Source organism: Vibrio sp. MOR3 (assembly GCF_001557775.1).
GTDB classification, from domain to species: Bacteria; Pseudomonadota; Gammaproteobacteria; order Enterobacterales; family Vibrionaceae; genus Vibrio; species Vibrio jasicida.
This window is the reverse complement of the sequence record NZ_LNRD01000010.1, coordinates 115344-173014: the sequence shown is the minus strand read 5'-3', so window position 1 is coordinate 173014 and position 57671 is coordinate 115344. Positions and strand designations below refer to the sequence as shown.

Sequence of the window (57671 nt, the reverse complement as noted above, 5' to 3'; positions counted from 1 at the left end):
GTCTCTATGGTTTATATATTGCTCAGAAGCACGTCTTCGACAATCGGATGACTGGTCATATAAACTAATTCTGAACTTTTTATGCTTCGATATTTTCTTGTCGGATAATATTTCATCGTAAATTCTATTGGCGTCTTCATAGTTCCCCATAACCTTTAAGGTAAATGCTATTTGACTTTTACAAGGTATAGAATTTGGCTCGATTTTTAATGCATACTGTAAATGTTCAATAGCTTCTTCGTATTGTTCTTCACTATTTAAAAACTTAGCGTATGAGTACCTCGCTATCATTGACTGTTCATTGTACTCAATAGCTGTGTCATATTCTGTTTGAGCTAACCATGGTTGATCTTTTTGTAAAATATAGCCATGTATACGATAACATTCAGAAAAGTCGGGCATTAAAGCTTTAGCTTGCTTTACTTTCTCAATCGCCTCTTCAACCTTTTTGTTGGCATAAAGAGTCAGTGCGGCACTTAAATACGTGGCACATATTTTCTGATCGTTTGTATCCCAAACGATATTTTTAGGGTCAAATTCATAGGTGTGTTTTGATACGCCTTGCTCTGCAATTATAGTTCTTAAATTTGCTCTTCTTTCTTTGACTAGATTATAAATGTCTTTTGTTATAGCGTTGATACTTTTCAGATAGCTTTCAGCTACGTTAGTTAGAATAAACTTTGTTTCGTCAAATTTATCATCGTCTGATGACATCAACATACTAGAGTTTCTTAATCTATGGATTACTTCTTCTAAAGCTATATTATGCATATCATCCAAAAAGAATCTTACTTCAACTAATGTCAACGGCTTTCCTATACAAGCAATAACCAATATTATTTTCTTTTCATCGGCGGTCAACTTCTCGTATAGATTTTCAAAACAAAAACTTAATGCATCTTTAAAGTTGTCACTGCTTTTATTAATTAGTTTTTTCGGGTCTGCACCATAAGCATATGAACGAACATACCACCTGATTAATAAAGGATTATTGAATAGCTTTATACAAAGATTTTCCAGCTGAGAGTTATTTTTCTTAACAAGATCACTTACGTTTAATATTTTAGACATGTTTCTAATTAGATTTACAGAAGATCTTTTATCTAGTTTGTCTAATTTATATCGAAATTCTAACTCACCTAAAGCCATACGCGTTGTTATCAACACTTTAGAGCCATTTGGAATGTTAGCTAAAAAATGTCGAATTTTACTTGTAGATATAGTCTCTAAGTTATCGATGCAAAGTAAAACTTTGAACTCTCTCATATAAGCCAAAATTTCATCTAGCATGTCATCCATACTTTCAGTTTCAGTCGCGAGAAAGTTACTTACGTGTTGGAATAGTCCCATACTGTCAGTGATAGCGTTATTGATCTGTCTTGCACCATTCACTGTAAGTTCATTTGCTTTAAGTGTAACCCAAGCTATGATTTCAAATCTTGGGGATTCATCTGAATATTCTTCACATAAATCAAGCATGTCATATAAGCATCTTTGAGACAGAGCCGTTTTGCCAATACCGCCTTCTCCCACAATTGTGATAACTCTAGTGTCTGAATTTAATAACTTATTTATAGAGTCTCTATCGCTTTCTCGCCCTAGAAATCCAGTATCATCGAACTCAACCATTGGTAAATTGTGGAAAATTTGTTTCTTTTTCTCATCCCATGAGTTCGGAGTGCTAATTGTGGAGAGGTATGCCCGATTGTCGAGGTTATTGAGGACATTTTTAATCTGTCTAAATGTATTTTGGGGAGACTTTTCAATTAATTCTGACGAAAACTGTCGCAGTTCGAAAAAGTCAGTAGATTCTAAAGGTCTACTGTGACAAACACGGTTACGGCAGGGTGAAAGTTGGTCAAGATGGTCGCATATGAACACGATGAGGTTTTCACTAAGTAACGTCTGACTTTTTTTAAGCTTATGCAGTATTTTTTGAGTATCTGAAAAATCAATGTACTGGAGAAGGTCGACCAACTCTGGAGAGCAGTTTTTTTCTTGCTCGTTGTCTCTTAAGTAGCGTTCAGTTACTTTGTCTTGTATGTCTTTTGGGAGGCTTTCTACTTGTTCAGTTATTCGAAGTATAAAGTCACGTAGATCTTGTTCAATAGAAGATATCAAACCAAAACATGATAGCCTGACTGTTGTTGTGTCGCTCACATTTATGCCTCATTTATTATAGCTAATACTTACTTTATCATCTAGATTTATTGAAACTCCATGCATAAGATCAAGTTATTGAAATGAAAGACTAAATTTTTTGCGATTTGTGCCGGAAAAATTATGTGTATACTCGCCACAAAATATCTAAGTTACAGTTACTTGAGCAACCTCTCCACGTAAATCGTGCCCTCTCAAATCTAATCCGTACCCGACAAACTAGACATTGAGTTAAGTGAGTTTGCCATACCTGTGTTGATTCGTTATTGTCCAAATGTAAGTTTGTGGTTCATGAATTGCTGCGTTGTAATATCATTTTTCTCAAACCATGAAAATCCTTCATGTTCAACGTGAAGTATTACCAATGTTATTCAAGTAACGAAGCAAGTATAAAAAACAGACTGCTCTGGTGTTAGGCACTGTGACAGCTGTTTTTGAACTGAATTTTCGAAGTAAACGCTGCACATACTGACGATTGGGAAAATCAAAAAACACAACCATCCCCAAGAACAGAGTTAGGAATCAGTCAGCGTTTATCTAAGGAAATAGGATACCAACTCACCATGAATAACGATTTCAATTTTGCTATTAAGAGCATCCGTTTTGATGAGAACTACCAACCATCAGACAGCACGCGCATCACGACCAACTTTGCCAACCTAGCTCGTGGTGACAGCCGCCAAAATAACCTTCGTAATGCACTGTGCATGATCGACAATCGTTTCAATGCCTTGGCACATTGGGATAACCCAAATGGCGATCGTTACAGTGTCGAGTTGGAAATCATCTCTGTGGATATGGATATTCAAGGCAGTGGTGAAGCGTTCCCTTCGATCGAAGTGCTTAAAACCAACATTATTGACCGCAAAACCAACGAACGTATCGAAGGTATTGTCGGTAACAACTTCTCTTCTTATGTGCGCGATTACGACTTTAGCGTTCTGCTATTAGACCACAACAAAGACCAGCCTCAATTTAGCATTCCTGCTGATTTTGGTGAGTTGCACGGCAAGCTGTTTAAAGCGTTCGTGAAGTCGGAATCATACCAACAACATTTCCAAAAGCCGCCAGTGATTTGCTTGAGTGTGTCGGACAACAAGGTTTACCGCCGTACTGACAACCAGCATCCAGTGTTGGGTTTTGAATACCAGCCAAACGAATCGTCATTGACCGAACAGTACTTCAAAAAGATGGGCTTACAGGTGCGCTACTTTATGCCGTCAAACAGTGTCGCTCCGTTGGCGTTCTACTTCTTCGGTGACTTGTTGAATGACTACTCAAACCTAGAGCTGATCAGCACAATCAGTACCATGGAGACGTTCCAAAAGATTTATCGCCCAGAGATTTACAACGCAAACGCGGTAGCCGGCCAGTGTTACCAACCGAACTTGAAGAATCTCGATCACTCGTTAACCCAAATCGTTTACGACCGCGAAGAGCGCAGTCAGCTTGCGAAAGAGCAAGGGAAGTTTGCTGAGGAGCACTTCATCAAACCTTATCAAGCGATCCTTGAGCAATGGTCTGCAAATTACGCGTAATCGAAACGAGAATCTAGAAGGGAATGACGATGAAAACACTATTACCGACTTCAACGGCGGGCAGCTTACCTAAGCCTTCTTGGCTGGCTCAACCAGAGACGCTTTGGTCACCGTGGAAACTACAAGGTGAAGAACTGATTGATGGCAAACGCGATGCGCTGCGTGTCTCTTTGCAAGAACAAGAATTAGCAGGGGTCGATATTGTCAGTGACGGTGAACAAACTCGCCAACACTTTGTGACGACCTTTATTGAACACCTAAACGGCGTAGACTTTGAGGACCGCAAAACGGTGACCATTCGTAATCGCTATGACGCGAGTGTACCGACGGTTGTTGGCCCAGTAAGCCGAACCAAACCTGTGTTTGTCGAAGATGCGAAGTTCTTGCGTCAGCAAACCAAACAACCGATCAAGTGGGCGCTACCGGGGCCAATGACGATGATCGATACGCTGTATGATGATCACTACGGTAGCCGTGAAAAGTTGGCTTGGGAATTCGCAAAGATCCTTAACCAAGAAGCCAAAGAGCTTGAAGCGGCAGGCGTCGACATTATCCAATTTGATGAGCCCGCATTTAATGTGTTCTTTGATGATGTGAACGAGTGGGGCATTGCCTGTCTAGAGCGTGCTATCGAAGGGCTAAAATGCGAAACGGCTGTACATATCTGCTATGGTTACGGCATCAAAGCCAACACGGATTGGAAGAAAACATTGGGCTCTGAATGGCGACAATACGAAGAAGTATTTCCGAAGCTGCAGAAATCCAATATCGATATTATCTCACTTGAGTGTCACAACTCGCGTGTACCTATCGAACTATTAGAACTTATCCGCGGCAAAAAAGTGATGGTTGGCGCAATTGATGTGGCAACCAACGAGATTGAAACACCAGAAGAGGTTGCAGAAACACTGCGCGAAGCGCTTAAGTACGTCGACGCGGACAAACTTTACCCATGCACCAACTGCGGCATGGCGCCTCTATCTCGCGAAGTTTCAACTGCGAAGCTCAATGCACTCAGCGCAGGCGCAGAGATCATTCGTAAAGAGTTGGCGGGCTAATATCAGAACTTAGGTTCGACGCAACTAACTCAAGTCGGGTCATTCCAGCGAGTCTAGACGAGACTAGGAATCTGCTCACAACTCGCTTGGAAAATGGCGATAGCCTCAGGACTTAACAGCACTCTGTGGGTAGATCCTGAATCACCTCGTCCCTCGTTGTTCAGGATGACGGACGTTGGTAGATACGTTGCTCACGATGTTCTTATATGTGGTATGTATCCAAAGTTGGGTCATTCCAGCGAGTTTAAGCGAGACTAGGAATCTGCTAATCACTCGCTGGGAAAATGGCGATAGCCTCCGAACTTCATAGCGCTCAGTGGGTAGATCCTGAATCACCTCGTTCCTCGTTTTTCAGGATGACAAGCGTTGGGAGATACGTTACTCACATAGCCAACTATTTGGTTTGTATACAAGATTGGGTCATTCCAGCGAGTTTAAGCGAGACTAGGAATCTGCTAACCACTCGCTTTGAAAATGGCCGTAGCCTTCGAACTTAACAGCACTCGGTAGGTAGATTCTGAATCACCTCGTTCCTTGTAGTTCTGGATGGAGGTTGTTGGGAATTATGTCGTTCACAACAAACCCAAGAGTTCGGGTCTTGGGTTTTCTCTCTATAAAATCACGAAAATCGCAGACGTTAATAATTAATCACTTCCTGCTCGGTCGGGAGCTTCTTACGATACTCGAAGAACTGAGCAATCAAGTTGCTGACCACCATCAATACCATCACACCAGTTTGCACGTGAGTCAGTGAATCTCCCATGAGCGTGACGCCTAAGATCATTGCCAGAATTGGGTTAAAGGTGCCAAAGAAACTGAGCTCATTCGTTGTAATTAAAGGGATGGTATAGACATAAGCCCCGTATGCTACAGAGGTTAATCCGATAATAATCCAACCCATCGCTAGCCATTGTTCAAAGTTTTTTGGGACTAAAGGTGCGACGACGGCTCCACCCGAAAAAACATCCCAATAGGCGAGAGGTAATAAAATGATGCCGCCAAAGATGAGTTTCCATGTCAGTAATTTCCACCAATGGATTTTTTTCATCACATGTTTAGCAACGACACTTCCCGCAATCAATGCAGTCATAGCGCCAACCAAGAGTAATACCGCTGATAAGCTGATGGGCGCGTGACTGGTCAAGAATAGATAAGCAGAACACCCCATCAGCACAAATGCCGACACCAATTGGATCATTGATGGTTTGACTTGATGCGCGATCCCCATGATTGCCAAGCTCACAACAGGCAAGGCGATCATTCCCACGCCAACCAAAGTACTCGGTAGTCTCAACGCCGCAGCGAACAATAAGCCAAAAAATAACGCGATATTAAGGAAGCCAATCAGAAATAGAGCGGGGAGCTCTGATAACTTGGGCATTGTTGGCTTTAAAATCAATAGGATGAAGCCAGCAGGTAGGGCTCTCCATACTGCTAGCGCGAACGGTGACCAACCAACAAACTCCGATGAAACAACAGCGTAGGTCGTTCCCCAAAGTAAGGGGGCTAATATCGCTAATATGATTTTCATGATTCTCCTTCAACTGCATTTTTGTGATTATGTTTATGTAAACATAATTTACTTAAACATAAAGTAAGCGTAAAGTCACCTCTGTTGATCTTTTCTTTGATCCTCTGGTGGTGGTTTTAGAAGGCTAGGGCTTTCTTTTGACAGTAGGTTTTGATTCTAAAGTTAGTGCTAGTGGATCCGGAGTTGAGAAGGAAGAAGGTTTAGTCTCAGATAATTAGGAGGTGATGGACAATGAAGGTGATGAATTTAATTAAAGCCATGATTAAAGCACTCATGGCCTTTTCCGTAGATGTTCTCGCAATTTTAGTAATGGTACTATTTACGTTAGGCCTTATTCTTGAGTTTCTCTACTTGGATTCAAAGATGACGTTTAAGAGATGGCGTTGTCGGTTATTGCAAAGTAGTAGCAAGTGACGAGAATAAAATAGTACAGAGCGTTATTACATGGATTCATTATTTTGAAGATGACGAGCAAGCAAGTTGCTGATCAGTGGCTATCAATAAACAAAGAGTTGGACGGAAACATCATTGAACTTGTGACGTTATTCGTTCGATTCGGTACATCACTTTCTGATGCAAGAAGCCACTTTTGCAAAAAACATGGGCTTAATCCTTCTGAATTTGATGTTCTTGCAACATTGTATCGTTCTGGGGAACCTTATGAGTTGACGGCAAAAGCACTCAAAGAGCAGACATTGCTACCATCATCAGGCGCACTATCAAACCGATTGGAGCGCTTAGAAGCAAAAGATCTCGTCGTCCGTAAACATGACTTAGTTGATAAGCGCTCAGTCAAAATATCGTTGTCAAAACAAGGGCTAGGGTTGGTTTCCTCGATGGGGCCTGAGTTTTTTGGTGAAATGGCAACGCTATTTGCAGTACTTCCTAATGAGCAGCGACAATCGCTCTTGAGTTTGATGAGTTCACTTCAGTCTTAGTGCCACATAACCTAAGCAAAACGGAAAAAGGAAACGGGGTTTTCTAACACCGTGTACTTTAAGGAAAGCCCTTTGTCCATTAGTAGAGAGTTGGCGAGTTAGTATCGAAATTTATCTTCGATACAGAAACTTAAGACAGGGTCATTCCAGCGAGTCTAGACGAGACTAGGAATCTGCCAACAACTCGCTGGGAAATGGCGATAATCTTAGAACTTCTCAGCACTATGTAGGTAGATCCTGAATCACCTCGTTCCTCGTTGTTCAGGATGACGGACGTTGGTAGATACGTTGCTCGCGATATTTTTATATTTGGTCTGTATCCAAAGTTGGGTCATTCCAGCGAGTCTAAACGAGACTAGGAATCTGCTAACAACTCGCTGGGAAATGGCGATAACCTCAGGACTTAATAGCACTCTTTGGGTAGATCCTGAATCACTTCGTTACTCTTCGTTCAGGGTGACCGGTTCTAAATAAAAATGCCGCTAACAGCAAGGTGAGCGGCATACTTCGTTTCTCGTTTTCCGTCAATTCAATTCCACATTCTTCATCTCTGGATGCTTCAATAACATCACGCGAATCCAGTGGTGTACTACCCACATCACCATTGCGGTAAGCATTACCGCTACGAATATCGAACTGAATCGGTACAAGATGGAGAAGAACGCGTCTTTCTGCTCAGGCACCAATGACGTGGTCAGTGGAACAGACAGGGCAGACATCGCCGAGAACGCAATGGCGGCTTTGACTTGTCCTTTCGTTAACCACAAACAGAATGGCCCCATAGCGATGGTAAACGCCAGCCAGAACAACAGTCCATGACCAAACCAACTGCCCAAGATTAACTGCACCGCCATACCCGCGATACAACCCAGCGCTGTACCGATGATGCGGATTTTCGCCATGGCCATTGAGCCTGCCAATGTCATTGGCGTTAGGATGATGAGGATCGACGCCTGCGCCGAAAGTGAGTCGTACAAATCACCTATTTGGAACACCAAAAACGCCGCCATTGCTACCACCCAGCCCATTGCTACTTGGCTGATGTAGTCGATATCGCTTTTTACTGGCGTAGTCATTTCTGTTTGTAAGATCTTTGATTCTGGCTCTGGGAATAGCCAATAGGCGAGAGCACAGACAAAGATATTGCTGAACGAAATCACCCAAAGGTTGACGTTGAACTCTTCGATATCCATGAAATCGTAGCTCGCGAAGTTCAGTACGATCGAGCCAACCAATAACCCCATGTAACCAAACAAGTAGGTTTTTGGGTTCATCATCGCAATGCATTTAAACAGCATCATAATGCCTACTGCCGCGAACATCAGAGTGGGATGGAACTGTAAGTATTCGAGAATAAAGGTGGCTTGAACCGTGGTCCAAACCGCCGAGAACAACACCATCAAGACGAGTGGCAGACTGAAGTGGTCCATACGACCGAGCACGAACAGTGGCAGCATGACGGCAAAGAAACCGTAAGACCAACCAAAGATCATGCTCAACGCCAAACCCATTGAGCAGCCAAACCAAATACGTAAGGTTTTCATCGCAGCCGCCTAGTAGATAAAGTGGAACCAGCTAGCAAGGTAGATTTGAACTTGTGCCATCAACGCCCAAAACGGACTGTTGTCTGGGTAAAGCACGATGGTGGCACGAGAACCAACGAACAGAGAGGAAGGCAGTGCTTCTTCGCTGGTCAGGTTCACGCGAGTGCGCTGCGCATCACGTACCCAACGGTTGTTCACTTCGACTTTGGTCAGTGCGCCATTTGGGGTTTGCTGAGCAGCGGCCACGCCGTAATCTCGGCTAGATAGGTCGAAGTCATAAACTGAACCTGGGTTAGCATCAAACGCAACCATGGCGTGGTAACTGTTGTCGACGCCCGCTACCGATTTCTCACGAAAATCCGCAGCAACCCACATTGATCCGGTTGGTACAAAGGTAAGCAATGGCATGTTGGCGTTTGCCATGGTGCCGACTTCCAATTGCAGGTTAGTTACTACGCCGTCACTTGGAGCAAGAACTGCGGTATTAGTTAGATCGAGTTGAGCTTTCTCAATGCCATTTTGAGCAATGCGTACTGCGGTGCTTTGGCCTTTTTTGTCCCCAAGTTGTGCTTCAATCACTTTCAAGTTTTGTTGTTCTGCTTTGAGCGCAGCTCGTGACACTTGGTTTTGTGCGTAGGCACTGTCTAAGTTGGATTGAGAAATGACTTTTTGCTTCGACAACTTTTGTAGACGTGAGTACTCACTGTGCGCGTTGTTGTAAGTCGCTTGAGCACGAGCAATGTTTGCCAGTGCAGCTTCCCGCTGCGAATACAGTGTTGCTTCTTTTTCGTAAGCGGATTGCAGTGAAAGCTGCGCTTGTTCTAAAGCGATTTTGTATTTACGAGCATCAATGGTGAACAGCACATCGCCTTTGTGTACAGACTGGTTGTTGGCAATCAGCACATCGGTCACTTTACCTGAAACTTCTGGTGCAACTTGCACCACGTAACCTTGGACTCGCCCTTCGGTCGTGATTGGTGCGTGTCGATCCGCAATGATGATGTAGAAAAATAGTACAATGAACAGGACAATAAGTGTTCGCATCCAGTGTTTGAATTTATGATCTGCCGTCATAATAGATACCTGAATTTATGGTGCTCGCAAGCAAATTAGACAGACGATTATAGAGAACTTGGTCACAATTCAGTAGAATGACAATAAGCGCATGAATGACCTAAAAGTAGGACAATGAACGTTAGTTTTGATGATCTTCACCTGTTTAGCCAAACCGTCGTGCACGGTGGTATCAGTGCTGCGGCAGAGGCGAACCAGTTACAACGCTCTAAAGTGAGCCGACGTTTGCAAGAATTAGAGAAAGCGTTGGGCTGCCAATTGCTGATTCGAACCACGCGAACCATTGAGTTGACCGAGCACGGCAAGCGTCTGTTTGAGCTGGTGGGGCAACCCATAGAGCACATTCAACAAGGTTTGAATGTGATGCATGAATACCAACAAGAGTTGACGGGTAAAGTGCGTGTTGCGATTCCCTCTGCATTGATGAGCTCGGCGGCGTTTAATTCGATCATTAACGAATATACGACCCGTTACCCTGAGATGTCGGTAGAGATTGAGAACCACCAAGAGAGTGTCGATCTTAAGCGACAAGCGTTTGATCTTCAGCTTTTACCGAGCGTGGCGAAAGTCTCGGATGACAGCTATGTTCAGTTCAGCTTATTGCCTTACCGCAGTCACTTTGTCGCTTCCCAAGCTTATTTAGATGCCCATCCTCCTCTAAAAAGCATGGACGATTTAAAGCATCATCGTTTGCTGACTAACCGATACAATGCCGGATTGTTAGATCCAGAATTGCACGTGGCGGTTAGGTCGGACGATTTGAACTTGCTGCGGTTAATGGCGATTACAGGTAACGGCATCGCCTTTATCCCGCAAGTGCACTCTAAGCCAGCTTTAGAAGACGGCCAGTTAGTCGAAGTATTGCCAGAGTTCACGCACCCTAAACAACATCTGACGTTGATTTACCCGTCTAATTTGTTTTTACCCAACAAGGTCAAAGTGTTAATCGAACTGTTTCGAGAGCGATTCAAATAGCGTGAGCGGACAATAATTTTGCGAATTTGCTCATCTGATTATGCTGGGCTTCTGGTACATTCTTTATATTCAAATGCTTGAGCAGAGTTATGCTCTTGTCGCTCATAGGAGATGAGAATGTTATCGAAGAATACCACGGGTCTAATTGTTGTCGACGTGCAGGGTAAACTGGCAACGCTAATGCACGAAAGCGAAGCGCTGATTGAAAGTACGACTAAGTTAGTCAAGGGCGCAAAGGCTCTCAAGCTCCCTATTGTTTGGCTTGAGCAAAACCCAGACCGATTAGGCCCGACGGTAGAACCGATTCGTGAAGTATTAGCGAAAGAGCACTTGGCGATTGCAAAGCATACCTTTGATGGTTGCAAAGAACCGACATTCAAACTCGCGGTAGAAAACGCCAAAGTCGATACTTGGTTGGTTTGTGGTATCGAAGCGCACATTTGTGTGTATCAAACCGCGGTGTCGCTGCGGCAAATGGGTTACAAAGTGGAACTGGTGACGGATTGCGTTTCTTCTCGAACGCCAGCCAACAAAGCGCTCGCGCTTGCAAAACTGACTGCGAATGGCGTTGGCCTAACAGGCGTAGAAATGTGTTTGTATGAAATGGTAGAAGATTGCCGAGCACCAGAGTTTAAAGAGATCTTAGGGCTCATTAAATAGCACAATCGCAGTCGTAGACAATTGTTACGGTGGAACATGGCAGAGATGAAGATGGAACTGAGAGCATTTGAAAAGGAAGATTACGAGGCACTCACCCGTTGGATTGATTCAGAGCAACTGAACTATCAATGGGGTGGGCCAAATTTCAATTTCCCTCTAGACCACCAACAGATTAGCCTCCATTGCGCGAAACCTGAAGTCTTCCCGTTTATGCTCGTTTGTGACGGGAAGCAGGCTGGCTATGTTGAGCTGTTTAAAGAGTCTCAATCCCAATTTAGAGTTTGTCGTGTTTTTGTTTCCAATGATTTTCGAGGGAAAGGTCTTTCGAAAGTCATGCTCACGCAACTCATCGAACTGTCTCAAACTCAGTATCATGCTCAAGTCTTGTCGTTGGCGGTCTTTGAGCGTAATACTGTCGCGAAGAATTGTTATGAATCTCTTGGGTTTGAAGTGACGTCGCGTGAATCAGGAGAACGTTCTTTTGATGGCGAGATCTGGGATTTGTTATTCATGGAAAAGCGTTTTTAGCACGAATATAACCCCCTTACTATCGACAAATTCAGGAAGAAACAAACACTACAACGCGAGCAGTATGAGTTTGTATCCATCTCCCTTGGCGCTATCGGCCTGCCAAGGGAAACACGTCTTATTATGGCTTACGCTTCGTCATGTGTATGACTCGACTCTTCATATGGATAGAGTGCGGCATTCGTCTCATCCAACCCTTCCGGCTCAAACTGATAGCCAGATCCCATGCTCATGTCTTTGTACTTCACCAACATCTTTTCAATAACGAGAGACTGAATACGCAGAGGATCTTTTCCTAACGTTGAGGCGATGTATTCACTGAACGCCTGAACCGTCACGTTATGCTTTTGTACGTTTGGTTTTGTACCAGTTTTCACTTGAATGACGAGGTTTTTTTCGTTCTCAGATATTTGAGTCAGATGCGCTTTAAACTTGTCATTGTAAACGTTGGATGTTGCCTTTAATCGCAGCTTGTTGATTCTTGGATACTGACTTTCGAGTTCGTCATCGAGCTTTTGGTGCAGCTTCAGATCTTTTAACGCAATGGATTTTTGCTGATCAATGCTGTTGAAGAACTTCATTTCGTTGGAGACATCAATATCTTCTGAAGAAGAGATAAATGCAGGGTCAAACAACACATTGCGGTTGAGCATAGTGAACTGTTCGATTGGTCGGCCTTTTACTGCCCCTTCATTGAGCAAGCTGTTTGGTGCTTTTGCGCCTTTCTCGTAGGTGTCACCACTTGTGACGCCAAGTGCAATATACAGCGTGGTATCGTCTTTGACTTCTGATGTCGCCTCTTCTGCGGCTGAGATAAGATCCATTTCAGACATGAGTACGTTGCAGTCCATCATGGTGATTTTTTTAAGGTGGTTGAGTTTGCAAAAATCCACGACAGCTTTTCTTGTTGCACCGAAACCAACGGTACCGGACTCGAATGACCACCCAACCAAACCTACGCCAGCGGCTTGAAGTAGTGTCCCCATTTGTTCTTGATATAAGTTCAGCTCACTTTGGTGGACGAACAGATAGACGGGGCGACTCATCCCCTCAGTGTACCAATACAGCTCTTGCAGCTTTTCTTTGGATTTAAACTCTTCCGGCATTCCGACAGAAGGTACCATTAACGCGGTACCTGAGTTGGATTGAGGTGGGATCTTAATATCAAATTGAGACATGCTTTCCGAAGCAGAATCGCGGCTTTGTTGCCGAGTTTGCATTGGGCTTGGGTCATTGATTTGTCGGCGATAATAAACGCGTTCTAGCTCATCATAGTTATTTAAAACCTGATCGACGGTGACTGGCTCGTACTTCAATGCGCCGGTGTTGTCGTTAACGACATAACGGTAGTTAAAACGAATCAGCGCTTCTGGCGGTCTGTCTTGGATTGCCAAGTCATTTTCTTCAACGTGGTTTTGCCAGTTGAGTTGGAACTCGTTCCACTTCGCTAAGTTTTGAACGTCTCGTAATCGTTTCGTCGGAGCGCCTTCTTGTGAATGGTGAGACGCGTCATTCTTTCTTTTTTTTGCTTGGCTTGAAGAAGAAGCCGGTTGGTTATTTTCACCGTACATAAACGTGTTCACTTTTTTAAATTCAGGCGACGATAGGCTGATTCTTATCGTATTGGCATTTGGTTAGGCGCTTTGTTCGAGCGCAGCTGGCGGCCGTTAAGCCTTTGATACACTGGTTATATGCGTCAGTTGTATGTCGTCTTCAATAAAAGAAACGGCCACACGTAACAACCGATTTTCCACCTTCTGTACATTCAACACAGGTGTATTCTGTGACAAGTTGGAATGGTTAAAGATATTGATGACGGTTGATGGTTGGTTTGCACCGCAATACTCGCCCCATACATCTCGCTTTGAATATTTTCCCCAAATATCCCCAAGCGGATAGGCATGCCCGACGATGAAGTCGTTCTGTGGGCAACTTTGGTCAGAATTGCCCGTTGCTTGAGCCGGCTGCGTAATGTTGACCGTTAGCACATCGCCAACTTTTAATGAAATAGGATCACTTTCAAACGTCGGATTGAGTTTGAGCAGCGCTTTTGCTGACAAACCGTAGAGAGGAGCAATGTCTGTCCACCATTCTTGTTTTCCGTCGTCTTTTGTTCTCACCTTATGATTTTTTATGTGGACGGGTTTAATGTCCGATTCAGTGGCTGCTTTGGTTCGTGGCAGCAAAGGCTGCTTCCCCACAGCTTTAAGTGCAGCAATATCGATTAAAGTGGCGTGTTGATCGAGCCAAGTTTGGTTGATTTCTGCAAGCGCGTCATTGGTGAGTTTTTCGCGACGATAGAAAATATGTTGCACTGCTGCCTTCTTACCTTCAATAGCGACAGGGGCGAGTATCATGTTAAACGTTTTTGGGCTAATGAGCTCATCTGTCATGCCGTTGGCCGTAGAAGCCGTCACTTGCCAAGAGAATTTATCATTCCCTAGGATCGCCATTTCATACATTAGCTTCCCATCATGGAAATAATAGTAATAACCTTGCGCTGCCCATCCTAATAACCCCTTGGTTTCTACCGCTGGAATAAATGGTAAGAACTCAGCATTAATATATTCACTACCAACTGGCTTGGGGGTGATTTTAAATTTTTGATTCAGGCCGATGTCTTGAAAAAGTTCATGTAAAAGGGTTTTGTCTTCGGCTTCGAAACATTCGGCAGATAACACCGTGCAGAGTGATGGTTGATTTTGCTCCAATTTGCTCCAGCGTTTTATCAACGGTTCATTTTGTGTTTTCGCTAAAGAAAAAACACCAGACTGCAGGGTATTTAAGTCATCTTTGGGAGCATGAATTTTTATTCGACATTCGAATCCAGCCTCGGCTTGAGATTGACCGTTGCTAACGACCGAACCGTAGCTTGCTTGAGTCGCGTTCTTTGACGTTGATGAGTAGTTTGTGCGTGAGCGGTTACTTGACGAAGACGTTACTGGGTCGATAAGTGGCGCGTAGCCAGCTCCCCTCACACGTGTTGATGTTGGACGCTTCATTAATATCGCCTCTTGAATTTAATTGGTGATAGCTTAGCGGCAAATAAAAGAACGCACTATAGACAAAACAACCAATTCCTTTTGCTTACTTACTAAATCTATAGTCAGAACGAAAGTCACGCAGGGTAAGGTATTTAATGATAATAATGTTTTTTAAGGCGAGGAGGTGATGCAATAAATATTATTAATGCGAAGGGAGGGTAGATATATTTAAGGTTTATTTTAGTAAAGCGTGAAGCGCTAATTATTGGTTATTATTGACGAAAGCTTAATAACCAATAACTGCTAATCACTCAATCACTCAATCACTCAATCACGCAGTGGCTTATTAGAAGTACTAACAAGCTTGTTCAAACTCTCTTTGGTATCTCGGCAGCATGGACTCATTGCCAAGCAACCCGCCTTGATGGATGTAGATGAGCGTTTTGTCTCCGTTTTCTGCTAACCACGGCTGCAAACATTGCCACATGTAAGGATCATAAAGCAGGTCAAACTCGAGGTTGGTATGGTCGTACAAGGCATTCCAGGTTTCGTAGTCGCTTTGGTATAAACGGCCAAAATGGTGTTTATTGCGCACCGAAAGTATGGTTGGATGGTTTTCAGTTTCCAGTGTATTGAATTGCTCAGTCAGGTAGTCGGCATCCCCTACGCAAGCACAGGTAAGGACTTCGATTCCATGTGGCTTGAGGTGTTTACTCAGGTACAACGCGGTGGTTCCTGTTCCCGATGGCAACGCTACGGCAAACTGTTTTTTGCCTTCAAGGCGTGTCCAATCAAGCAGTTCACGCGCCAGTTGTTTTACCCCGGCTTCGGCAATCGTCGCTTTTCCGCCTTCTGGGACAACCAAGGTTGTGTCGTCCAACCCACGTACTTGCTCGATATACTCGGTTGGATGCAAAGTGGACTCGATGTCCTGCATCGCCGTGATATTCATACCTAAATCGAGCGCGCCTCGATAGTTGCCGATAGGGGAGTCTTTAAGCCAAGACGGAATATGTTGAACGTAGAACTCGAAGTTCCAGCCTTTGATTTGCGCCAGAGCGGCAAGGGAATACATCGCGTTGGATTGAGCTGAACCGTAACTGATGAGTGTTTTGATTTGGCTATTTTGCGCTTCCATCAGCGCCATAAATTTACGTGCTTTGTTGCCCGAAAAGTGAGAATGAAGCATGTCATCACGTTTAAGAAAAAAGGTGTGACCGTAAAAGTTATGTTGAGTTATCGGGCTTTCAGAGAGTTTCATGCTACTGCTGACGTGTCCAACCACGCGACCTGCCGTTCAAAAGGGCGCGTAGTGTAACGCCATTAAATCCAGATCAAAAGTCTGTGTTTGAGCGGTAGCCGGATTCGACTTCTTGTTAAAGTGGCAACCTTTCTTCACGCCCTGTTTCAGTTGATGTCCTTTTTTGAGTGTTTTTTCTTTGTGACATTCTTAACGTTCCTCGCCTTTCAAGGTTAAGACACGTAAACTACGCCGCTTATTTCAACTCAATCAGAAGGCTTGGTTTTGCAAACTCTAGAACAATTACGAACAGGACAATTAGTAGGAACGAAACAACTGAAGTTGGCGGAAGGGCTAACTGAGTTTCCTATGGAAATTTTAGAGCTTGCAGAAACGCTTGAAGTGTTAGATTTATCTGGTAACGCACTGTCAGATTTGCCACCAGAACTGGAACTGTTGACCAAGCTAAAAATCATCTTTGCTTCTAATAACCAGTTCACCCATTTGCCTGAAGTATTAGGCAAGTTGCCAAACCTAGAAATGGTTGGCTTTAAAACCAACAAGATCAAAGTGGTGAGTGAAGCCTCACTACCCACTCAGCTACGTTGGCTTATTCTGACCGATAACGAGATTGAAGTTCTTCCCAACAGTCTGGGTGAAAGACCGCGCCTAAGAAAGCTTGCACTGGCGGGCAATCGCATCAAGCAACTGCCAAATAGCATGGAAAACTTGGTTAATTTGGAATTGATTCGTCTCTCTGCGAACCAGCTAGAGCAGTTCCCTGATGTGTTGATGAAGCTGCCTAAGTTGGCGTGGTTTGCTTTTGCAGGTAACCCATTCTGCAAACACCCATCGTCGCTAAATAGTGTGCCGAGAGTGACCACAAACAGTTACTCGCTCAATCATGTTCTCGGCCAAGGTGCGAGTGGCGTGATTTCTCATGCTAACTGGACTGATGCTCAATACGACTTCCCGAATGAAGTCGCGGTAAAAGTGTTTAAGGGCGAAGTGACTAGTGATGGTTACCCACATGATGAACTTGAAGCATGCTTGCAAGCAGGGCATCACAACAATTTGGTGAAATCCATCGCACAAGTCGATGATGGCGATGAACTGGCGTTGCTGATGGAGCTGATCCCAAACAGTTACTACAACTTAGGTTTGCCGCCAACGTTGGAAACCTGCACCCGAGATACATTCCCACAAGGGTTTACACTGACAGTCGAGCAAGTCAATTCTATTGTGGAGCAGATGGTGGACGTATTTAATCACCTGCACGACAACAAGGTGTGCCATGGCGATTTGTATGCGCACAATACTTTGGTGAATGAGCAAGGTGAGATGATCTTCGGCGACTTTGGTGCGGCGAGCATTTACGGTTACTTATCGGACGAGCAGCAAGCCGCAATCAGAGCCATTGAATCTAGAGCGTTGAAGTGCTTTATCGAAGATGTGTTTTCTGTGTGTGAAGCGTCGGAATCGGCATCACAGGCATTCAATCGACTCGCTGCGCTTACGGCATAAGACTTTATTTAACCGCGAAAGGTCGACAGACGATAGAAAGAGGTATCGAATTGCTCGTTTTAATACTGAGCCAATGAGATACCTCTTAATTTAATCAAGTGCTGAGGAAGTTACTCTGAGCAAGCCTCTTGATGCTCTGACGCAAGATCAATCATTGCCTCACATCCACCCTCTGGATGTGTACCAATCTTAAATTGCCAGCCATAACGCTGGCATAAATCATCCACAATCATCAAACCCAATCCGTGCCCATCAGAATGTGGAATGGTCGAAAAGCCTTCGCCTTCATCACGTACCGAGATGGTGTTTTCCCCCATGCTGATATGAATTGATCCCGATGGTGTCGCGGCGATGCCGTTGCGAATCAGGTTGCCAAGAATAATGGTCAACACAGCATTGGTCGCGCGCGTTTTTGGGTTTCCGTCGATCTGTACATCAAAGCTGAGTGCTTTCTCATCCGCCTGAGCTTGGCTTTGGAAGATGATTTGTTTCAGCTCTTCTTCGGTGATACTGCGCACCGGTGAATCGTCCGCATTGCGTTCATAACGCACTAAGCCGAGTAGGGCATCCACCATGGTCGACATTTGCTGCGTCGCATCCTGAATTCGGTTCACTTGGCGGGTTTGAAAATCCGTGTTCGCACTTCTCGCCAGTAAGCTGCTTGAGCCTTTCATTACGGTTAATGGTGTGCGCAGTTCATGGCTTGCGTATCGTGCAAAGGCTTGCTCACGCTTGATGACTTGGTTGATTTTGTGGCGATATTCATTCAACTCATCTGCAAGGGTTTGGAACTCTTTGGCCGAGCCTTCTGGCACACTAAAAGTTTGCGTGGCATCGCCTTGGTGATGATCGAGTTGGGTTTTAAGCGCATTGACGGGTTCAATCAAGCGTTGTGATAGGCGCAGCAACAGACTACCAAACAGGAACACCAGCACGGCGACAATCGATAACACCATAGCGACGACGAGAATGAATTCCTCTGAGGTGATCTCGATTTCATCAATCAAGGAAACCAGAATCACAGGATGTTCAACGCCTTTGTAGGTGTAAGTGCTCATGTAAACCATGCGCGAGTATTCACCGTCTTCTACTTCATCAAGAAAGTGCTTTTGACCAATCAGGTATTTTTGGTAGCGCTCGGCAACCAATGAGATGTCGTTGTATGCGGTGGTGAGCAGGTCAAGCTGAATACTGCCTTGCTCTGGGTGGGACTGGAAATGTTCAATCGCTTCTTTTTTGTCGACCATAATACGACGCTCGCCCACGCGGTCTTCAGACCAAAGCAGGGAGCCGGTAATCAACAAAAAGCAGAAGATGCCAATCACGACCGACACAAAAGAGAAAAACAGAGCGAGCCGCCCTGTCATGCTTTGTGTGCTTTGCGTGCTAGCAAGTAAGCGATTGATCATGCACCTGTCTCCAAGCGGAAGCCAACTTTCGGTACGGTGATCAGCACATGTTGTTCAAATGGCTTATCAAGTTGGTTACGCAGTTGGTAAATGTGGCTGCGCAGAACGTCGTTGTTCGGCTCGTTCTCTTGCCATAGTTGGAAGGCGATTTCTTCACGCGTCACCACGTCTGGTGCGCTTTTCACAAGCATTTCCAGAATGGTGTAAGTGGTGGGATTGAGCGCCAGCAGTTTATCTTGGCGGTACGCTCTACGCGTTTTTTGGTCGATAGACACTTCACCGTATTCCAACTTGCTCGATGCGACAGTGCCACGGTAACGACGAATCAGTGCCATCATGCGCGCTTCAAGAATATCCAGATCGAAAGGTTTGGTCAGGTAGTCATCGGCGCCGTGTTGGAAGCCTTTGAGCATATCGTCACGGCTATCAAGTGCGGTCAGCATAAGTACCGGTGTGTTGTTGCCCGCATCGCGAAGTTTATTACACATGGTCAGGCCATCCATGCGTGGCAACATGAGATCGAGCAAGATGATGTCGAAGGTGTTTTCCATCGCCAGTTTCAGGCCGAGCTCGCCGTTGTCTGCATAATCGAGTTCCATACCTGCACACTCAAAATAATCGAACAACATGCCTGCGATTTCTCGATTATCTTCGACTAAAAGTACGCGTTTCATGTATTTCTCTCCAAGTGGGCGGGTTTTCGAAAATAAGACTTCGTCTTAACCGAACATTATTCACTAAGAACGTGAAAAAGATGTCAACAACATCTCTTTCACATTGATGTTTGTAGACTGGATTCATTCATCGGATTTAGTGGAAGAGTAGCATGTCAACCTTCAACATTCACGCTGCAGCCTTTTCAAAGGTGAGCCAAAACACTGAGCCTAAAACAGTTTTGTCTGTTGTGGTGCCATTCTTTAACGAGCAAGAAGTCTTGCCTGAATTTCATCGTCGTTTAGCCGCCGTTTTGGATGAAATGCCAGAACGCTGCGAAATCGTTTATGTCGACGATGGCAGCAAAGACGACAGCCTAATGATCGCGCAAAGCTTTTCTCAATCTTCTAGCGACGTTCGTTGTATTGCATTAAGCCGTAACTTCGGCAAAGAGTCCGCCATGAGTGCGGGTTTGGAACACTGCCAAGGTGAAGCGGTGATCGTGATTGATGCCGACTTGCAAGATCCGCCGGAGCTGATTCCGCAAATGGTATCAAAATGGCGTGAAGGGTATGACGTGGTGAATATGCAGCGCAGTGAACGCTACGGTGAAACTTGGTTCAAACGCTTTTCGGCCGCTTGCTTTTACAAAGTGCTTAACAGCATGGCGAAATTGGATGTGCCGGAGAACGTGGGCGATTTCCGTCTACTGAGCGCAAAAGTGGTCAAACACATCAATGCGCTGCCAGAGCGTAACCGATACATGAAAGGCATTTTTTCTTGGCCTGGTTTCAAGCAAGTGACGGTGCAGTTTGAGCGTGATGCTCGTTTCTGCGGCGAAACCAAGTGGAACTACCTCAAGCTGATTGGCCTTGCAATGGACGGCATTACCTCGTTTTCCATTCGCCCTTTGCGCTTAGCGACACTTGCTGGTGCCTTAGTGGCGGTCAGTGCTTTTATTTATGGTGCATTCATTGTGATGAAAACCGTTGTGTTTGGTGAGCCTGTCACTGGCTACCCATCCATGATGGTCGTCCAACTTGCATTGGGCGGTGTGCAATTGCTGTCGATTGGCCTTTTAGGCGAATACATTGGCCGCATTTTTGTCGAGACCAAGCAACGTCCTCTTTATCTTGTTCAGTCTGTTTATGAGCAGCCTGCAAAACATCAATCCATCCAAACCATGAAGTTTAAACTGGGAGAAACCGCGTAATCATGAGTATTAATAAAACCCATCTGTGGTTGTTGTTGGCGTTTGCTCTTTTACTCCGTCTTATTTCACTTGCCGCTTACCCTTTGATGGACACCACAGAAGCCCGCTACGGCGAAATGGCGCGCTTAATGGTGGAAACCGGCAATTGGCTTACCCCACAGTTTGATTACGGCGTGCCTTTTTGGGGGAAACCACCCCTATTCACGTGGATGAGTGCTTACGGCATTGAGCTGTTTGGATTGAATGAATTTGCAGTGCGCGCGCCTCATTGGTTAGCGGGTGTTGCGACGATTGTTTTTGTTGCTTTCATGGCGTATCGCGCGGGCTTTAATGCAGTCATCGCAGCGTTGGTACTGGCGACGTGTGGCATCTTTTCAATTGCGGCGGGTGCGGTGATGACCGACATGGCACTGACGTTGGCAATGACGATGGCGATGGTTGGTTTTTACTATTGCTGGCTTGGCAAAGACAAACACAGCCGATTGTGGGGTTACCTCGGTTTCTTTGGTTTGGCTTGTGGGTTGTTGGCAAAAGGTCCCGTAGCGATAGTGATCATGGGCATCGCAGTATTTCCTTGGCTTGTGATTCAGCATGGTTTCTTTGGCGCTTTTAAAGCCTTGTGGCAGCGGTTTCCTATCGTATCGGGTTTGGCGCTTATGCTGGCGGTTGCTCTGCCTTGGTACATCATGGCAGAAATGGCAACGCCGGGCTTTATTGATTACTTTATTGTTGGTGAGCACTTTAAGCGTTTTGTTGTCAGCGGTTGGGAAGGGGACCTGTATGGCTCTGCTCATGATCAACCACGTGGGATGATCTGGGTATTCTGGCTGCAGTCGGCTGCGCCTTGGTCAATTGTATTGCCTATCTTGGCGTGGAAACGTCGTAAGGTACTCAAAGCCATTGAGACTGATCATCAAGGCCTATTTAGCTTCCTGATGTGTTGGCTGATTTCCCCAATGATCTTGTTCACCATGGCTGGGAATATTTTGCCTGCTTACGTACTACCGGGTGTGCCTGCATTGGGTATCTTGATTGCGATGCTGGTGGATAAACACGATTTTAAATGGTTGACCGGAACGGCAGCGGTGTTACCAGCTTTGCTTATGATTGCGATGTTGGTTTTGAATATGGGTAAAGCAGACAGCCGCAGCGACCGCATAATCTTCGCGCAAATTAATGACAACGCTCCGGTGTTTTACATTGGTAAGCGCCCGTTCTCAGGCCAGTTCTATAGTCATGGTCAGGCGAAAAAGCTTGAAGATAAGAATGACTTAAATAATCTGAAGAAATTCCACCTGATTGGTAAATCGCAGCAAGTGGATAGCATGATTCATGAAAATGCGTTGAGTTGTACCAACGAGTTCACAGCAAAATCGAAACGCTCACTCTACACCTGTGTGATTGGGTAACGGAATGCACAAATTAATCAGGTTTGCTCTGGTTGGTGGTGTCGGCTTTATAGTCGACACCCTTATCTTTTCGCTGTTGTTCCATTGGTTTGGTCTGGAGCTGATGCTGGCTCGTGGGATAGCATTTTTGTTTGCGGCAACCACGACTTGGCTTGGCAATCGCTGGCTGACTTTCTCTCAAGCAGAAAAAACCGATCCGTTTGCTCAATGGCAAAAGTTTATGGTGAGTGCTTGTATTAGTGCAGTGCCGAACTTTGCGGCTTTCAAAGGTTTGACGCTTATGTTTGGGACTCAAAACTATATGGTGTACGTCGCGTTGGTTTTCGGAATATTGGTAGGCATGATGAGTAACTACTTACTCAGTACAAAATGGGTATTTAGCGAATATTGATCCTAGCTTATTTGCTTTAACACTGAATAACTGCATTAAAAACAGGGAGATGAAGAAAATTAAATGTGACTCAAGTCACGGTTTGGCTAATCTAATACTCAGTATAGGAGAGTGAATAGCTATGGGTACTTTCGTATAAGATTCATCTTGAATGTTGATTTTAAATTCTATAAATACAATGACTTAATTATCGATTCTCTAGGTTTTATTTATTGTGGGGCTCATGCACTTAAAATATAAAACTGGCCTCATACGTAACCCTGTTAATAAGTTTGATCTTTCCATTCTCTTTCTATTCATATCTTGACGTCTTCTGTTCACCTCTGTTGTTTAAAATCCATGAAATTTCAGAAAATAATGCCAATCTATCATCAGTTACAGAGGTGACTATGTTTAACAGTATACGTACGCGAATCGCAGTCAGTGCGGGCGGTGCCATGGCCTTCACCTTATTGATTGCAATGGGTATGACAACCAACGCATTTACTGACGTGAACAAGCAAGTGAACGAGAAAGTAAAAGCGCAATTGACGGATGCGACTAGCACCGATTTGCAAAATACCGCGATTCAGCAGGGGTTGGATATTGCTAACCAACTTGATCCTGTATTGGCAAACTTAAAACAAGTACGTTCGATCATTGAGTTGAGTGCAGAAACCAACGCAAGCGCAGACCTTATTGTTAAACAGTTTACTGCCGCGCTAGAAGCACAGAATAAAGCCGTATTTGCGGGCTACATGGTTTGGCAAGACAAAACGTGGCCAGAACAAGTGACGTTTAATCCAGAAGAGGGTTTTAACAGCCAAGGCTATCTGGCGCCTTTCTTCTCGCCAAATGACCAAAATAGCTTTGATGCAGTGGCGATGGAGAGCTTTAGCAACACGGAGCTAAATAGCAGTGGTGAACGTAAAGACGATTGGCATTTAATGCCTTATGAAACGGGTAAAACGTTCGTCATGGAGCCGTACTTTTATCCTGTACGTGGTAAGCAAGAGCTGATCACAACGATCAGTCAACCAATCAAACAAGGTGGCAAAATCATCGGTTCTCTTGGGTTTGATCTGTCTCTTTATGAACTACAAAGCCAGAGCGAGCAATCTGCACGTAACTTGTTTGATGGCAAAGGTAAAATCCTCATCACATCATGGAAGGGCATCACCCTAGCGAACAGCCGCGCTGCTGATATGGTCGGTAAGAAGGTCTCTTCTGAACTGGCCTCTGAATGGTCTAACATCCAATCTATTGCAAAACGTCAAGGCGCTGGTCTTGTGACCTTTGGCGGTGATGAATATGCGATTACTTCTATCGATACGAGTGACGCTCCATGGGTAGTCATGGTGTCGGTTCCCAGTAGCCACCTTGCAAGAAGCGTCGATGACTACGCGCAATGGAGTGATGAACAGAATTCAAAAGCGCTTGAAAAAGGTGTGTGGGCGGGGATCATCGCTGCTCTTCTAGGCATTGCCTCGATGTCTTTGATCGCGAACTCTCTGGGTAAAGTACTAAACAATCTGGTTGAGCGTTTTAAAGATGCCGCGCAAGGTGAAGGTGACTTAACTTACCGTATCGAAGTGAAAGGTAAAGATGAAACTGCGCAATTGGCACATTGGTTCAATACTTTCCTATCGCGTATGCAAGAGATGCTGCTGACCGTGATGGTGACTGCTGATCAAGTCGATAAGAATGCGACCGAAGGTCAAACGCGTGCAGCGGCTTCTCGCGATCAATTGAATACGCAAGTAAATGAGGTGAACTCATTAGCGACGGCCATCAATGAAATGAGTGCAACCGCGCAAGAAGTGGCGAACTCTGCGGTCCAAGCGGCAGCGGCGGCGAGCCAAGTACAAAGCAACAGTCTAAATGGTATGACTCGCATGGACAATGCTGCGAGTGCGGTAGATAGCTTGGCAATGCAAGTCAACGATGCGCAGCAACAAACACAAAACCTAGTGGATTCCAGCACGGCGATTCAAGGTATTTTGAGCGAGATTGGTGGCATTGCAGAGCAAACCAATCTGCTGGCTCTGAACGCGGCTATTGAAGCTGCACGTGCAGGTGAAGCGGGTCGAGGCTTTGCGGTGGTTGCCGATGAGGTTCGTAACCTTGCAAATCGTACTCAAGGATCAACTGAAGAGATTCGTACGATGCTGGCCCGTCTAGAACAAGAAACTCAATCAATTGTGGTCTTGATGGAACAAAGCCAAAAGCAAGCTAATGATACTAAAGGTGAAACGCAAGCTGCCCATTTAGCGCTGTCTGAAATCAACCAAGCGATTGAAGTCATCAATGATATGAACAACCAAATCGCCTCGGCAGCAGAAGAGCAAAGCTCAGTATCGGAAGAGATTAACCGTAACGTCGTGATCATCAATGACACGGCGGTAGAGGTGATGGATACGATGACCTCTTCAGTTGAAATCAGTAACGAGTTGACGGTAAAAGCCAGCGATCTTCACGGCGAACTGAGTAAGTTCAAGCTGTCTTAATCGTCTCTTTTATTGAGTCTCCCTTACAAGCCGAGTGCATTATACGCTCGGCTTTTTTGTTGGTGCCAATAACACTAACCCAAACAATTCAATTCAACTTTTTCTTCTTTCGTTGCGTCTTTTTGAAAATGCCTTCGTCTTAAAGGCATGGAACGGAATTAAGTGATGTACGCATGGTGATTTTTTATTCATCTAATGCCTTGTTGAGAGTGCTGTAATTGACGTCGATTTTATAAATCAAGTTGCGCTTCAAATTGATTATTACCGTACGCGATTTTTACTGCTTTTAAGAACTTGTTCTAGATCATTAAAGTGTTCAAAAATGCAATCTTTGATTTTAAATATTTAAACTTTGATGTGGTTTAAGAAATTAAACCTGACTCATATGTTTTTGGTGATCTTGTTCAACTATTGTGCGTGATTTCGATCAATTCTTGGCAATTTGTTGGTGTTTTGAGCGTATTTTTTAGGTTTACAGAAGTTTACTCTGTATTGCTGAACTCACTCGAAAGGAGTAGTTTGCAGTCATTGAGTTCAAAAATGTAAACCGAGATGATGAGTGTAAAGCAAGTTCGATTCACCGACGAAGACAGAGAATGTTTAAGCAACTACTTTCGTTTGGCAGACACGGTTGCCGATTTGATCGGACCGTACTGTGAAGTGGTTATTCATTCATTTGAAAGCCTAGAAAATTCAGTCGTGAAGATCGTGAATGGCCATCATACCGGGCGTGAAATTGGCTCGCCAATCACCGATTTGGGCTTACGTATGTGGAGCACATTCGAGAAAACGGGCGAAGTCTCTCCGAAGAGCTATTTCACCAATGCTGCCGATGGCTCGCTACTAAAATCAACCACGTGCATTTTGGCGGGCCCAGAGCAAAAGCCGATTGGCATGCTGTGCATCAACATGAACTTATCCTTCCCATTCCCAGAAATCGTTAAAACGCTTATGCCGCAGTGCAATGTGTCTCAAACCTTAGTCAGTGAGACGTTTAGCAAAAATGCCAATGAGGTCATTCAAAAAGCCTTGAGCGCTGCGATCACAGAGGTGGAGCAAGACGAGACGATTTCTTGCAAAGGCCGTAACAAAGCCATCATTCGTTGTCTGTTTGATAACGGCGTATTTGAGCTAAAAGAGACGACCACACAAGTATCAGAGCAGCTTGGGATCAGCCGTCAGGCGGTTTACAAGTTTATCCGTGAATTTAAATCAGAATAAAATTAATAACTTAGGAGTTACATCGTGAAACAGATCATTGTCACTGAACAAGCACCTGCCGCTATCGGCCCTTACTCACAAGGTACGGCTTATGGCGACATGGTTTACACATCAGGTCAACTACCACTGATTCCAGAAACCATGCAGTTTGTTGAAGGCGGCATCAAAGAGCAGGCACGTCAGTCTCTTGAGAATTTAAAAGCGGTTCTAGAAGCAAGCGGTGCAGGCCTAGACACAGTATTGAAGACGACATGCTTCCTATCAGACATGGAAAACTTCGCCGCATTTAACGAAGTGTACACAGAGGTATTTGGTACAGAAAACGCACCAGCTCGCTCTTGCGTTGAAGCAGCAAGACTACCAAAAGACGCATTGGTTGAAGTTGAAGCCATTGCATACAAAAAGTAACCGATTTTCGGACATAAATGGGTATCAATAGGAGATTCTCATGAGCGTTTCATTTATTGGATTGAGCATCCTGTTCTTTGGGTTCTACGCATTACTTGCGAACTTCAAAAAACAAAAGAAAAGCTTTAACTTCCGCGTACTGAGTGCGCTTGCTGCTGGTCTGTTATTCGGCGGAGCGATTCAGCTTGTATTCGGTGTGGGCAACGTGGCAACCGCAGGCTTTGCTGAACTGATTTCCGTGTTCGGTAAAGGCTACATCAAGCTTCTACAAATGATTGTAATCCCACTAGTATTTGTGGCGATGATCTCTTCGATCATGAACGTAGAAGGCGGTGGTGCGCTATCGCGTATCGCACCAAAAATCATCGGTATTCTACTTTTCACTTGTGCAATCTCAGCAGCCGTTGGTATCGCAAGTATTTACCTATTCGGTATCGATGCAAACGCACTAGTCAGTACAATCGGTACGAATGGTGCGATTGAAGCTCGTGGTGATGCATTAGTAGCAACGCAAGATGCAATGGCGAACAGCGGTTTGTCTGGTATGGCGCTATCTATCATTCCAGCTAACATTTTCGACATGCTAACGGGTTCTGAGCGTACTTCAACACTATCAACAGTATTGTTCGGTATGTTCCTTGGTTACTGTATCCTGCAAGTGAAAAACCGTAAGCCTGAGAAAGTGCAAAACTTCGTTGATTTCATTAACTCTGCAAAAGAAGTCGTACTTTCAATGGTACGTGAGATCCTGAAGCTGACGCCTTACGGTGTATTCGCTCTGATGACCACGTTCATGATGACAAACGATTTGTTCGCACTAGCAGAAATGGGTCGCTTCCTACTAGCAAGCTACGTGGCAATCGGTGTAATGTTCGCTATCCACTTCGTGATGGTGTCTATGTTCGGTCTGTCTCCTGCGAAGTTCATGAAGAAAATCTGGCCAGTGCTTGTATTTGGCTTCGGTTCTCGCTCAAGCATGGCGGCAATCCCACTAAACGTTGAAACTCAAACTCAACGTCTAGGTGTGGACGAAGAAACAGCAAACATGTCAGCAACGTTCGGTACCAGTATCGGTCAGAACGGCTGTGCAGGTATCTACCCAGCAATGCTCGCTATCATGGCAGCTCAAGTAATGGGTATGCCAGTTGACCTAGGCTTCATCCTACAACTGATTGCTGTCATCGCGATTGCTTCATTCGGTATCGCAGGTGTTGGTGGCGGTGCAACGTTCGCAGCAGTAGCGGTACTGACTATCATGGGTCTAGACATTACGGTTGTGGCGATTCTGGTTTCTATCGAAGCGCTTATCGACATGGCTCGTACCGCGCTTAACATCTCTGGCTCAATGTTGTCAGGTGTACTAACCGCGAAGAAGAATGGCTCACTAAACACTGAGCAATACAATGCTGACGTTACTGCAACAGTAACAAAAGAAGCAGCAGTGTAATTTCCAAACTTAATAAAGAGCACCCAACGCGGGTGCTCTCCGTTTTTCCTGAGTTCAGGTTATTTAGGTAATAGATATGAAAGTTGTTGTCGTAGGCGGTAGCGCTGCAGGTATGAGTTTCGCAGCGAAATACAAACGTAATCAGCCATCAGATGAAGTGATTGTGCTGGATAAGCGCGATTACATCTCGTTCGGTGCGTGTGGTTTACCTTACTTTGCTGGTGGCATGTTTGATGACACCGAGCGCATGATTTCTCGTACGCCAGAACAAGCGATTAAATCTGGCTTGGACGTGCGTATTGAAACCGAAATGGTGGCACTAGACCGCACAGAAAAGCAGATTAAAGTTCGTCACCAAGGGGAAGAAAGCACCATCGATTACGATATGTTGGTGATTGCCACGGGTGCGCGCCCAATCGTGCCATCGTTCGGTGAGTTCAACCCAGAGCATGTATACACGCTAACCAGCATGGAAGATGGTTTGGCAGTAAAAGAAGCGCTTAAGGACAGCAACAAACAACGCATTTGCGTTATCGGCGGTGGTTTTATCGGGCTAGAAGTGTTCGATGCCGCACACTTACTAGGTAAGCACGTCACCATCATCGAGCGTGAACAACACGTGATGAGTCGTCAGTTCAGCCCTGAAATGATTGAGGTGGTAGAAAGCGCGATTCGTGAATCTGGCGCTGAGCTTAAAACCGGTTGCAGCGTATCAGCCATTCGCGACGCAGAGCAAGGCGGTTACATCGTAGAAACCGACAACGGCAATATTGAAGCAGACGTTGTGATCATGTCACTTGGTTTCAAACCAAACACAGAAGCATTCGAGTTACCAAAAGCAGCGAACGGCGCATTGCTAGTGGATGAGTTTGGCGCAACAGAAGATGCGCACATTTACGCTGTTGGCGACTGTGCCGTGGTTCACCATATGGCGCTAGGCAAATCAGTGTATGTTCCACTGGCAACCACAGCCAACAAGCAAGCGCGCATGATGGCTGACAAACTTGCAGGCAAAGACACTTACATGAGTGGTTTCTTGGGCTCGTCTTGCTTGAAAGTGTTAGATTACGAACTGGCATGCACAGGCGTATCGGAACTTCTAGCTAAAGAACACGATTTGGAAGTGAAGACATCAACCATTTCAGATAAGAACCAGACCGACTACTACCCAGGTCAAGAAGACATTAAAGTGAAGCTGGTTTACCACTCAGAAACCAATGTACTGCTTGGTGGCGAAATCGTGGGTAAGAAGGGTGCTGTAGGCCGAATCAATGCACTCGCTGTTGCCATCACTGCGAAGATGACAACACAGCAACTAGGCTACATGGACTTCTGCTACGCACCACCATTCGCACGTACTTGGGATGCACTAAACGTTGCAGGTAACGTAGCGAAATAAGTTAGCTGTCCACGTAAATCAAACAAAACAAAAGGGCTCCAGAGTAATCTCTGGAGCCCTTTTTCATGCTTGTTTGAACTATGAAGCGGGAGTGGCTTGCTGTTCACCAGCCGCTTTTAAGCGTTCGATTTCAGATTCTGTTTGCCACTTACCGTTGTAAAGGTACTCTCGCTCTGGGAGCGGGGCATTTGACGCCCTTAAATCAAATACCTCATCGGTTTGATATTCTTTACTACAAACCGGAATACTAAAGAGCCTTGATTCTGGCTTTGCTTCAAACAACTTTTTATGGTCATCGACCTCGGTACAATTCAGTTTGTAGACCTTTGACAGTTGCGCGACCATGGATTCTAAATCTGCTTCAGTTTTAAAGAAAACGTAACAATCGAATCGATCTTGTGAGCGAAAGATAGTCTTATGAGCAGTATCTTGGTATTCGCACCTATCATACTTAAAATAGAATTGGAGTACTTTTCTTATTGTAATCAGCAAAGAGCCAATCTTCTCGCTCTCCAACTCTCACTTCTGTTGGTTCATCAGGCTGGCGTTTTAACATACCGAATGAGAATAAAATAAGAGCACCAGCTCCCGCTAACGCCATTGGACCAACCAGTGCTACCATCACCACACACACCACCGCGCCAATCCAGCCAACAGCTTGCGTGGCGGTATTTACCCATTTAGGCATATTGCGACGCTTTTTCATCACAAAGCCTTTGCTAGAAAAAATATAGTCATAGCGATAGTCGAGGCCAATCGTAAGGTAAAAGGCTCCAGACACCATCACCGACAAAATAAAAGAAAAAATAGTTACGCCAACCATGTCACTCGTGTGTATAAACAAAGTTAATAGGAATGGGGCGATCACAAATGGAAGCGCAAAAAGTTTAAAGTAATAGCGAAATGGTTCCTCTACATCATACTTATGCCATGTTCTGACATTATCGCCTGCGAGTATTTCTTGCTCTTGCGCCTCTTGATAAACTGCCAATTCTTCTGGGGTGACGTAAAATGGTGAATATGCCAAGGGTTACTCCTTGGCTGTCGTTAGTTCAGGTTTTGATTGCTCGATTTCAGATTCAGTTTGCCATTTTCCGTTGTAGAGGTATTTACACTCTGGGAGTGGCGCCTTCGCACCCCTTAAATCAAACACTTCATTGGTAGGGTATTCTCGATAACAAGCAGGAGTCGTAAAAAGTCTAGGTTCAGGCTTCGCTTCAAACAGCTTTTTATGATCATTGACCTCTTTACAATCCAGTTTGTAGATATTTGAAAGTTGTGTGACCATGGATTCTAAGTCCGCTTCATTTTTAAAGAAAATGTAACAATAGAATCGCCCCTGTGAGCGAAAAGTAACCTCCTGAGCAGTATCTTGGTATTCGCACCTGTCATACTTAAAAAAGAACTTAATTACTTTTCTTTTCTTATTGTAATCAGCAAAGAGCCAGTCTTCTCGTTCTCCAACTCTCACTTCTGTTGGTTCATCAGGCTTGCGTTTAAGCATACCAAATGAAAGCAAAATAAAGGCACCTGCTCCCGCTAATGCCATCGGACCAACCAGTGCTACCATCACCACACACACCACCGCGCCAATCCAGCCAACAGCTTGCGTAGCGGTATTTACCCATTTAGGCATATTGCGACGCTTTTTCATCACAAAGCCTTTATCTGAAAAAATGTAGTCATAGCGATAATCGAGGCCAATCGTAAGGTAAAAGACTCCGGCCATCATCACTGCCAAAATGAAGGCAAAAATGGTTGCACCAAGCGTATCACTTGTATGTATAAAAAAAACCATTAGGAATGGTGCGATCACAAATGGAAGCGCAGTTAACTTGTAATGGTAGCGAAAAGGCTCCTCTACATCATACTTATGCCATGTTGTTAAATTGTCCCCTGTGAGAATTTCTTGTTCTTGCGCTTCTTGATAAACCGCCAATTCTTCTGGGGTGATATAAAACGGTGAATATGCCAAGGGTTACTCCTTGGCTGTCGTTAGTTCAGATTTAGATTTTTCAATCTCAGATTCGGTTTGCCACTTGCCGTTGTATATACGTCGCCATTCAGGAAGTAGGGCGTTTTTAGCTCTCAGGTCAAAAGTATCGGCTACCGGAAATTCAAGACTGCGAGAGGGGATATCTTCAATTCGAGGTTCAGGTCTTCCTTCAAAAAACGCTTTATGGTCTGGAAAATCAATACATTCAATGCCGTACTTGTATGAAAGGGTTTCTAGCATTGCGTCTAGGTCTTGAACAGTATTAAAGAATAAGTAGCTATAACCACGAGTTTGAGCTCTGAAGACGGTGTGCTTCTCTAGATTCCATTTAGAACACTCGTCATACTTGTGGTAGAAGCGAATCACTTTACGCTTTTTGTTGTAGTAGGCGAACAGCCAATCCTCACGTTCGCCTACTTTAATTTCGGCTACTTCATCTGGTTGGCGTTTAAGCATTTTAAAGGAAACCAATATAAATGCGCCAGCGCCTGCTAGCGCCATTGGACCAACAAGTATTACCATTAATATACATACGATAGCACCAACCCAACCTACAGCTTGCGCGAAAGTATTTACCCATTTTGGTGTATTTCTACGTTTTTTTACTACGAAGCCGTTATCAGAAAAAATATAGCTATAAAGATAATCGCGAGCGAACATCCAATAACTAATTGAATAAGTTAGTAAAGTAATGCCAAAAGATACAAGGCCTTTAGCCCAACTCCCATCCCAAAAACCAAGGAAGTAATACAAGAAAAGTACTGGGAGCATTGCAACTAAAGAGTAACCGAGATAAAGATATCTAGATGACTCCTCAATATCGTATATTTCCCATGTTTGTACGTTCTTACTCTTTCGGATATCTTGCTCTTTAGCTTCTTGATAAGCATAAAGCTCTTCCGGAGTTATATAAAAGGGTAGGTAAGCCAATGGTTACTCCTGTAAGCCTAAAGCGCCAACGACTGGGGTTAGCAACTTCTGAATCGTTATTTGTTTCGTATTGTCGGAGATTGCCGTGTAAGTTGCACGTTGTTTTATACTGTTTTGGAAGCAGTACTTACGACTATTTGGTGTGTCTTCTTCCAATTCATATCCAATTTTGAGAGCAAAGTACTGATTAGACTCTTCGATAGGTAACTCTAATTTGTATATCACCTGACTTTTCGCATCTTCATTTATCGGCTGAAGTGTTTCCAAATCGACATTTATATGCCAGGAACCTGACATTAGCTCCTCTTCAGAGGCTTGAGTGTTGGTTTGCAGTTTTATCCCTTTATGCGCGACACTTTTCGGTATTTGAATATGTACTTCTAATCCTATTAATTCGCGATGAGTGTATTGAGGGTAAGCGTGAATGCGCTCGATTGGCTTTTGAGCAACTAAAGGTTGCTGGATAATCGAATCTAGCTCAAACAGTGCATTTTGAACTAAAGAACTGTTGTGTTTTTCTCTTTCAATCAACGTTGGAGAGTGACTCCAATGTGACCTATCTGGGTGATAGCCCCAGGGTAGCTTGTCTAGCCACTTCTGGTAGTCGTCTTGCTTTAGCTTACTTAGTGCCGCATTTACTAATAAATATGTAACGGTTAGAGCAACCAATGCTGCCATTACCGGAGCTCCAAAAAGTATGTTGGAAGAGAGGGTTCCAGTTGTAGCGCCGCCAAGCTGCATTATACTTATTGCGCTAGTAAATCCGAGCGTATAGGTATTAATTGTTTGTAAAACGAGTTCTCTTCCATGCACATGTTCTTCTTGTTGTAATGATCTATAGGCTTCAATTCCTGAGGCTAAGGCTCCTAATGCGCCGGTGATAGCAAGCCATTTATTGAATACTTTTAAGTCATCAAGTACCAAAGTTTCAAAACCATGAACCTGATCCGAAACTAAATATTTTAGCGTTTTGACGGAGTGAGCTCTTAGTTTGTCATTCCCTTTTACGTTGTCCCAAAACTTCCCAGTACGAATGCCCGTCCAAGCTCCGGCAGTGTAAAAAAGCTTTTGTTGAATATCTAAGAAATCATCTTGAGACATGAGCCCTGTTTCTTGAATACTGTTCATTGCATCAGCAAGTGCGAGGCAGTTAAAAATCAGAGCTAAGAAGCCTAAACCACCCACATCTTCAAACCGTTTCTTAAGGTTGTTTAATCTGTTATCCCATATGTCTTTACGCATTTGAATTGTTGCCTCAAGTACGTCATCTGGAAGTTCTATGTACTGTGGGTATTCCAACGTCGCAACGGCTAAGCTTTTTTGAAGGTGCCGCTGTTGCTGGAGAGCCTTCTTATACTGCATGTTTGATATAGTTTTATCACCCTTGTTGAAGGCTGCTAAAACTTCCTTGTTTTGGTTCGATGCGATGAGTTTTTCATCATGATTGGATTTCCAAGAACCAAAATTTTGTGCGTAGCCTTTGTTGATATTGATTGGAGTATCTATCGACAAACGCTCAACAATGGCAGCTCTTAGGTAAAAACTTGTTCGGGTGAGCGGTTTTGACAATAGAGATATCATTAAGATAGACGCTTGGGCTGTTAGGCTAACGCCAACCTCTATTACCCCCTTCAATAAAGCGCTGTTAGTTGCTTTGAATATGCTATCTAGCTCATCGAATCCTTTTGCTATATCTCTTAGAAACTCGGTTTCTGCAGTATTTGGGTTAGAAATAAAGTCCATTACTTTTGCATACATACCCACACGGTTACTTGCTGCCGAAACGTAGTCCATAAACTGTTTGTCTGAGCTTTCAGTGTCTGGAACAATTTTGGCGACGTCTACTTCACCTACCTGATTTGAAACTCGTTCAGGAATTAACTTCTCCACTTGTTTAAAGAGACTACGACTAAACCCGGAAGTGTAGAGTGCGAGTAAGCTGGTTGGTTTCTCCCATTGGCTTTCTGCCCATTGGCGGTCTTCTTCTTGTACCACCAAAGTAAATGACTCAACGGCTTGTTTATGGAGTTGATACAAGCTGTACTGCGTATCTTCGCTGTATAGGTCGAAGGTTCTCTCGAGATGATGCGGTGTCAAAGATTCCATTACAGCGATAAAGTCGCTTTTTACCGAGACAACTTTGGCTAGCATGGTTTCTTTTTGTTCTGACAGCTCTTGCATCTCGCTCAGCATTTGCCTCCAGTTGAGCTGCTTACGCCAGCGTTCAGTCGCTATCCATTGTTCGTATTTACCAAATCGGTTTGCAGAAATCCGATATTTGTCCTGTATTGCTTTGGCAATGTCACTTTGGGTATGTTGGTGTGATTCAATCGCTCCAGCGGAAAATTTAGCAGGATAGCCTGATTGAACTGAGCTTTTATTCTGCTCTGCCAAATCAAGTTGGTTAGAGGAATCATAATACTCAGCCATGTCGGTATAAAACGACAGCTCTTCGCCGTTACGCTTAACGCTAGCTGGCATGTCTATCTCGTCACTTGCTCCGAACATGCACAGTTGCATGGCAGTCTGCATCAAGTTCCACTGGTTTGAAAACTGGTCAATGAACAGGCGGTAGGGACTTGCAGCGCCAACAAAATGCAGCGACATATCTTGAATTTCTGCGGCGTAATCTTTTATCGCGACGAAGTAGCCCGACTCTTCTTCTGGAATCGCAGAGGTTAAGTCACTCTCGGCTGCGACAGGTTTAAAGGTAGAACCATCTTCGTCAGCTTTGGTAGCGATGCCAGAATCTGCAAAGCGCCCATCATCGACAGCAGAAGATTCAATATCAGCCACTTGAGTTAACTTATCTATCGGTGCAATGTTGTGCTGATTCTCGTTTGCAGACAGAACAACAGTCTGCATGCGATCGATATGATTACTCGGATTGTTAAGGACGCGCATGAACATGTTCCATGTCCAACGGTGTTCAGAGTAACAAATCGACAGCACGCTCCCATCTTCGTAAGTAAGAAAAGGTTTTGCCCCTTCTGGTGTTCCACGCTGTTCGGATTCTGGGCTTTCTGACTCTCCCAGCTTGTAGAGCGTGAATTGCGTTCCTTTGATTTCGTATTCGTCTAGGCTTTTGTTGATTGCATCATAGACATACAACCAACCATCGCGAAGCTGACGCAGGGTGTAGCCAACGGTATTGAGTTTGGCTGGGCCTTGGCCTTTCCATTCATCAGGCAAACCAAAAGGTTGTGTTTCTTCTGTTTCTAGCTGATCGATGGCGTAGCGAACAGGGATGAAGTGTGCCGGTAAAGCCTCTGTTGGTTCTTTCTCGGTTTTTAAATTGAGAGGTTCTGGTTCAGACGGCGGTGGCGGATCGATTTTTTTGGTTTCTCCCTCCCAAAACATACTGCGCTCTGGAGGCGAGCCAGCCATATCATCGGATGCGGTGGTTGGAACGGTATTCAGAGATTTCAACGTGCCATCGCTTTCAAATGCCTGAACAGCTTCTTCGTGGGTATAGCTGTTGTCGTGCCAAAACATCGAAGTTTTTGGAGGAAGTGGATTACTCATCGTCGGCCTATGTTTAAGAGTTTTACTCCATTAGGCAAATATCGCACCAAAATAAAACGACTAAAAATCAGTAGGTTATTTCTTGCATGATTCTGCTTTAACCAAAAAGTTGTTTGTTTTTCCAAGAAGTTGGTTGGCGCATACCATTTTTTGTATCGATAGGGCTTAAGTTTGAGTTAGGGCTTAATTGTGAGTTGTTATCGGGACAGTTAGAGCTGCATACAAAACAAAAAGGCCCCGGAGTTACCTCTGGAGCCTCTCTAGTATCTGTTTCTAGGATGATTTTTGGGGAAGCTGATGGCTTTAAAAGGGAATATGAAGTTTAGAGCATCAGTTTTATTACCATCGATTACTGTAGGGGAGCTTAGCCCCAAAATCGCTTAGTAGTTTCTGGTCATGAGACCAAGAATCGAAGCGCTATTCTCACCAAAATGCAAAGTGACGGACTTCGTTTCTCCTTGAGCGAATTTATCATCCTGCTCAATCGAAGAAGGAGATAAGTACACTTGGCCACCAAAGTACGCTTTGATTTGAGATGTTTTGAGCTTAATACCACCGCCTGAGTTGTTGGTGATAACGGCTTGAATCATACGCTTGCCAGAAGGGCTGCTGAATATGTCGTAGCTCTCTATCGAGAAGTAACTGTAAGAAGGCATATCTTTACTGTGTTTGGGTTCCGGCACAAAGGTTGAACCAGAAACCGATCTCACGAATTGCATGGTGTCTTGCGATTGAGAGAGGCTATCTTGGATATCGCCAATTTTGTTTTTAATGTTATCAATGTCATCTTTGCTTTCCGCATTCGCACTCGAGGCGAAGGCACACAACAGCATTAAGGTGGTTACATAGTTCTTGTTTGACATACTTAGACTTCCTGTTTTAATTATGCGAAACACAGTAAAATTGATTTAGATCAATTATGTCAATGTTGCGTCAATTCAGTAATTTGTATTCCTGCGCTCATGTACATGACTAGATATCACGTGCTGGCTTACCTTAATCCGATTATAGGAAGGGATACTCGGATGCTCTAGAAAGGCGGTTCTCTGAGGGGGTAGTTTCTAGTGTGAAGTTCTTAATGGCATCGCAGTGATAGTCACAAACGAAAGACAAAACAAAAGGGCTCCAGAGTTACCTCAGAAGCCCTTTTTTCTATTCAAGCTCTATTGAATTAACGGCGCTTAGGTTTGCGTTGACCCGCTGGTTTGCCTTGTCCTTGAGGACGACCTTGACCTTGTGAACCTGCACCGTTTGAGCGGCTTTGGTTGTTGCTACCAGGACGTGATCCCGTATTAGGACGCTGACCGTTTTGGTTGCCACGACCTTGGCCGTTTTGACCACCTTGCGCTTTACCTGAACCGTTGCGGTTGCCAGATGGCTTGCCGTCGCGAGAGCCGCCTTCAGAGCGTTTATTCAAGTGACCACCGAAACCCGGTTGGTTCTTGGTGTGTTTGGTCGCAAAACGGTTTGCACCGTGACGACCAGACTTACGACGCTGTGCTGGAGTTTGCGCATCAATGTCTTCTGCTGGAACCAAACAGTTCGGTTTATCACCAATCAGGTGTTTTTTACCCATGTTGATCAGCGCTTCGCGGATCATTGGCCAGTTCGCTGGATCGTGGTAGCGAAGTAGGGCTTTGTGTAGGCGACGCTGACGTTCACCTTTCGCCACTGGTACATCTTCACGTTGTTTGTACTTCACGCGTTTCAGAGGGTTTGTCTCTGAGTAGTACATCGACGTTGCGTTACACATTGGCGATGGGTAGAAGTTCTGTACTTGGTCACATTCGAAGTTGTTCTTCTTAAGCCATAGTGCCAAGTTCAGCATGTCTTCGTCTTCTGTACCTGGGTGTGCTGAGATGAAGTAAGGGATCAGGTATTGTTTTTTACCTGCTTCCGCGCTGTACTTCTCGAACATCTCTTTAAAGCGGTCGTACGTACCCATGCCCGGCTTCATCATCAGATCCAGTGGACCTTTTTCTGTATGTTCAGGTGCAATCTTTAAGTAACCGCCGACGTGGTGCGTCACAAGCTCTTTCACGTACTCTGGTGATTCAATCGCGAGGTCGTAACGTACGCCAGATGCGATCATAACTTTCTTCACACCTTCCACTTTACGCGCTGCACGGTAAAGATCGATGGTGTGTTTGTGGTCGGTATTCAGTTTGTTACAGATACCCGGGAACACACAAGAAGGGCGACGACAGTTTGCTTCTGCTTTTGGATCGCTACAGCCAAGACGGTACATGTTTGCTGTAGGACCACCCAAGTCAGAGATCGTGCCAGTAAAGCCAGGCACTTTGTCGCGGATCTCTTCCAACTCATTGATGATGGATTCTTGTGAACGGTTTTGGATAATACGGCCTTCGTGCTCGGTAATCGAACAGAAAGAACAGCCACCAAAACAGCCACGCATGATGTTAACCGAAGTTTTGATCATGTCGTAAGCAGGGATCTTTGCCTTGCCATACATAGGATGAGGAACACGCGCGTACGATAGGCCGAATACGTAATCCATTTCCTCTGTAGTCAAAGGGATTGGCGCTTGGTTCACCCAAAGCTCACGGTCACCATGACGTTGCAATAGAGCACGACCCGAGTATGGGTTGGTTTCTAAGTGCAGCACACGGCTTGCATGCGCATAAAGAATGCGGTCGTTGTGCAGTTTTTCGAAGGCTGGTAGGCGCACCGCTGTGTTCGCTGCATCATGACGTGATGGGCGAATAGTGATTGGCTGTGCAACAGGCTCTTCTTTTTTGGTATCGCACTGAGTTTCCACTTCGTAAGGGTTCTTTGGTACGAACGCTTCTTTACGAGGTTTCTCAATACGAGAAGAATCAATAACGGTGTAACCTTCTGGTTCGGCTGGCAGGTTAACCGCAGTACCGCGAATGTTGGTCATGGTCGAGATGTCTTCGCCATCAGCAAGACGGTGCGCGACTTCTACGAGGGCACGCTCAGCGTTACCAAAAAGAAGAATGTCTGCTTTTGCATCGAACAGAACAGAGCGACGAACTTTGTCTGACCAATAATCGTAGTGAGCAACACGACGCAAGCTGGCTTCGATACCACCAAGAACAATAGGTGTGCCTTTGTAGGCTTCACGACAACGCTGTGAGTACACCAAGGTTGCACGATCTGGACGCTTGCCGCCTTCATTGTTTGGAGTGTAAGCATCATCGTGACGAAGCTTTTTGTCCGCCGTGTAACGGTTGATCATGGAGTCCATGTTACCCGCAGTGATCCCGAAGAACAGATTTGGCTTACCAAGCTGCATGAAAGCGTCTTTGTTGTTCCATTCTGGTTGAGCAATGATACCGACACGGAATCCTTGTGCTTCCAACAGACGACCAATGATTGCCATACCAAAGCTTGGGTGGTCCACGTACGCGTCACCCGTGACAATGATAATGTCACAACTATCCCATCCTAGGGCGTCCATTTCTTTGCGGCTGGTCGGCAAGAAAGGTGCCGTACCAAAACACTCAGCCCAGTATTTTTTGTACTCATGAATAGGAGTAATGTCGTTGGTCATATTTTGCTCTCTGTTCCAGGGAGCGCGAATTATAGCGATTTGATGATCAGGTATCTATACCCAAGTGATTATATAAAGCTTAGTTCGACTAGATTTATTTGGAGATGAAAATCACTCTCAATTCCATCGCTGACTTTTACGCCATTATGTCCTTCAATCCCTTATGGTTATTGAGTTTTTTAACCTTGTAAAAATTAGCAATAAGCAATGGTGTGCTTATCGAATTCTGTTCCTATAATTGTATTAGTGCATACTAAAATACACGCGCTTGTTGACTGAAACGCGCCGTAAACATCGTTGATGTTTCAAATGGTATTGACCGATTTGCAATCAAAAAACTACAGCAAACAATCGTCATACATGGGTGGCGCTCTCAAAGTCTTAAGCCGATACAATAGGGGGCTAGGTTATGAGTGAAATGCTATCCGTAGCACAAGGAGAAGTGCAGCCTGCGTCCGGTCATTCTCAAGTGATCGAGTGGTCTTATGATATAGAGACACATGAGTTTGAATGTGACCAGCAAAGCATGATGTCTGTTTTGGGCTTAAAACAGACAGTGAATAGTTTGGATGACGTTTTTCAATACATGTTGCTTGGTCAGGGTGACAGCGCGAAGCAACACATCTTAGATGTAGAACAAAATGGTGGGCATGGTAAGTTTTCTGGTTGCCTGATGCTAGATAATGATCGACTCGTGCATGTAGCGTTGAGCTTTGAGCGTCTTAACGGTCATATCGTGCAAGGTGCCATCATCCCGCAATTGAGTATTACCGGGTGCGAAGAGTTAGCCAAAATTCTGGAAACCATTTTCAATTTACCCAACGTAGGCGTTTTGGTCGCCGATCAAGACACTCGCATATTAGGCTGCAACCCAGCGTTCGAGCAGCAAATGGGTTATGACAACCGTGACCTTGTCGGTCTGAAAACCCATATTTTAAGTTCTGAACATCATAGTAAAGCGTTTTACGAACAGATCTGGCAAGACATTGATACTGAAGGCTTTTGGAGTGGTAACCTTCTTAGTCGTACCGTGAATGGGAGTAACCAAGCGCATCATCTTTGCATTTATCGGTTAGTGTTCAATTCTGGTCGTACGCTTTACCTCGGTTTTTCTACCGATATTTCTGCCTCATTATTGTGGATGAAAAAGGCCAGTGACCAACCTCAACAGTGGACTACTTTTCTTCCCCCTCGCGAAGAGTTTGAACAACAGTTAGCACGATTAGTGGATGAAAATAGCCACAAAGATCTCAATATCATCGTGACAATTAGACCGAAATTCTCACAGCAGTCCCTGCTTGAGCAGCAGTTAGGTTTTTCCGATTTTGTGATGCGAAGTCGCCACGCCAGTATTGCGGGTCAGTTGTCGCGGGACGTATTTGTAGTGTGTTTGCAAACGCCTCGATGCCAATGGTTAAGCCCACTGCGTCTTATTCAGATTGCGTTACGAGGCTTTTTTTCGGAATTAAGAAGTGAGTTGGGATCAAGTATGCATGATGCAATAGTAGAAGGACAAACTGGTGTATCGGTGCTCGGTTACGATACTGATAATCCAAAACAAGCACTGGTGCATGCAGCGCAAGCGATGGTTTCCTCTCCGAGTGGAGGCCAGAACTACTTCAGTTTTTATAATAGTGAACTGCATGATGAGCTCGTCAAGCGTCATCATCTCGAAGCCTTTCTAAGAACACAAATTGAGAGCCAACTTGTTGATGTCTATTATCAGCCGATCATTGAAACACGTACGGGCAAAGTGGTGAAGTTCGAAGCGTTAGCGCGTTTCTATCATCAGAATAAAACCTATGATACCCAAGAGATGATCGCAGTTGTCGAGGATTTAGAGTTGATTGCTGCGTTGGATGATCTCGTTTGCCGCACAGCACTCAAGCAACTTCCTCATATCCAGAAAGTTTATGGAGAAGAAATAGGATTAACGTTGAATCGTTCACTGAATACCAAGTTGGATGCGCTGCAAGTTTTGCAAAGTTCCTATGATTTGATTGCTGGAAGTGGTGTTGATCCGAATCGAATCACTATCGAACTCACGGAAACTGCGTATTTTGAACAAGATAAAGAGCATACCCTTGCTTTGAGTGAACTGCGTGACAAGGGCATCAAGATCGCTATTGATGATTTTGGTACTGGCTACTCTTCCTTTTCTTACCTTGAAGAAGGGCAGTTTGATCTGCTCAAAATAGATCGAAAATTTATCAGAGGTATCGAAGAAGGGAGCACTCGTTACAACATCGTCAAAATGATCACTGAGTTAGCACACAAGCTTGGCGTGAAAGTGGTTGCTGAAGGGGTTGAGTCGCAACAAGAACTAACAGAGCTTGCAGACCTTGGTGTTGATTTTATGCAGGGTTTTTTGTTTTCTCAAGCGGTACCTGTGGTGCTACTGGACAAGCCACAGTGTCACAAAAAGCACTTTAACAACGTGAAAGTAAAACCGACGCAAGATGCACCACTAATGTCTCTCAGCCATATCGATGTTCGTCGACTTGATCCGGGGGAGCCATTGTCACTCGCCGTTGAGTACATGAACTTGAGCCCGACGGCGCCTTTGGTGGTCATTAATGAAAAGCAATGCGTTGGTCTGATTACTAAAGCTCAAATCAACTTGCACTTAACACCAACGATGGGGACTGATTTGGAATCGGAACGTGAAAATAGGATTTGGAAGCGACCAGTGAATCAAATCATGAGTACAGAGTTTGAGCTGGTGGATGCGAACTTGCCTGTCTCGACCGTTCGAGAGCTAGTGACAGCAGGAACGGCCTTTCCATGGATACTTTGTGATTCACAAAATCAGTACCGTGGTTTGTTAACTCAAGAAGATGCGTTGAGTTATCTGGCAAAGAGCTAGTATTAGTTGCATCGCTCTTTTATATGGGCAGTGTTGGGGACTGGTAAAAGTGCTCAATGCTGCTTTCATTCAGTTCACTGCTCATTACATACAATTACGGCACCTTTTTCTACTTCTGTAATAGTATTTGGTCGGTAAGTGGTTGGTACTGAGATGGCCATCGGTGTACCAGTTTCGTACGACAGCCCCACTTGAGTTCCGTATTTCTGATATTTCGTTTGAAAATCCATCATATCTCTTGAGCGAAATGGCTTTAATGTTCCTAGGTTGAGTCCTTTCTCTTTGCAGAACTGTTCCGCTTCAATTGGTGAGAGTGTATTTACTTCATTGGTGAAGACGTTATTGTCATTTTTATTCCATTGCTTGGTTAGATAGACGAACTGTCCATCTTTGCTGACAAATCCTCCTGAACCTGAGTAGTTGATTACGAGGTTCGCTTGTTGCTTTGTATCTTCCCTGTTACCACCGATAAAGATGATAGATGTAGGGATGTTGTTTGTATTTGCTTGTTCTGGTTTATCAAAAACAAAAATGAGTTTTGACGCGACTGGTTCAGAGTTCGCCTCACTTATGCTTTGAGGTTGAATTGGCTCAATATTGTTAAATACATACGTGTGCTCATAACCAGAGTCGAGTTCTGGGTAAATTTCGATAGCATTGTTATTATGATCAATTAGATAGCTACGCTCTAATTTAGCCAAAGAAGTGGTGAGTAAGATAAACTTATCAATATGTCGGTTTGATGGCGCCGATGTGCTCTTATCTAAAAATGAAATCTCTAACTTAAACTGTTTACCCAGATCTTTGAGTTCGTATTGGCTTGCTAGTGTGGGTGTTGATGCCTCAACCGCGCCATCTTCGTAAAACTGTGTCCAAGATTGATTCACAAACTTGCCAGTCTCTGCGGGGTAGCCATAGGTCATCCCTCCTTTATGACCGAAGCCGTGGTTGTGCATCTTTTCGTGTAGGTAGGTTGTTTTAGGTGATGTAGCCCCTTCAGAAAACAACCTAAAATCACGTACGCTCAACCACCCATCTCCAACCGTTGCGACGCCGTTGGCTTCTTGGGTCAGCATCATGTAGGTCGCACTCGGCTTATTTGCGATAAGACTTACGTGTTTCAATGTATGTGGTGAAGTATCGTTACCTTTGAATTTAGCAAAGTGGTCAGAACTGCTTTCTATTGAACGAGTTGATGTCAGTAGCGTTTCTACTTCACACCAATGATCTTCATGCCGGATCATGCGGGTTCTTGAATTCATATAGCTTTGAATGAAGCCGATAAACCGATGGTTATAGTCATAGTTATTCATTAACTGTTTGAAGCCACGCAACTCTTTTTCATATTGATAAACGTTTTCTGTCGTTGGCTGTGCGTATTTGTCGTCATTTTGTCTGACGTCGGCATAAGCTCGTATATGTGCTTTGAACAATGGTTGCTCATCAACGAAATAAGCAGAAGCGATGGGTTCATCAAACCATTCTGGTAGTTCAAAATTCACAGCTTTAACTGGTGAGACAACCCCCGTAATGCGAAAGTGTTGTTGATTGACTCTGACTAAAGGATTATTCAAGTAGCGTGGTGTTGTGTTCAACAAATCAAAGTTTGTTAAACCGTTATGCCTAATTTTTATATCATCGATGTCATAACCTTCGAAAACGGAGCGACTTAGAGGAGATATCGCTTCTTCTACCAATGTAATCGTATAGTCCTTAGGGACAACAGTGAATGTTTTCTGAGTTGTGACCATTGAGGGAAAAGACTCCGCAATAACAGAGACTTTTATTTCACCTTTTTCAATTCCGGTAAGCGTTATCCCTTCCGTTGATTGAGTAAGCTCTGCGCTACCAACGGGTTCGACGCTCCAATCTAATGTTGAGCTGTTTGTTACGTTAACCTCAGAGTCGTCGGTCATGGTTGCGATAGCTTGCAGTACCAGAGGAACACCTGCCGTTATTTCTGTAAATGTTGATTCTAGAGAAAGTCGTTTTATTACGGGAGGCATGACGAACAATGTCATATGGTTTTGATGTTCTAATGAATTAAATTTAGCGAGTGCTGTAATTGTGGTCGAGCCCATATTCTTTCCGACAACCACATTTCTTTCTTGGTCGTCAAAATCGACAAACTCGTTATTGCTAACAATAAAGCTAATCTCAGGAGAGTTCGAAATATCAATGATACTTCCATCTGACAATAGGGCGTTTACTTTCAAAGGATGCTCTAGCCCTACGGGTAAAGAAAGCTCAGTTTCATCAAAGTTGATCTCGGTAACGATAGCATCTGAAACCGTTAATGTAGCGGTACTACGCCAACTATCAGAAAGTGTACCTGTTATGTTGGTTTCACCAACTTGAATGCCTGTTATCATTCCTTTATGAGGACTAAGTTCAAATGTCGCGATGTCTGTATTATCGACGCTCCATTGAAATTCTGAGGCAGACGTAACTTCGGCAATGGAACCGTCCGAGTATGTGGCCCAAGCTTGAAATGAATGAGATAACCCTTTAGGCAATGAATCTACATTGGGAGATAAACTAAGTTTGGTCACCACAGGTTCGGATACGCTAAACGGTACTTGCGAGCGTATTTGTCCATCGTTCAGCGAGGCAACGAGCGTCGCTTGACCAGATTTAAGTGCTTTGATGGTCAGTTTGTTCTCTTTTGTTTCTATTCGAGCAATCGTTACAGGGAGCACAGACCAAATCACTCGAGGGTCTCGTGTGACATTGATAGTGGATTGGTCTGTAAGTTCTGCCAGTGCTTGAACATGCGTTGAGAGGCCCAAGGGTATTTCATCTTTCTCGAGGGTTACATTGAGTGCAGAAAACTCAGCTGGAGTAATGACGACTGATACTTCGTCGGACAGCTCTGTGTTTTTAATTTTCGCCGTCAAGATTGTTGTCCCGGTAGAGGTAGCAAATAATTGGGTTTGATCTTGTTCTTGAATAATAGATGCCAGCGAGCGATCCCTGATGTCTAAATGGAGCTCCGGCGCGTTTGTAATTTCTTGCGTTGAACTATCTGAAAATTTAGCGAGCGCGAGTATTTGAGAGCTCGAACCGACAGGCAGTTCTGAATGCTCTAGGCTAAGGGACAATTCGACGGGTATGGCTTTGCTGATAGAGATTTTCTTACCTGCCTCTAAGGCGGTATCTCCATATGTGCAGTTAAGTACAGTATTCCCTACACTCATTCCTTGGATGAGGTTGGCTGGATTCCCGAGTGTGAGTTGGGCGACAGTAGAGTCTGCAATATGACACTGAAGTTCCGAAGAGTCAGTCAAATCAATGCGGTTTCCATCTGAATATTCCCCCATGACTTGAAAGGGAAGCGTTAAGCCTTTAGGTGTTGAACCTTCGTTTGCCAATACGAGAGTTAATTTTGAGAGCATTGCTTCGGATACTGTGATTTCTAAGCTTACAGAGAAGGCGAGACCATCTTTATTTACTGATGCGGTGATGGTTGTGGCTCCTTGTGATTTCGCAAGCAATAAGCCGCTTGAGTTAATCGTCGCGACCTTCTCATTCGAGCTATTCCAAATCACGGTATCTGTTTCGGTAAGCCAACCGTTATTCTCTGAGTCAAGAAGTTGAGCGCGTAAATAGAGCTTATCCCCTTTGGGTAGTGACTGAGATTCAGCGTGAATGACTAACTCATGAGAAACCGTGGACTCTTCGTATGATAGGGAGAGAACTGGATCTTTGTTGAAATCACAGCCTGTTAACGAAAATAGACAAAAGAGAATAGAGATGAGCGTTCTGTTTTTCATGTTGTTTTTGACTTTACACTTTCATTTTATTGCAAAATGTAAAGTTCAAGCGGAGAGATTAAATAGCAGGTTTGACGGCTATTTCGCGGCGATGCTAACACGGAAAGCGAATTAGCCCCTCAAGAGATGCTGACTTGTGAACTCTGCGAGCGAGTGGTGAAGTTACGGGCTAGTCGACCATTAGGTGATTTGCTATTATCGCCACCCCAAAATGACTTTTGAGTTTGCATTCAACATGATTCAACAATTGCTGTTAACTTTTCCTCCAATGCTATTTGGCGCCCAAGCGCTGTTGACCTTACTTTTGATTAAGGGTGATATCTGCCCTGGTCAACGTGGTCGCCTGCATAAGATGTTGCCATCAATTGGCGTACTTTGGTTGGCAGTGGCGTCGCTTCGTATTGAAGCTTTCATGATCGTATTCGCGATCTTTTATTTTTACTCTCAAGTTCAGACTAAGAAGACACGTGAGAAAGGGCCATTATGGGCTCTGCATCTAGCGAACGGTTTGGCGTTCGCGTACGTGAGCATTCAACTATTTGAGCAACCGCATTGGGCGGCAAGCGCTTCAGTGGCATTGATGATCTTCTTCTTAGGTGCCGTGTTTGCGCAGTTACTTCTAGTTATCGCACGTAGCCGCTTGCAAGCATTTCACCGAATCTTACCGGTTACGGGTGTTGTTTCGGGCATGCTGTTGGTCGTGATGACGTTGTTTTCTGCTTATCAGTTGGATGAAGCGACATTGAATGGCGTGACACAACATATTCTAGCGTCACTGGCGATGCTGATTATGGCAATCGTGGTTTGGTGCTGGCATATCTTCACTCATAAAACGCCAAACAAAGTGCAATTGGCGGCAGCGTTGCTTCTTGCTTTGGCTTCAATGACAAGCTTACAGGGTCTGTTCCTATTGGGGGCATAGACCGAATGAACTAACACTTCTGTCTTCTTTTCTTTTTGTGAGCTCGGGATTTAGATCGAGCTCACTTTCAAATCATTCGATTAAGTCTACGCTTTAGTTATAGCCTCATTCATTTCGAGAGAGTCTTGACGCACGTGCTCAACGGAATTGAGGTCAAATACCTTGTCTTAGAGGAGTGTCGCGATGGATTTAAGCAACGTAAGTAACTGGGACAGCATTATCTTGTTGGGTATCGTTAATGAAAAGCTGCGCTTAGAATGTGATAGCTTTGAAGAGTTGGTATCGATGTACGAGATGGATGTGGAATCGGTAGTGGGCAAGCTCGATATGCTTGGCTATCAATATGACCCACTGACCAATCAATTTAAATCTTACGAACGTTAGTTTCGTTTCAATTGTCGATCTTTAAGCCATCTTGATCCCATCAAGGTGGCTTTTACACTGCTGGCGAGCTGTTGCAAAGAAAGCCTGTAAGTAACGCTTCTCTTTTTCTGAGTTACGTGTTGCTGCGAACAATCTACGCCATAACCCCTCTCCAAAAGGCATACTGGTAATCAAACCTTGGCGCGAGAACTCAGAAATCGCCCAATTTGGTAATGCTGCTACCCCCAATCCTGCTGACACCATTTGTACGAGCATTAACGTGTTGTCCGCTTGTTTCCACTTGGCTGGCTCAACTCCCGCAGGGTGTAAGAAGTGTTTGACCACATCCAATCTTTGTTTCTGTACTGGATAAGAAAGCATGGTTTGATCAGCAAGATCTTCAGGCTCAATGACGTTTTTGTTCGCTAATGGGTGGCTAGTCGAAGTAATCAAGCGCATTTCGAAGTCAAACAACGGTTCATAATGGACTTCGGAGCGTGGCTGAATGTCTGATGTAATGACCAAATCAAGCTCGCCAGCCAACAGGGCTGGTAGAGGTTCAAAACCGAAGCCGGAAGAGAAATCGAGCGTCACACTTGGCCAAGTTAATTGGTATTCCTTCAGTGCTGGCATTAACCACTGGAAGCAAGAGTGGCACTCAATCGCCATGTGCAAACGACCGTTCACGTCCTCTTTCAAGCTTGCAAGCTCGTTTTCTGCTTTGGCGAGTTTTGGCAAGATTTCATCAGCGAGACGAAGCAAAATTTCACCTTCTGAAGTGAATTTAACGGGGCGGGTTTTGCGCAAAAAAAGCTGCCCACCAATACGAGATTCAAGATCTTTGATTTGATGAGAAAGGGCAGATTGCGTCAGGTGTAACGCGGTTGCGGTTGCCGTTAATGAACCCGTATCCCTCAGTGAAGTGAGTGTGCGTAAGTGTTTCAACTCTATCATGAATCCCATTCATCCTTTTATGTCTGCCATGAGCTTTATTAACTTACCCATAAAAAATGGATATGTAAACGTCTAGACGTCCATTTGTTTTAGTCTAGTGCGAGTGAGATCGCTCAATATGAAATTTTTTAATAAACAAGTTGAATAATTGGATGTTGTTCAATGCGGTTGCCAGAGCGATAGTTTTAGCCATCCAGACATCTTGATAGGTTTTCTCTCGATGCTCTGACCTCAACATCAGACACTGAATAAGGAATACGGACATGGCAACGACAACGCATATTCTTGGTTACCCACGCATTGGTGAAAAACGAGAACTTAAGTTTGCTCAGGAAAAATACTGGCGTGGTGAAATCGATCAGGCGGAGCTTAAGCGAGCAGGAGCAAGCTTGCGAGCACAAAACTGGAACACACAAACAGAGGCGGGTTTGAGCTTCACAACTGCGGGTGATTTTGCTTGGTACGATCATGTCTTAACCACAACATTGCTATTGGGACATGTACCAAAGCGACACGCAAGTGGGTTTCCAGATTTAGACACACTATTTAAAGTCGGTCGTGGTCAATCTCAATCTGCTTGCGACTGTGGGGGGGCGGCAGCCTCTGATATGACGAAGTGGTTTAATACCAATTACCATTACATTGTGCCTGAGTTCAGCAAGGATGATACGTTTGAAGTCAGTTGGCCACAGCTTTTTGAAGAAGTGAATGAGGCAGTCAAAGCCGGCCACAAAGTAAAACCTGTTTTGCTTGGGCCGCTCAGTTACCTCTATCTAGGTAAGGAAGTGGAAGAAGATTTTGATCGTTTGACTTTATTGCCAAGGCTACTCTCCGCGTATCAAGCAATTCTTTCTAAACTTGCTAGTCAAGGTGTGGAATGGGTACAAATTGACGAACCGATTCTCTCGCTTGAGCTGGAAAGTAAATGGTTGGACGCGTTCAAGCTAGCTTATCAGGTCATTCGTAGTGACGTAAAAGTGTTGCTAACCACTTATTTTGATTCGGTCACGGACACGTTGGATAAAATCATCGAGCTTAATGTTGATGGACTTCATGTCGATTTATCTGCATCGCCTGAGCAGTTTGAAGAAGTGGTAGCAAAACTGCCTAGTGGCTGGGTATTGTCTGCGGGCGTGGTGAATGGACGTAATGTGTGGCGATCGGATTTAAGTTCTCAATTAGAGCGCTTACAGCCAGTTAAAGAGATACTTGGCGACAATTTATGGGTAGCCAGTTCGTGTTCATTGCTACACAGCCCGGTAGACCTAGAGTTAGAAACGGAGTTAAGTGAAGAAGTAAAAAGTTGGTTTTCTTTCGCCAAACAAAAAGTAACGGAAGTTGCCTTGCTTGGCCGTGCGCTTGATGGAGACCAAAATGCGATTTTAGCTTGTGATACGTATAGTCAACCCATTAAAGATCGTAAAGCCGCTTCACATGTTAACAAACCACACGTTCAGTCTCGTTTGAACCAAATCACGGCGGCGCTCAGTCAGCGCAGTGCACCTTATGAAGAGCGTACCGTACACCAAGCTGAAGTGCTTGGCTTGCCACTCTTGCCGACTACGACTATCGGGTCTTTCCCACAAACGGGAGAAATTCGGGTTCAGAGAAGTGCGTTCCGCAGTGGTCAACTTTCAGAATCAGATTATAAACAGGCATTGAAAGGACACATCGCTGATGCGGTGAAACGCCAAGAAGCGCTCGATCTTGATGTTCTTGTGCATGGTGAGGCTGAGCGTAATGACATGGTGGAGTATTTTGCTGAAAACCTGGCGGGCTTCCAAACCACTCAATTTGGTTGGGTACAGAGCTATGGTTCTCGTTGTGTCAAACCAGCGATTGTGGTCGCAGATATTGAGCGCATAAAACCGATTACGGTGGAATGGTCGACGTATGCACAATCGTTGACCAGCAAGCAAATGAAGGGCATGTTGACCGGTCCAGTGACGATTCTGTGTTGGACATTCCCACGTGAAGACATTACTCGCAAACAAATTGCAGACCAGCTCGCCCTTGCACTTCGTGATGAGGTCTCTGACTTGCAAGAGGCGGGTATCAACATTATTCAAATCGATGAGCCAGCGATTCGTGAAGGCTTACCATTGAAGAAGCGTGACCATAAAGAATATCTAAATTGGGCCGTCGATGCGTTTAAGATCTCTGCGGCTAGCGCAAAACCAGAAACGCAAATTCATACTCACATGTGCTACAGCGAGTTTAACGAAATCATTGATTCAGTTGCCGCGCTTGATGCTGACGTGATTACAATCGAGACATCGCGATCCAATATGGAATTGCTGAAAGCGTTCGAAGACTTTAATTATCCGAATGAAATTGGTCCGGGTGTGTACGACATCCATTCTCCGAACATTCCAACGGAGGAGTGGATTGAAGGCTTACTCAAGAAAGCAGCTGAAAAAATACCGGCGCAACGCTTGTGGGTGAACCCTGATTGTGGACTTAAAACGCGTAATTGGGCAGAAACCGAAGCCGCATTAGGTAACCTTGTCTCTGCTGCTAAGAAGCTCAGAGCTGAACTCGTATAAGCGCTTAGTTTTTCAAACTGGCCGCAGAAACAAAAAAGCGAGGATATCTATCCTCGCTTTTTTATTTTATCGAGCGTCTAACTCAAGAAGATTGAGTCGCGTATTACTGTGCTTTTTGACCTGCGCTGCATGTTTGCGCTGACACCAACTCATCCGCCATTAATTGGCCGCGGGAGTTGCGTACTTTGATTCGGTACATCAAGCCCATATCAATTTGCTCACGCACCGCTGGTGTATTGCAGTAAGTGTATATACTGGTGTTCACTACTTGATTTAACGGCTTGGCACCAAGCGCATCATCGTTATAAATCATCATCATCTCAACCACATTTTTGTTGGAAGAAATGCGTAAGATTTTTAATGGACCGTATTCAAGCGGTAAACCTGCAGAAAGAACACCAGCGCGGTTAGAAGCCATCAACTCAAGTTGATGTTGCTTGTCATCACTTGATGAACAACCTGCTAGTGCACCGAATACGAGGAAAAGACACAGTAATTTTTTCATAACTTAAAACACTTTCTTGAACGGTTTTACGATGACATTTTCGTAAACGCCCGCTGCAATGTATGGATCGGCATCAGCCCATGTTTGAGCTTCTTCCAAAGAGGAAAATTCTGCTATGACTGTCGAGCCAGTAAAGCCTGCTTCACCCGGATTATCGGAATCAATGGCTGGCATTGGACCAGCAGTGAGTAGACGTCCTTCGTCTTGAAGTTGCTGTAAGCGCTCAAGATGTTGAGGGCGAACACTCAGACGTTTTTCTAATGAGTTCTCGATGTCCTGAGAAAAGATGACGTACCACATAGCATATTTCCTTAATTGGTAGGGTAAAGTCCTAATTTAACGCCTTTTTTGTGCCACTCACAAGTCAACAATGGAATTTGTGAGGTTGTTCCTAGCAATTCGTTATATTAAACCAAGTTATTACTTTTGAACTGGGCGTGGTTTACCTTCGCTATCGATCGCAACATAGTTGAATGTGGCGTCACAAACCATGAAGCGCTCTTCTACACCGTCGACTTTAACAGGCTTCACCCATACTTCTAGGTCTACACTCATCGAAGTTTTGCCGATCTTTGAGCATACTCCGTAACAGCAGACAACATCGCCGACGCTGACAGGTTTTTTAAATGTGATGCTAGAAACCGAGACAGTAACAACTCGGCCTAAGGAGATTTCTTTAGCCAGAATCGCGCCAGCTAAGTCGAGTTGGGACATGATCCAGCCGCCGAAGATATCGCCATTGGCATTAGTATCAGCGGGCATAGCAAGGGTGCGAAGCAATAATTGGCCTTTTGGTGTATGACCTTCTTGATTCATGATGACATCCTACAATCTTTATTAAGCTCAAAAATGGAGCAAATAATGCACCAAGATTTCTGGCGCAAACAACAAAACAGCGACCCTGAGGTCGCTGTAAATAATCAATGTAAGAAGATTATAGCAAAATTGAGCTTTTAATCATCAACCGAAACATCGGATGAGTTTTCTTTCTTCTCTTTTTGATCTTTTGGCATGTGCTTGTAGATGTAGAAGCCCGTAGCGATCATGTAAGCGAATGTCGCGATCAGTAAACCGAACACTTTGAAGTTAACCCACACATCGAGTGGGAGCTTAAACGCTACGTATACGTTTAGGCCGGCACAGAACGAGAAAAAGCCAACCCATGCCCAGTTGATTTTGGTCCAGACCGCTTCAGGCAAAGTGATTTCTTTACCAAGCATGCCTTTGATCGCGGACTTGCCCATAGCATGACTTACGGCTAAGCCAACAGCGAACAGTGCATAGATGATGGTTACTTTCCATTTGATGAAGTTGTCATCGTGGAAAAATATGGTCATGCCACCGAAGATAGCCACCATTGCGAAAGTAACCAATTGCATCTTTTCTACTTTCTTGTATAGAGCAAACGTCAACACGATTTGAATAGCCGTTGCGATGATAAGCGCGCCTGTCGCAACATAGATATCGTGCATCTTGTATAGGACAAAGAAGACAATGAGTGGAATAAAATCAAGGATTTGCTTCATGATGCAAAAAACTACCTAGTTATTGAGTTGAGGACAGTCTAGCGGAATCTGAGGCAATGTGAATATTTATAGAATATAGAGGAAAGAAATAGCCGCATTCAGCGGCTATTTTGTTGGACAGAACGAAGAGGTTCAGGCTACGTTTTGGTAACGAGTGATGAGGTTTTTCACATCCTCCAAATAGCCTTCGCGTAACAGGTTATCGACTGTTGCTTCTAGTTCGTCATGGGACATGGTGAAGCAGGTTGATTTTCCCGTCATCAGGTTGAGGTACTGATGGTATTCTTCTTCTGTATAGTGTCCAACACGGTCTAAAAGTAAGGTTTTAATACCGTGGTGAATCAAGCCGTAATAAGTATGTCGATGAAGCATCATGGTCATCTCCTTATCAAGTTTCCCCGCTAATAAAGAGAGGGCTTGAATCTATGGATAATTCGTTTGTACTTCAGTAATGCATATCAGATGCCAATTATTCATTCTCAATTTCGAAAGAATTCGACGCGGTGTCTTTGTTGAGCCAGTTGTTCAGGACATGCCTGAGGGCATTTAAAGTCGTTGGCTTTTCCAAACGCCCATCCATGAGCTTGGCAATCATTTCAAGCTCGCGTTCTCCAGACTCTCCTGAGAGCGCAATGATCGGCGTGTTAGGCGATAGCGCTTTTATCTTTTCACTGGCTTCAAATCCATTCATTACAGGCATTTGCACATCCATTAATATCAAATCGATGTGGTTAGCTTCAAACAGTTCGACCGCATTCTCTCCGTTCTTGGCTTGCAAGCTATTCACACCAAGTTGGTTTAAATACATTTGCACTAATGCTCGTTGCACTTCTTTATCATCAACGATGAGTACGGTTGGTGCGTTCTTATCTATTCGTACGTTCGATTTGGCTTTTTGTTCAGTGTGACTATTCTTCCAATCCGTGAAATAAGGCGTACGTAAGGTTTCAGCTTTTGGCGCATTAGGGACAACAGGGAAATAAAGGTGAAATTCGGTGAACTCTTCCAGTTTTGAGTGGCACTCAATTCTCCCGCCAAATGAACGCATTACGCGTTGGCAATAACCAAGCCCCAAGCCGCTACCACCACTTTTCTGGTAAGAGAAGAAGTCGTCAAAGATTTTGTGAGAGATGGTCTCGTCGATACCAGGACCGGTATCGCGGAATACAAGCACGTTTTCATAAGCCCCAGTACTGGTGCTGATTTCAATTTGACTATCTGGATAGGAATCAAAATAGTAAATTGCGTTACGAATGAGGTTAAAAATAACGAAGTTAAATAAGGTCTCATTTAGCTTGGCCACAAAATCAGTATGTTGTGGTAAACGAATTCTCTCAATTATCTTCTCATTTTCAAAACCGTAGTGGCTGACCGCTTGATCGACCGCTTTATGAATTGAAGAGAGGGCAATGGGCTCATGTTCAGGGGCGCTGTCGCTGACCTCCCGAAGAATGATATCAATCAACTGACGGCCACGTTGGATGGCCGCCTGACCATTTTCGATGTCAATTTTTATCTGCTCAATCGGCGCTTGGTTTTCAATATGCTGCTTCAGAGCCTCAAATTGCAATTGAACTTGAGCGAGAGGATTACGCATTTCGTGGGCAATTGAGTTAGCCAGCGCACGGCTTTGACGAATACGTCGATCGGCCTCAATGGTGCTTTGAACACGTGTAAGCAAGGTTTGCAACGCGGAGATCTCTTCATTTGAGAACAACTGATTGTTGATCTTATGTGGTGAGACCAATAGGTGCGTCACGGATTTGCCTTGCCCGAAGAGTGGCATAACCAAAGCCGTATTGTTTGAACTCATTTTTTCGTACAAGGCTTTTACGGAGCCCTTTGATGAGCTTGCATAGTCAATCTCGTCAGAGAGTTCGTCTAATACTAAGACAGATTTGTTTGACGACAAATAGTCTTCGTAAAATGTCTCAGTGTAATTACTGGTCACCAAGCGGAGCTTGTCGTTCGGGATTTGCAGTAATATTCCCAAACGTCTCATCGCATCATCAATCGACAGTTTGAACTCATCCTCAAGCGCTAAGATTTGTTGCACGGGTGTTTTCTTATTGCCGTAAATCAAAAACGATGAATAACGGCTTACTCGTTTATAAAGCAGATGCCAAGTAATGCCGATTAGGGCGCAGATTGGTGTGGCGATTAACCATTGTTTGCTATCTGTCATTGGGATGAAGATTGCACCTAAAGGCAAAACGAATATCGCGCATACGAGCAATGCGCTGAGTGACATGTATGCGAGGTATTTGACGCTATAAAAACGTGAGGTGAGTAGCGCATAACCTACGAATAACATTTCACTGATAGACAACGCTGGTGGTAGCCAAGTCAGTGAAAAGTCACCCATGAAGTAAGTCATGCCAAGGTGTATGGTTGCCGTTGATAGCATGAACACCAAGATGCCTGCGATCATGTAGTTAGTTTTGGCTAGCGTTAGTCTGCTGCTGTTAGCGCGCATGGCGACTAAGTTGACCAAAGTGAGCACAACGAAACTTACCAAACCTATGAAGAAGTAGGAGGTCTGTGGGCCAAACTCAATGACAAACTCACTAGGTCCAACGATTTCGACATGCTCTACCGTTAAGTTCGGTTGTAAGTTGATAAATAATGAGTAGACCGTCAGGGTGACGAAGATCAGTTGTTGCCAAGGGTGTACTTTGCCTTTTCTTTGCTCGGCAGAGAGTTGGCAAGAAAAGTAATAGGCGAACGCAAATGCGAAGAAGGACGCAAGGTTAGCAAACTTTGCCATAAAGATGCCGACATCCGGCCCCAAATCAGGCAAGAGCTCGGTATGGAAATACGCATTGCTGCTTATCCAAGCAATGATGCAAACAGAGTAAGCAATGTAAGGCGCGTGATGCGTCCCAAAGATAACCTCGTTTTTTTGTTTTAAGCGAAAGCAGTAGTAAATCAGCCACATAAAAACCACTGCTACCGTGGCAAGTAGCGTAATGGCTTTTGCGTAGATGATTGTCTCTAAACCGAAATCAAACATATTCATCCCTTTCGGATGACGCTCGTTTTCGGTTGGCTCTCACTGCGCGTTTGTAGACGCGGAAATCGGTTTGATTGAATGCTTTGACCATCATTTCGAAATTCCAGAATCCCCGGTAAGTTTCTTTGCCGTCATTATTGAGATCGCAATATCCAGAATGGAAATACGCTTTCTTATCGATCGACTGATAAAAGTTGAGCATGAAAGGTTGCTCAATGATGGTGAAGCCTACTTTATAACCAGCTTGATACAGTACGTTCATAAGCTCTTTTTGTGCAAGGTAGAGAAAGTAGAGTTTCTGCTGGGCATTTCCACTTACTGTCAAGCGCAGGACTTCACACACGGATTGTGTATCGGATAATAGTAACTTGAATTCGCGATCAAATTCTGGGAGAGAGTAACATTTTAACAGTGTAGATGATGTAAAAAGCTGTAATCGCGTTAGTTCTTCGTACCCATGGTTTGGTAAACAGTAGTGCCATTGTTCGTTGCTAAATTGTGGTGCGTAGCTCAACCAACGGTTGTGAATAGCCCAATCCTGAACCAAAGCAGAGGCAACAAGGGTAGGGACCGCTTCATTGTCTGGATGTTTTAGTAATATAAAGTGCTTACCTGTTTGCGACAGCGACAGTAACGGCAGCATTTCGTACCACTTTTCACCTTGTATAAAAAGCTCAAGATTACTTAACGTGACTGCATCACTCAGTGATATCGCTTGAGAGTGAGAGGGTGTTTTTACCATAAGTTGAGCATCTTCTATGCGTTCAATCATGGCACCGTAATAAGCGCTATCTTCAAAGGGCAGTTTGGTACTTATTGTAGATATTTCCTGTACAGGAGGCTTCGTCTTGATTGCTGCAATTTCACATTCACACCAAAACTCCAGCCAGTGCGTAAAGCACTGAGATGCGACAAGCTCTAACGCCGTAATGTAAGGCGATAAGGTGGAAGGGTAACGTTGTACTAAATCACGATAGTCCATCGATTCAAACAGCACTGAAAAGCTCTTAGCCTTATGTTCTGGGAAGAGTGCAATGAGTTGATTTCTTCGGTAGTCAGTAACGGATTGGAATATAACTTGACGTTCTTGCGTATCGAAACCACTAAGAACCGCATTGATCAGCGCGAGCTGCTTTTTTTCAATAGGCATGCTGCTCGCAGATAGCACCCCTAAAGACGACGTAAAATTCATGAGATAACCTAGCCAAGGTTTATGGTTTTTTATTTATGCCGCTCTTATATCATTTAAAACAAAATATGCCATTAGTTTCTATTTAAACGGTTATCTAAGGCAGGTTTATCGTAAAAAAAGCCGCTCGATGGAGCGGCTTGAATGAGCGTTAATTTAAATTATGCTTCTTGCTTTTGAAGCTCAGTTTGTTGTGCTTCTTCTTCAATAAGTGCATCCACGATAACGGCACATGCT

Annotated in this window: 43 protein-coding genes and 1 pseudogene (2 of these 44 cut by a window edge); 19 read left to right on the top strand and 25 right to left on the bottom strand. The window is 44.4% G+C overall.

Translation table 11 applies throughout. The annotated features are described in order from the left end of the window. A protein-coding gene (locus tag ATB76_RS18645; RefSeq protein WP_061035904.1) for an ATP-binding protein crosses the window boundary here: on the bottom strand, positions 1–2160 show its 5' portion. It extends 552 nt beyond the left edge of the window; the window shows 2160 of its 2712 coding nt (coding positions 1–2160); its start codon is at positions 2158–2160; its stop codon lies off the left edge, out of view. Between the two features lie 563 nt (positions 2161–2723). Here ATB76_RS18645 and ATB76_RS18640 point away from each other — a divergent pair. Continuing rightward, on the top strand, positions 2724–3698 hold the full coding sequence (locus ATB76_RS18640) for a DUF1852 domain-containing protein (protein WP_061035903.1): 975 nt from the start codon (positions 2724–2726) through the stop codon (positions 3696–3698). A gap of 29 nt (positions 3699–3727) precedes the next feature. After that, positions 3728–4756, top strand: a complete 1029-nt coding sequence (locus ATB76_RS18635) for a methionine synthase (protein ID WP_061035902.1) — start codon at positions 3728–3730, stop codon at positions 4754–4756. A 637-nt stretch (positions 4757–5393) separates the two neighbouring features. Here the strand turns inward: ATB76_RS18635 and ATB76_RS18630 are convergent. After that, complete coding sequence (locus tag ATB76_RS18630; protein ID WP_045422362.1) at positions 5394–6287, bottom strand: DMT family transporter; 894 nt, start codon at positions 6285–6287, stop codon at positions 5394–5396. A 464-nt stretch (positions 6288–6751) separates the two neighbouring features. Between ATB76_RS18630 and ATB76_RS18620 the strand changes: the two genes are divergently transcribed. After that, entirely contained in the window at positions 6752–7225 is a 474-nt protein-coding gene (locus ATB76_RS18620; RefSeq protein WP_039975335.1) for a MarR family transcriptional regulator, read from the top strand. Between the two features lie 524 nt (positions 7226–7749). Here ATB76_RS18620 and ATB76_RS18615 read toward each other — a convergent pair. Both ATB76_RS18615 and ATB76_RS18610 read right to left on the bottom strand, forming a co-directional pair. Then, on the bottom strand, positions 7750–8769 hold the full coding sequence (locus ATB76_RS18615; protein ID WP_042602515.1) for a DUF2955 domain-containing protein: 1020 nt from the start codon (positions 8767–8769) through the stop codon (positions 7750–7752). A gap of 9 nt (positions 8770–8778) precedes the next feature. After that, positions 8779–9843: an HlyD family secretion protein gene (locus ATB76_RS18610; protein ID WP_061035900.1), complete on the bottom strand. Its 1065-nt coding sequence runs from the start codon at positions 9841–9843 to the stop codon at positions 8779–8781. Positions 9844–9957: 114 nt separating this feature from the next. Between ATB76_RS18610 and ATB76_RS18605 the strand changes: the two genes are divergently transcribed. From ATB76_RS18605 to ATB76_RS18595, 3 genes are all read left to right on the top strand, one after another. Further along, positions 9958–10818: a LysR family transcriptional regulator gene (locus ATB76_RS18605; RefSeq protein WP_038880582.1), complete on the top strand. Its 861-nt coding sequence runs from the start codon at positions 9958–9960 to the stop codon at positions 10816–10818. 117 nt (positions 10819–10935) lie between these two features. After that, a complete protein-coding gene (locus ATB76_RS18600) occupies positions 10936–11478 on the top strand; it encodes a hydrolase (RefSeq protein ID WP_038880579.1) in 543 nt (180 codons plus the stop codon). Positions 11479–11529: 51 nt separating this feature from the next. Further along, positions 11530–12006, top strand: coding sequence for a GNAT family N-acetyltransferase (locus ATB76_RS18595; RefSeq protein WP_061035932.1), 477 nt, complete (start codon positions 11530–11532; stop codon positions 12004–12006). 128 nt (positions 12007–12134) lie between these two features. Here the strand turns inward: ATB76_RS18595 and ATB76_RS18590 are convergent, their stop codons facing one another. The 3 genes from ATB76_RS18590 to ATB76_RS18580 form a co-directional block, all read right to left on the bottom strand. Continuing rightward, complete coding sequence (locus ATB76_RS18590; RefSeq protein ID WP_061035899.1) at positions 12135–13577, bottom strand: hypothetical protein; 1443 nt, start codon at positions 13575–13577, stop codon at positions 12135–12137. Positions 13578–13673: 96 nt separating this feature from the next. Next, positions 13674–15008 (bottom strand): hypothetical protein, encoded by a 1335-nt coding sequence (locus ATB76_RS18585; protein WP_061035898.1) that lies wholly within the window; start codon positions 15006–15008, stop codon positions 13674–13676. Between the two features lie 337 nt (positions 15009–15345). Further along, positions 15346–16251 (bottom strand): 1-aminocyclopropane-1-carboxylate deaminase/D-cysteine desulfhydrase, encoded by a 906-nt coding sequence (locus tag ATB76_RS18580; RefSeq protein ID WP_061035897.1) that lies wholly within the window; start codon positions 16249–16251, stop codon positions 15346–15348. A gap of 264 nt (positions 16252–16515) precedes the next feature. Between ATB76_RS18580 and ATB76_RS18575 the strand changes: the two genes are divergently transcribed. Then, positions 16516–17754 carry a leucine-rich repeat-containing protein kinase family protein gene (locus ATB76_RS18575; RefSeq protein WP_061035896.1) on the top strand — a complete coding sequence of 413 codons (1239 nt, stop codon included), beginning with the start codon at positions 16516–16518 and terminating at the stop codon, positions 17752–17754. 110 nt (positions 17755–17864) lie between these two features. Here ATB76_RS18575 and ATB76_RS18570 read toward each other — a convergent pair whose 3' ends face one another. After that, a complete protein-coding gene (locus ATB76_RS18570; RefSeq protein WP_061035895.1) occupies positions 17865–19163 on the bottom strand; it encodes a HAMP domain-containing sensor histidine kinase in 1299 nt (432 codons plus the stop codon). Beyond that, positions 19160–19837: a response regulator transcription factor gene (locus ATB76_RS18565; RefSeq protein WP_061035894.1), complete on the bottom strand. Its 678-nt coding sequence runs from the start codon at positions 19835–19837 to the stop codon at positions 19160–19162. The genes ATB76_RS18570 and ATB76_RS18565 overlap by 4 nt, the downstream gene beginning before the upstream one ends. Positions 19838–19989: 152 nt before the next feature. Here ATB76_RS18565 and ATB76_RS18560 point away from each other — a divergent pair, with 152 nt between their 5' ends. The 8 genes from ATB76_RS18560 to ATB76_RS18525 all read left to right on the top strand — a co-directional run bounded on the left by ATB76_RS18560 (position 19990) and on the right by ATB76_RS18525 (position 29791). Beyond that, positions 19990–21030 carry a glycosyltransferase family 2 protein gene (locus ATB76_RS18560; protein ID WP_081094939.1) on the top strand — a complete coding sequence of 347 codons (1041 nt, stop codon included), beginning with the start codon at positions 19990–19992 and terminating at the stop codon, positions 21028–21030. 2 nt (positions 21031–21032) lie between these two features. Continuing rightward, positions 21033–22439, top strand: a complete 1407-nt coding sequence (locus ATB76_RS18555) for a glycosyltransferase family 39 protein (RefSeq protein ID WP_045422371.1) — start codon at positions 21033–21035, stop codon at positions 22437–22439. Positions 22440–22443: 4 nt separating this feature from the next. Next, entirely contained in the window at positions 22444–22830 is a 387-nt protein-coding gene (locus ATB76_RS18550; RefSeq protein WP_061035893.1) for a GtrA family protein, read from the top strand. A 389-nt stretch (positions 22831–23219) separates the two neighbouring features. Then, a complete protein-coding gene (locus tag ATB76_RS18545) occupies positions 23220–25316 on the top strand; it encodes a methyl-accepting chemotaxis protein (RefSeq protein WP_061035892.1) in 2097 nt (698 codons plus the stop codon). A 552-nt stretch (positions 25317–25868) separates the two neighbouring features. After that, entirely contained in the window at positions 25869–26537 is a 669-nt protein-coding gene (locus ATB76_RS18540; RefSeq protein ID WP_061035891.1) for a PAS domain-containing protein, read from the top strand. 24 nt (positions 26538–26561) lie between these two features. Next, positions 26562–26945, top strand: a complete 384-nt coding sequence (locus tag ATB76_RS18535) for a RidA family protein (protein WP_061035890.1) — start codon at positions 26562–26564, stop codon at positions 26943–26945. Positions 26946–26985: 40 nt separating this feature from the next. Continuing rightward, positions 26986–28392: a cation:dicarboxylase symporter family transporter gene (locus tag ATB76_RS18530; RefSeq protein ID WP_038880547.1), complete on the top strand. Its 1407-nt coding sequence runs from the start codon at positions 26986–26988 to the stop codon at positions 28390–28392. Positions 28393–28468: 76 nt separating this feature from the next. Continuing rightward, positions 28469–29791, top strand: coding sequence for a CoA-disulfide reductase (locus ATB76_RS18525; protein WP_061035889.1), 1323 nt, complete (start codon positions 28469–28471; stop codon positions 29789–29791). A gap of 78 nt (positions 29792–29869) precedes the next feature. Here ATB76_RS18525 and ATB76_RS18520 read toward each other — a convergent pair. From ATB76_RS18520 to ATB76_RS18495, 6 genes and pseudogenes are all read right to left on the bottom strand, one after another. Further along, positions 29870–30818, bottom strand: a pseudogene (locus ATB76_RS18520) (hypothetical protein). Between the two features lie 3 nt (positions 30819–30821). Then, positions 30822–31766: a hypothetical protein gene (locus ATB76_RS18515; RefSeq protein ID WP_061035888.1), complete on the bottom strand. Its 945-nt coding sequence runs from the start codon at positions 31764–31766 to the stop codon at positions 30822–30824. 3 nt (positions 31767–31769) lie between these two features. Next, complete coding sequence (locus tag ATB76_RS18510; protein ID WP_061035887.1) at positions 31770–32717, bottom strand: hypothetical protein; 948 nt, start codon at positions 32715–32717, stop codon at positions 31770–31772. Positions 32718–32720: 3 nt separating this feature from the next. Beyond that, positions 32721–36242 (bottom strand): T6SS effector BTH_I2691 family protein, encoded by a 3522-nt coding sequence (locus ATB76_RS18505; RefSeq protein ID WP_061035886.1) that lies wholly within the window; start codon positions 36240–36242, stop codon positions 32721–32723. Positions 36243–36622: 380 nt separating this feature from the next. Continuing rightward, the gene (locus ATB76_RS18500; RefSeq protein WP_038880541.1) at positions 36623–37105 is read right to left on the bottom strand and encodes a hypothetical protein; all 483 of its coding nucleotides are present in this window, start codon (positions 37103–37105) and stop codon (positions 36623–36625) included. 308 nt (positions 37106–37413) lie between these two features. Continuing rightward, positions 37414–39777 (bottom strand): YgiQ family radical SAM protein, encoded by a 2364-nt coding sequence (locus tag ATB76_RS18495; protein WP_038880538.1) that lies wholly within the window; start codon positions 39775–39777, stop codon positions 37414–37416. A 409-nt stretch (positions 39778–40186) separates the two neighbouring features. Between ATB76_RS18495 and ATB76_RS18490 the strand changes: the two genes are divergently transcribed. Further along, positions 40187–42643 carry an EAL domain-containing protein gene (locus ATB76_RS18490; RefSeq protein ID WP_061035885.1) on the top strand — a complete coding sequence of 819 codons (2457 nt, stop codon included), beginning with the start codon at positions 40187–40189 and terminating at the stop codon, positions 42641–42643. A gap of 74 nt (positions 42644–42717) precedes the next feature. Here ATB76_RS18490 and ATB76_RS27445 read toward each other — a convergent pair whose 3' ends face one another. Then, positions 42718–46416, bottom strand: a complete 3699-nt coding sequence (locus ATB76_RS27445; protein WP_081094938.1) for an Ig-like domain-containing protein — start codon at positions 46414–46416, stop codon at positions 42718–42720. A 211-nt stretch (positions 46417–46627) separates the two neighbouring features. Here ATB76_RS27445 and ATB76_RS18480 point away from each other — a divergent pair, with 211 nt between their 5' ends. Continuing rightward, positions 46628–47338 carry a hypothetical protein gene (locus tag ATB76_RS18480; RefSeq protein ID WP_061035884.1) on the top strand — a complete coding sequence of 237 codons (711 nt, stop codon included), beginning with the start codon at positions 46628–46630 and terminating at the stop codon, positions 47336–47338. Positions 47339–47521: 183 nt separating this feature from the next. Next, entirely contained in the window at positions 47522–47722 is a 201-nt protein-coding gene (locus ATB76_RS18475) for a DUF4250 domain-containing protein (RefSeq protein ID WP_005445023.1), read from the top strand. 21 nt (positions 47723–47743) lie between these two features. Here the strand turns inward: ATB76_RS18475 and metR are convergent, their stop codons facing one another. Continuing rightward, a complete protein-coding gene (gene metR / locus ATB76_RS18470; RefSeq protein WP_038871949.1) occupies positions 47744–48655 on the bottom strand; it encodes an HTH-type transcriptional regulator MetR in 912 nt (303 codons plus the stop codon). A 263-nt stretch (positions 48656–48918) separates the two neighbouring features. Between metR and metE the strand changes: the two genes are divergently transcribed. Then, positions 48919–51201, top strand: coding sequence for a 5-methyltetrahydropteroyltriglutamate--homocysteine S-methyltransferase (gene metE / locus ATB76_RS18465; RefSeq protein ID WP_061035883.1), 2283 nt, complete (start codon positions 48919–48921; stop codon positions 51199–51201). A gap of 103 nt (positions 51202–51304) precedes the next feature. Here metE and ATB76_RS18460 read toward each other — a convergent pair whose 3' ends face one another. From ATB76_RS18460 to ATB76_RS18425, 8 genes are all read right to left on the bottom strand, one after another. Continuing rightward, positions 51305–51706, bottom strand: a complete 402-nt coding sequence (locus ATB76_RS18460; protein ID WP_038871894.1) for a GspS/AspS pilotin family protein — start codon at positions 51704–51706, stop codon at positions 51305–51307. A gap of 3 nt (positions 51707–51709) precedes the next feature. After that, a complete protein-coding gene (locus tag ATB76_RS18455; RefSeq protein ID WP_038871892.1) occupies positions 51710–52006 on the bottom strand; it encodes a YciI family protein in 297 nt (98 codons plus the stop codon). 120 nt (positions 52007–52126) lie between these two features. Next, positions 52127–52522: an acyl-CoA thioester hydrolase YciA gene (gene yciA / locus ATB76_RS18450; RefSeq protein WP_061035882.1), complete on the bottom strand. Its 396-nt coding sequence runs from the start codon at positions 52520–52522 to the stop codon at positions 52127–52129. Positions 52523–52659: 137 nt separating this feature from the next. Continuing rightward, positions 52660–53232 (bottom strand): septation protein A, encoded by a 573-nt coding sequence (locus ATB76_RS18445; protein WP_038871887.1) that lies wholly within the window; start codon positions 53230–53232, stop codon positions 52660–52662. 132 nt (positions 53233–53364) lie between these two features. Next, positions 53365–53607: a hypothetical protein gene (locus tag ATB76_RS18440; RefSeq protein ID WP_038871884.1), complete on the bottom strand. Its 243-nt coding sequence runs from the start codon at positions 53605–53607 to the stop codon at positions 53365–53367. Positions 53608–53701: 94 nt separating this feature from the next. Further along, positions 53702–56245 carry a hybrid sensor histidine kinase/response regulator gene (locus ATB76_RS18435; RefSeq protein ID WP_061035881.1) on the bottom strand — a complete coding sequence of 848 codons (2544 nt, stop codon included), beginning with the start codon at positions 56243–56245 and terminating at the stop codon, positions 53702–53704. Then, the gene (locus tag ATB76_RS18430) at positions 56238–57437 is read right to left on the bottom strand and encodes an acyl-homoserine-lactone synthase (protein ID WP_061035880.1); all 1200 of its coding nucleotides are present in this window, start codon (positions 57435–57437) and stop codon (positions 56238–56240) included. Before ATB76_RS18430 ends, ATB76_RS18435 begins: the two co-directional genes overlap by 8 nt. A gap of 158 nt (positions 57438–57595) precedes the next feature. After that, on the bottom strand, positions 57596–57671 hold the final stretch of the coding sequence (locus tag ATB76_RS18425) for a dicarboxylate/amino acid:cation symporter (RefSeq protein WP_038871875.1). 1184 nt of this gene lie beyond the right edge of the window; the window shows 76 of its 1260 coding nt (coding positions 1185–1260); its start codon lies off the right edge, out of view — the gene reads right to left on this strand; the stop codon is at positions 57596–57598.

Bases quoted from the DNA above. Each gene is read 5' to 3' on its own strand.
- ATB76_RS18640 (WP_061035903.1), top strand. From the start codon at position 2,724: ATGAATAACGATTTCAATTTTGCTATTAAGAGCATCCGTTTTGATGAG.
- ATB76_RS18635 (WP_061035902.1), top strand. From the start codon at position 3,728: ATGAAAACACTATTACCGACTTCAACGGCGGGCAGCTTACCTAAGCCT.
- ATB76_RS18630 (WP_045422362.1), bottom strand. From the start codon at position 6,287: ATGAAAATCATATTAGCGATATTAGCCCCCTTACTTTGGGGAACGACC.
- ATB76_RS18620 (WP_039975335.1), top strand. From the start codon at position 6,752: ATGACGAGCAAGCAAGTTGCTGATCAGTGGCTATCAATAAACAAAGAG.
- ATB76_RS18615 (WP_042602515.1), bottom strand. From the start codon at position 8,769: ATGAAAACCTTACGTATTTGGTTTGGCTGCTCAATGGGTTTGGCGTTG.
- ATB76_RS18610 (WP_061035900.1), bottom strand. From the start codon at position 9,843: ATGACGGCAGATCATAAATTCAAACACTGGATGCGAACACTTATTGTC.
- ATB76_RS18605 (WP_038880582.1), top strand. From the start codon at position 9,958: ATGAACGTTAGTTTTGATGATCTTCACCTGTTTAGCCAAACCGTCGTG.
- ATB76_RS18600 (WP_038880579.1), top strand. From the start codon at position 10,936: ATGTTATCGAAGAATACCACGGGTCTAATTGTTGTCGACGTGCAGGGT.
- ATB76_RS18595 (WP_061035932.1), top strand. From the start codon at position 11,530: ATGGAACTGAGAGCATTTGAAAAGGAAGATTACGAGGCACTCACCCGT.
- ATB76_RS18590 (WP_061035899.1), bottom strand. From the start codon at position 13,577: ATGTACGGTGAAAATAACCAACCGGCTTCTTCTTCAAGCCAAGCAAAA.
- ATB76_RS18585 (WP_061035898.1), bottom strand. From the start codon at position 15,008: ATGAAGCGTCCAACATCAACACGTGTGAGGGGAGCTGGCTACGCGCCA.
- ATB76_RS18580 (WP_061035897.1), bottom strand. From the start codon at position 16,251: ATGAAACTCTCTGAAAGCCCGATAACTCAACATAACTTTTACGGTCAC.
- ATB76_RS18570 (WP_061035895.1), bottom strand. From the start codon at position 19,163: ATGATCAATCGCTTACTTGCTAGCACGCAAAGCACACAAAGCATGACA.
- ATB76_RS18565 (WP_061035894.1), bottom strand. From the start codon at position 19,837: ATGAAACGCGTACTTTTAGTCGAAGATAATCGAGAAATCGCAGGCATG.
- ATB76_RS18560 (WP_081094939.1), top strand. From the start codon at position 19,990: ATGTCAACCTTCAACATTCACGCTGCAGCCTTTTCAAAGGTGAGCCAA.
- ATB76_RS18555 (WP_045422371.1), top strand. From the start codon at position 21,033: ATGAGTATTAATAAAACCCATCTGTGGTTGTTGTTGGCGTTTGCTCTT.
- ATB76_RS18550 (WP_061035893.1), top strand. From the start codon at position 22,444: ATGCACAAATTAATCAGGTTTGCTCTGGTTGGTGGTGTCGGCTTTATA.
- ATB76_RS18545 (WP_061035892.1), top strand. From the start codon at position 23,220: ATGTTTAACAGTATACGTACGCGAATCGCAGTCAGTGCGGGCGGTGCC.
- ATB76_RS18540 (WP_061035891.1), top strand. From the start codon at position 25,869: ATGATGAGTGTAAAGCAAGTTCGATTCACCGACGAAGACAGAGAATGT.
- ATB76_RS18530 (WP_038880547.1), top strand. From the start codon at position 26,986: ATGAGCGTTTCATTTATTGGATTGAGCATCCTGTTCTTTGGGTTCTAC.
- ATB76_RS18525 (WP_061035889.1), top strand. From the start codon at position 28,469: ATGAAAGTTGTTGTCGTAGGCGGTAGCGCTGCAGGTATGAGTTTCGCA.
- ATB76_RS18505 (WP_061035886.1), bottom strand. From the start codon at position 36,242: ATGAGTAATCCACTTCCTCCAAAAACTTCGATGTTTTGGCACGACAAC.
- ATB76_RS18500 (WP_038880541.1), bottom strand. From the start codon at position 37,105: ATGTCAAACAAGAACTATGTAACCACCTTAATGCTGTTGTGTGCCTTC.
- ATB76_RS18495 (WP_038880538.1), bottom strand. From the start codon at position 39,777: ATGACCAACGACATTACTCCTATTCATGAGTACAAAAAATACTGGGCT.
- ATB76_RS18490 (WP_061035885.1), top strand. From the start codon at position 40,187: ATGAGTGAAATGCTATCCGTAGCACAAGGAGAAGTGCAGCCTGCGTCC.
- ATB76_RS27445 (WP_081094938.1), bottom strand. From the start codon at position 46,416: ATGAAAAACAGAACGCTCATCTCTATTCTCTTTTGTCTATTTTCGTTA.
- ATB76_RS18480 (WP_061035884.1), top strand. From the start codon at position 46,628: ATGACTTTTGAGTTTGCATTCAACATGATTCAACAATTGCTGTTAACT.
- ATB76_RS18475 (WP_005445023.1), top strand. From the start codon at position 47,522: ATGGATTTAAGCAACGTAAGTAACTGGGACAGCATTATCTTGTTGGGT.
- metR (WP_038871949.1), bottom strand. From the start codon at position 48,655: ATGATAGAGTTGAAACACTTACGCACACTCACTTCACTGAGGGATACG.
- metE (WP_061035883.1), top strand. From the start codon at position 48,919: ATGGCAACGACAACGCATATTCTTGGTTACCCACGCATTGGTGAAAAA.
- ATB76_RS18460 (WP_038871894.1), bottom strand. From the start codon at position 51,706: ATGAAAAAATTACTGTGTCTTTTCCTCGTATTCGGTGCACTAGCAGGT.
- ATB76_RS18455 (WP_038871892.1), bottom strand. From the start codon at position 52,006: ATGTGGTACGTCATCTTTTCTCAGGACATCGAGAACTCATTAGAAAAA.
- yciA (WP_061035882.1), bottom strand. From the start codon at position 52,522: ATGAATCAAGAAGGTCATACACCAAAAGGCCAATTATTGCTTCGCACC.
- ATB76_RS18445 (WP_038871887.1), bottom strand. From the start codon at position 53,232: ATGAAGCAAATCCTTGATTTTATTCCACTCATTGTCTTCTTTGTCCTA.
- ATB76_RS18440 (WP_038871884.1), bottom strand. From the start codon at position 53,607: ATGATGCTTCATCGACATACTTATTACGGCTTGATTCACCACGGTATT.
- ATB76_RS18435 (WP_061035881.1), bottom strand. From the start codon at position 56,245: ATGTTTGATTTCGGTTTAGAGACAATCATCTACGCAAAAGCCATTACG.
- ATB76_RS18430 (WP_061035880.1), bottom strand. From the start codon at position 57,437: ATGAATTTTACGTCGTCTTTAGGGGTGCTATCTGCGAGCAGCATGCCT.